Origin of the sequence: Paenibacillus sp. M2, from assembly GCF_046713495.1 — a bacterium.
Lineage (GTDB): Bacteria > Bacillota > Bacilli > Paenibacillales > Paenibacillaceae > Paenibacillus > Paenibacillus amylolyticus_B.
On record NZ_CP169648.1, the window covers coordinates 3,632,734 to 3,690,404 of the forward strand.

Genomic DNA, 57,671 nt, shown 5'->3' on the forward strand with positions numbered 1-57,671 from the left:
TGTTCAGTAATCTGGAACTCGAATATATAAAGGGGGTGTAGTGAATGTCTAGCGGCGCTAATTTTGCAAGTTACTTGGTAGGCGGTAGACTCGACCCTCCTTTTATGCCAACAAAAACAGACCCGTACATTGAAGGGATTATGGTAGAGTCCCAAATGGCGGGCAAGGTCGAACATAAGCTAACCATTGAAGAAGATTGCGAACTGCTCTCTATTGCAGTAGGCGTATCCAACTATGAAGCAAGGGACTACTGGAACTTGTATGTAGGGGAACGGCTAGTCTGTAAGAACATTTACACAAAGGATTTACCGGAGGGCATGTACTTGACGGCAATCATCCCGTGTAAGCAAGGGACGCAGATTCATTTTGAGTTCTTTAATGAGGGCGGCAAGCCCAAGGTCGTATGGGCAAACTACCAAACTCTCAAGTAGGAAGAAGGTGAATAAATGGCAGATACTTCATATCAACCGACGCCGTGGCTCGACACGACTATCAATGAAGAGTTCCTGCTGGAAGGGCTTGCTGGAATTATGACAGCCAATGGGTGGACAAAGGTTACTGAGTTTACCAAGGTCGTCTACTCTAACAAGCTAACAAAGCCTACAATCAAGCGGTTCTATCTTCCGCTGGCTAACCCTAAAATTGATTTGCCGAAGGTACTCAACGACGATTACTACATTTTCATTGATGGGGAGATTGCCCCAACATCCTATTATACGGCGGTCAAGAATCCAGACGAGACAACCACGTTCACGTTTGAAGCAGGTGTGTCCGGTCAGGTAGCTATTTACTACAGCACAGTCGGGTCCACGGATGCCTTCGACTTCTACGTGACCAAGCATATCATCGTCAAGAACATATCGGGAAACTTATTCGGTATGGCGATGATGGCAAAAGTCAATGAGCAGATTGGACGGACAGGGTGCAAAGTACCATTTGCAATCTACGATAAAAATGCAGATTACGGTACGCAGTTGACACCGCAGGACAGCGGCGTATTCTCATGGGCCATCCAGAAGGCAAACGAAGATGCACTCTTTGAGCGACACACGCTTTACTTTTACCAGCTTGAAAAGTGGATTGGAAATGGGAAGATGTTGGTGGGTTGGGAGAAAACCGATGAACTGAAACGGGTTTCTCTGGACGCAGAGGTGCAGACAAGCATGTGGGGGCTGGACGATAACACGAATGCTCTTCAGTCGAGAATAACGGACGCGTTCCCTCAGATGTATCAATCTCCAATCGTTACAGCAAGGACTCGTATTCCTCAGCTTGAACATACAGAGAAGATTGCTTTCGTGGACGTGAAGTATACGAACTGGTGGGATGATAGCAAAGTGTTCGTCAAAGGATTCATTGACGGAAAAAGTATTATGTTAATCATCTTAGCTGACACTGCTCCGATTTGGGACAGCAATGCCGTACCTGCGATTCCTCTTTACATGGGAGACTTCGACGTAAATGGCCTGACTGAGGAAGTTATTAATCGGGATATCACGTTTGACTTCTACCGGAAGACGACTAAGACTTCGACAATCATCTCAGGAAAACCAATGGTCAATGCAGGTTCTTATGTAAAGGTATGGCTCATGGGTGACACGGACGGCGACATGCCTGACGAAGCAGTCAGGCTAACCATTGCAGGACAGGAGATTGGTCGGTTCAACACTGTGGGGGCGAAAGAACCGTCAAACAACAAGAATGATGCTCAGTTGATGGGTCAGTTTGATATCACAGGTATCGAGGGTATGTCCTCCGTAACCATTGAAGCAGAAAGTGGGGATGGGGTAAGTGGTTACACTCCGGTATCCGGTCGAATGTTCCTTGAGGTGCATATCGAGACCAATAGGAACGCTGAGGGAGCACCGTCTGCTCTGTTCTCAGGAACAGCGTACAACAAAGAGGGGGCAGACGTAGAAGCCGCACTCAAACAGTCAGCTAAGTTCGATTACGATGATGCGTCAGTTAAGCAAGAGATTCTACTGCCTGTTATGAAGGAATACCCCCACTACCCAAGTAACGGCGTTGACTCAATCATGGTCAAACGTAACAAGTTCGGAGCAAGGTATCAGGCGCATTACCTGTCATGGAATGTACCGTCAAACACTATGCCGCCACCCAGGGAAGATTCTGACGGACACAAGCACCCAAGAGCATGGAAGGATTACATGAATGAACAATACAAGTACCGGTTTAGTCCTTCAAGGTATAGTGGCAAAGCCCATTCATCCCGTGCGCTCCTGGTTCATCCTGAAGATGGCACGTTCGGAACACTGCGAAACGTTATTTTAACGTCTCCCTTAACTATAATGAATGGTGACGAGTTAAAGGCTGTGAGGGATTACTGCGATGACGAGAATAGGTATGAAGTTTATTCCTACTACTTGGTCGAAGGCATCTCGCCACTGACAAAGAGACCTGCAACGCCGTTCAGACCTGCCGCACTAGGCATCCTGAAGGCGGGCTACACTCTCCCTGAGATTCCTCCTGCACCACCTGAGCCACCAGCCTTGATTCTAACCATCGACCCTGCTTACTCAAGTGTAGAAGAGGAAACACCAATCAGGTTTACTTCTATCTACAGTAAACACTCTCCCATTACAAACTTCAAGTGGGAAGTAGCAAGCGATGTGAACAAGGGAAGCTATACGGTCGATAATGCAACATTTACGTTCAACAATGTCGGCACGTATTCGGTCAAGCTTACGGTGTGGAATGAATTAGGTCAGAAGGCAACGGGTACGGCGACCGTATCGGTAACTGCCAAGTACGTTCCACCACCACCTGCTCCACCACCACCCGCAAACACATTGCAGTGCGGTAAGCTGAACGACTCTGGCGGCGGTGCTTACACCGAAAAACTCCATGAGATGGGTAACACGTCTGGACGAGTGGTAATCACCTACAACATGTACGGAGTAGCTGACCGAATGGATGTTTACTATCAGAATCAGTTGCTTGCAAGCACGAACACTGAGGTATCCAATGGCGGTTCGCTTCAGTTCCAGTACAGTCCTGTGGGCGGTGTGACGCAAATTAAAGTAGTGATGAGTTCTAGTTCAGGTTCAGGTTCATCGTGGGAATACTTGGTAAACTGCCCTGTGTAATAACAGGGCTTCATACAAGCAAATAAGTGAAGGGGTGTTATTTAAATGCCATTTATCGACACAACGCCTGCATCTTTTATCCCAAAGGTAACGGAGCAGGATATACAACCGCGTTTGGGCGACCTGCTTGCTACTCAAGGGTGGGAGACAGTCGCAAACTTTAAGAAAGTGACATTTGATTCAGGCATAATGCGAAGCACTTATACCGGACTTGATACTACTGACATTCCGATTTACGTAGCAGAGCATTTCATCTACAAGAACACGGAGGGTAAAATGTTCGGGGTGGCTGTCCTTGGTACTTGGAATCAAAATCTAGGTGTGCTGAGAAAGTTAAACAAGTCCCCTGATACTAAAGCACCGGCTCCTGCGACACTCCAAGTGTTTTCTGAATGGGCGACAAACGAGTTCCGTAAGTACCGTTCTCCACAAACCTTGTACTTTTACATGGTTGAGAACCTTGCTGGACTGACTACAAACAACCCTGACATTACATTGCCTTGGATAAATACCTCAGAACTCAAGAGGGCAGCGTTAGATATCGAAGTTGAAGTTTCAGGTTGGGTGGGCACAGGTGCATTAGCTACTTTTACAGTAACTAAAGCCGAAGGTAATCGGATGCAGTCTCCTATTATGCAAGCTGGTCTTCGGACAAACCTGCTGGAAAATTACTACGATGACACTATCAACTACGCCATTCAGAATACGAACTGGTGGGCTGACTCTGAAATCTCCATTAAAGGTCACTTGAACGGAGAAAGCCTGTTCTTCATCATCCAGTGTGATAATGTACCCGCACCGGAAGGGAATCTTGTTCCAGTCATTCCTCTTTACTTTGGTAAGCTAGATGCCATTGAAGAAGATGACGATGCTTATGCAATGTTCACGGGTAGTGTGCCTATCGTATCCAGTACAGGTACGGCGGGGCTGACAGCAATCTCCGAATACGACTTTGATGACACCGCGAAGAAGCAACCAAACATCATGCCGCTCATGAAGTCTTATCCTAAGTTCCCTGCGAACGGTTTGGATAACATCATGGTAAGCCGTGGTAAACTAGGTGCTCGTTATCAGGCTTACTACCTGTCGTGGAACGCACCTGCAAATGCCATCCCTCCAATGCGTACTTCAGTGGATGGTAAGAGAGATTACCCAAGGGCTTGGAATAACGCTGAGAACCCGCTGTACAAGTATTCCTTTAACCCATCCCGATACAGCGGTAAGGTTCACACCTCCAAGCTGTATGTAGTACATCCAGAAGAAGGGGTGAGGGGTGCACTGAAGGATACTATCGCATTGTCAGCTCTGTCCTTTAACGCTAACAAGTTGCGTGTAAAGAAGGAGCATTGCCCTGACGAGTTCGATGTATTCCGTTACTTCTTGGTCGAAGGCGTATCACCACTGACCAGCAAGCCAGGCACACAGTACCGCCCAGCGGGTATCGGATTGTACTTCAACACAGTCAATGACGAAGGAGTAGAGGTTACTTCTACTCCCCCAACACCGCCTGTAACTCCATAAAAATAAAGCCCTGCCGTGTAAAATCGGCGGGGCAATTCTAAACTAGAGGTGATCTATTGTGAGTTGGTTTGATGGAGATTCCACGATTCAGCTATTCCCTAAAGACCTTGAAGCGCTATTTAACTCCAAGGGATGGGATACATTCATTAAGTACCGCTCTGTATCGCAAGACGGTCTCAAGTTCGCAGAAGTCCGCTTGTTCAGGTCTCTTGGCTCGGATAATCAAATGCGTAACTTCGGCATGGTTTACGGCTACGGTAAGAAGAGTACCCCTGCATTGGGTGAGCAAGAGTTTATTTCTCAGAACTCCGTTCTTGGTGCGTTGATTAGAGATGAGACCTTGAATACCAAGTTCCAGTACCAAGTATTCCCTGTAATCGCAGACTCGGCAATTATCTACAAGAACGGTAACGCCGTGCCTTCCACGGATTACGTACTGGATGCAATGAAGGGCGTAGTTACGTTCACTTCTGCTCCTGAACCTACAGACGCAATCACATCCAACTATTCCCCATCCCCAATTGCACCACAACCAGTGAAACGTATGTACTTCTTCACATTTGATGACGTGCGGGGCGAACGTATTGTACAAGGCGTAAGCGGTACTGTAGTAATCGGAGACCCTGAATCCATTTTACCTGATGGTGACGGAACTAAGAAATTGTTCCCACTCCCTACTGTAGCAACGATTAAACCTGACACTGTTCGGGTTTATGTAAATCAGGTCGAACAAGCCGCAACTAATTACACAGTTGACTACACTAATAATACTGTAACGTTCATTGGAAAAGCGCCGGACGCAGGGGCAGAACTTCACGCATCATACGTGAAAATTCTGAACGCCACAGGAACACAAACCCTGAACTACGGTGATATTATGGTTAAGAACTTTGACCCTGATAAACCTACCGACCTGATGAACGCTGTGTACTCGTCCATTTACTACATTTATCCGTCCTTGCCAACGGCTCTGTCCTTCACTCCGTTGCAGAACTTTGATAGAGGATGGCAACGCGACAGCACAATGTACTTTTGGGGGAATGTGACCAAAGACCGCATTGTAATGTTCTTCCGTCCAGACCCAACTCCGGGCGCAGAGAACACGTACTTCGCTCCATTGTACATCGGGCGGCTGACGACCCTCGGTAAAGCCCCTCGCAAGAACAACGTCATTATCTCCGGTTGCCGTGAAGCCGATGAAGTTGTTTGGAAGAAGGACATGAAGTTGGGTGCAGTTTACGTGGACTACGGAAACAACACTTCTAACGGAAACCGTGGAGTACAGTTACAGCAGTCTATTGGTGGTACGTACTACCAACAGCATTACCTCGCATTCATTACGCACGATAAGAGCATTGATGCGGGCGAAACCCGATTTAACCCATCGGTATATAGTGGCAAGTACCACATTTCTCCGATGTACATTGTTCACCCGAATGATGGCTTTGTAGGCAAGCTGGATGAGTGTTATGCCGTCCACCCTAAGAACATTTCTCAGTTGGATGAACTCGAAGTAGTTGAGACTTCTGACCATGAGGAATTGGGCAAGGGCAACGGAGTAAACAAAGTCTTCCACATGGCTCACTCGCCATCCCTGAAGGATGACGGTACGCCGTTCAAGCTTGAGGTTCAGGTGGATTGTGTAGACCAAACGCTCGGCACGGACTACACGGTTGATATCGAGACGAAGACAATCAGTTTCCTTGAGGGTAAAGAACCTGCGGCTGAAGCGGAAGTTCTTGCTACTTACGAGTACAAGCAACTGTACCGCTACACTTTGGCAGACACACCTGTTAGCCCGTTCACTCTAGCTAACATGTCACCGTTTGCTCCAATTGGCCTAGGCATCCTAAAAGAAACGCTTAAAAAGAACTCGTAATCTATAATATGGGAGGTTGGCGGTGAATGATGAACGGTAAGAAATCTTACCTAATCAGCTTCACCGCCCTTTTTTCTAAAAGGGGCTATGAACTGAAAATTGGGTTTGAACAAATTATCAATGCTAACAATCAATATCACCTGACCGCTCCCGTTAACAGTACCTATAAGACATTGATTGAGGATACCATGAAGAACGCAAACAAAGCCCCTCACTCGGCTACCGGATTATTCGGGCGGCTAGGGAGTGCTGAGTACATCACTCAGTATGACGGCTTTGAAGTAGAGACTGTAGTAGCTTCTATCGTATCGTACCTGTCAGGCATCCATAAGTATTTTAACGGCGAAACAGTCACAGACGGAACAACAGATGAACAGCAGGATGCAAGTAGGCTTGAGCAGATACTTGAAGCTGAAGGTGCGGCGTTAAGTGAAGGCAGTCGGATAGACAAATTTGCACACCTTGAAGAACTGGCTTCCGGTGATCTTTATGACGTTAAGGTCTCCGTTGCAGAAGGTAATAGGGTTTCCATTTCCCTGTCCAACAAACAAAGTGTAATACATGCGCTCGAATCCACCGTATCCGGTATCTCACAAGACACTCAGATGGGCGGTATTGAATCCGCAGAGAACAGTGTCCGGTTGAATGCTGAAGAAGGACGGGCGGTACTTTCCAACATCGTCCGCAGTATCTTAGATGGGGAGATGGCATTAACCAGCGTAGGTACTCATGACCCTGACATTAGCGTGGTAGGGGAACTACACTATACGGAAATAGGTGAGGTTGGGTTTGACAGGGCTGTCAGTGATTCTTATCCATTGGAGTATGCAGTCCTTGTAAGTGAGGGTAGTGAGCAAGGGTATGAACTCGCAGAGATAGCCGTAAAGGGATCTTCTCTGGAAGTTTACGTACGTACGGATACTCGACAGGAGGGTACTCTTGAGGGCAGGGAGGAAGCAAGACAGCTGGAAGTCACGGAGGATGCTTTCGTTTCTCGGACAGAGACCGGACATTTGGATATAGTATTTGAGGCTCAGACAGGAACACCTGTTTACGCTGAAAAGAGGAATGAAGCAGAACTTACGCTTACCACGGTAACCGACACATACGGCGGCGGTGAAGCTGAGATGAATGAACACGTACTGGCAGAGACCCTTTACAACGAACCAACCATCTTGAGTGAGTATGTGATGGTGGACACGAATAAGGACGTAGACCTTCAGCCTTCTACTGAGGTTCATACGTATCAGAACGCCGATGCTCAGGAGTTCATTCAGACAGATACAGTTATACAAGCAAGCCAACAGGATGACGTAAGAGGTGAGTTGATTCAGCCTGTTTACGATGGTCAAGTAGAAAGGGTCTTGGTACAGGGAGAGAACGTACAGGATGCCGCAATGCAGGAGAGTTTGATGTACGACACTTTAGTCAATACACAGACGGACGAGCAGACCACCGTTGTTACCTACGAGAACGGGCACAGCCTCGAATTCTTATCCAAGGCAACCTCTCAGGTGAAGGACGCTAGAATCAAATCTACTCAGTCTGTGGACACAAGTGTCTCAGCAGATATGCAGGAGTTCCTGACCTACGATACAAGGCAGGACAGTGAACTTGAGACGTTCACTAGAGCGGAAAGTTGGGCTAACTCACTGCTCCTGATTGACCGGACGGTGATGGCTGACACAGAGCAAGAGGGCAGGCAGTCACTCGAACTGGAAAGCGGTAAGATTGAGATGGAGTACATGGCGGGCGTTGAAAGTTTAGACCAATCATACTACTTCGATAAGCACATCACCAATTTCTCATTTTCAAGCTCAGATAGTGTCAAGGATGCCACTGAGAGCCTTCTTTTAACTATAGAGTACACTTCGGACACGGCTAAAGCAGGAAGCCTTACAGACGCTTCTAGCGCTATCGGAGACAACGAAGGTTACCTCAAACTGGTATCCCAAGGAAGTTCCGTACAGGAATACAATGCTGACATTGACGATTTTACGGATGTTACGTATGTGAGCGGTGACGGGGCTATCCAGCTTATCAGTGACGCAGAAGTTTACGTGGGCGGGGACCCACTGGTTGATAGATTCATAGAAGCTACCGATAAGAGTGACAAAATGGATGCAGAAGTCGAAGAGTGGACGGAAGCTGGCATGTCGAAGCGCACACAGGTAGAGGTAGAATCCCTTTATATGTTCGAGCAGATTCAGGGAGCGATTGCAGAATCGCCTGAAATACTGAAGGCGGTACGACTCATGGAAATTATGTACGGCTCAAAAGCGGTCGATTTGATTGAAGCAGGGATGGAGAACATCATCCAAGATAGCATCACTCAAAGTTTCACACAAGCTGATTTCCCTGCCATTACGCAGACGGTAATTGAGAAGCTGAAACAGGCGGGGGCAGGGGTTACGGTTATTGCTTCCAATCAAGAAGAGGTGCACGCCGAACACAACAAGGGGGCAGACCTGAAAGCAGAGTCTCTGACGACCGGACGGTATGTAGTAGAACCGGAGGGCACGATGCCGCAGGGAATTTCAGGTGCTTCCTTATCGGACTTCAAGCAGACTGCAGACATTACTGAAATAAGCAGGGCAATTGCGGAAGCCAACAAGCACATCGGAGTCATTCAAGGACTGGACAAGGCAGAGCAGAAGACCTTCGGTGAAGGTGTTAAGCAGACAGGGCTCACTGCGGCAGAGACCGACATTACAAGGGACGGTGTAGTTCACTTACCTGAGACGGCGTTATCTGACCCTACTGCTGAAGGTGTAGGTACAAAGGTTGAGACAGGTTTTGCGGGCATGGGATATGAAGGTGAGGTAGAAAGACCGGACATAGCCAACCAAGTAACAAGTGTAGAGGCTATCAAGCAGGACATCGAGACCGCCATACAGTCTGACAGCAAGAATGTAAGCTATAAACACAAGACTGAGACAGCGTTATCTAACCCTACTGCTGAAGGTGCAGGTACAAAGCTTGAGACAGGTTTGGCGGGCATGAGGTATGAAGGTGAGCTAGAAAGACCGGACACGGCCAACCAAGTAACAAGTGTAGAGGCTATCAAGCAGGACATCGAGACCGCCATACAGTCTGACAGCAAGCATGTGAGCTATAAACACAAGACTGAGACAGCGTTATCTAACCCTACTGCTGAAGGTGTAGGTACAAAGCTTGAGATAGGTTTGGCGGGCATGGGGTATGAAGGTGAGCTAGAAAGACCGGACACAGCCAACCAAGTAACAAGTGTAGAGGGTATCAAGCAGGATTTGGAGTCCGCCGTACATTCTGACAGCAAGCATGTAAGCTATGAGCACAAGACTGAGACAGCGTTTAATGGTACAGGTGTGTACGGTGTGTGGTACGGCATTAGTTTGGGCGAACAACGGACAGACAGGGATGCAGTGACCTATAAAATCGAAGGCGCTCGAATCAGTGACGGAAACTCACCTACAGCTATTCAGGAGTTGGAGGATGCTTGCCAGAGCGATGTTGCGAAGGAGACTGTTCTTTACGAAGAACACACAGCAATGTTTACGGACAAAGGGTATGAAGCAGTGGAGTCCAAGCTAGAAGGGGCTACCAGCGGCAAGTCTAATGACGCATTTGTGGTGGGTATAGAAGGAGCAACTTCCTTTATTTCCGAAGAAGCTGTCGTTCATCAAGGAGATTCAGCCCAATACCATGACGACTCGACAATGGGCGTTATTCATGAGAGTGAATCGGCTAATATTGATGATAGCAGTAAAGTTGGAACTATCTCGGAAATGGTGACGGCAACAACGACAACCAATGCTGAAGCAGTCACCCATGAGTTGGAGGGAGCGGTAAGCGGTAAGGATACGGGTGCCTTTATTCAGGCAGGAGAACTCGCTGAGCACATCTCACATCAAGACCTTGCAGTCATTGAGGATTTGGAGTCAGGGGTACGGAAGAGGTTGCAACTTGAGACTGATATACAAGACGACTCCAAAGTGACGAATCACCGTGAGCCTATCGAGACGCATATCAGCGAACCGGAAGAAGCCGCTAGACATACTAAGGCGATTGAGGTGGGAATTGAAAAACCGGAGAAAGTCGACAGACCTAAGCTTGTTCTTGAGGTCGATATCGAGCAATCGGAAGGTGCAGAACGACCTAAACGTGTAATCGAGACGACAATTGAGAAATCTGAGGGCGGTATTCTCAAGACACCTGAAGAACCGAAGAAACCTCGCATCTGGCTCATTATCGGTAAGATAGCTTCTTGGAGCATCTGGAACTGGAAGAAAACAAGGTAGGTGATAATAATTGGGAATCTATAAGAAGTCGAGTGGCTTAATCTTCGATGACAGGTTCGATAGCGGGAGTATTCATTCCCGCTATACCCTTTCACCTAGTGATGCTGTTTCAATCGACAATGCTTTAGGTCAGGTCATCATGCCGCACACTGAAAGCGACACTTCTATTATGTTCGATGTTCCTGAAGAGCAGACTGTTTTAATGGAAGTGACCGCTGACTACGTGCCGACAGAACTGTTAGATGAAGGCGGTATTATCATCTGGCAGGACGGATACCATCGATTGGAGTTTCTTGAGAGTAAAGACACAACCATTAGGGAGTATAGCCGTTGGCGGGCACTAAAGAAAGCAAATAAGTGGACGTTCTATGCCCATCGCGGTAGTGGGTGGGAGATATTCGATACTGCTCCTATGGTCGCTGAGAAGATGGGTGTCATCCTAAAGAATAGGGAACAAACTAACTTCGACACTCTGAACCTCGATAGGATGGTTGTCTGCAAGAGCGACAAAATTACGATAGGCAACTTACCTACGGGGTACTCAGTTTACCTCTGTGACCCTGACGGCAATTCAGTGGCTTCAGCGGTGGTTGAGCCTAACTGGACAGGCTGTGAGATTGAACTGCCCTTGATGCCCTATAACGGGATTATCAGGGTTTACGATACGCAAGGTACGCTTCTATCAAGTCTCGGCGCATTCGATATCTACGGTGGCGACATTTACCTGTTTGGCACTGAACTAAAGGTTATCTGGAATGATAAGGAACTTAACAAGGAGACCGACACGTATCTTGGCACGATGTATGAAAATCAGATTCTCGTTCAGATGTTACTACAGAACCCTTCCAAGGAGAAACCTGCAAACACCATATCGCTTGGCATCCTAAAGTATATGGAGACGTTCGGGTACGAGTGGACAGACATTTGCCATGATGATGGGGCAGACACGCCGACAGAGGAGTTCTCAAAGCTTATAGATATGGGCAGTTTACCACCTCTTGGAGAACGAAAGTTCTGGATGAAAGTTGAGAGGATGGAAGACCGTTTCCAGATTAAACCCCTGCACTTTATTCTGGACATTAACCATACGTAAGGAGGTGAGCGTAAATGGCAGGAACGAAGATGACCCTTCGCCGCTACGGGGGCGGTGAGTTTCAGTATTGGGATGAACAGGAAATCATCGTAGACGAACAGTACCTAGCATTAGAGCGTGGGTTGTTCATCTACCTTGACCACGAATACCGGATGGGCACGAAGCAGTTAGACGTGTACTTTAACGGAGCACACTTGCTGGAAGGCGGCGGCTACGAAGAGATTGATCCGACAACTATCCAGTTGGACTTAGGGACGTATGAAGGAGATACACCCCTTGCTGGACTTCCTGTACAGCTTCAGGTGGGCGATGAAATCCTTATCCGTACATGGAAGCCTGAATACCGTCAGGGCAACGGGAACATTGATGAACTCAGGTTCTTGACTCTGGAAGAAGAGGTACGGAAAGCAAGGCAATACAAGGACGCTGACGCGCCTCATTCCAGCCTTGATGAACGTCTCGATTTTATTGAGCGGCGGGTAGAATCCAAGACAATGGTATTCTTCCTGAGTCGGGTGTTTGACGGAGTAGCCAAGCTGGTCATGCGCTTCCCGTATGAGGGAGATATAACTGAGGTTTACGCTTCCACATCACGTGAAGGAGACGCTGACACTATCTTCCAAATTGAGAAGTGTTCTCAGGAAAGTTACGACAGTTTGAACCCAACATGGGAGACAATCTTCCACAGCAATCTTGTGGTAGATGGGAACGAGCGTTCCAGTAGAACGTCAGACAGACCTTACGCTGTATCCGTTCCTAGAATCAACAAGGATGACCATTTCCGTATCAACGTGGTCGAACGTGGAGAAGGAATTGAGGGTGTAACAATAGAACTGGTAGTGCGGTTAGGATAGTTCCACAGTTTACCAAACCCACAGTAAAATATTGGACTACTTGCTTATAATGTATGTGCGGTAAAGAGCCGCAAGATCGTAAAGGAGAGGTGAATAAATATGGCAGGAACTAGGGGTATTGCTAGATTCCGTGGTGAACAGTTGAACAACAAGTTGATGCGTAATAACCACTTCGATGTTGCCAACAAAATCAATGAGCAGTATTTGGATATTGATTTCCACGCACACCGTGAATCCCTTGAAAATACCAAAATCGACGTGTTCGTTCAAAAGAATGATGTAGCTGTAGGTGTGGGGCTGAACTCCATCGCAATCACGCCCGACATTCTAAACACTAACGTAGCAGTTGACTCCAACACTGAGGGTACTGTTGTCGGCAACGTAATCGAATTACGTAAGAATGGCACACAAGACTTCCCGTTTATTGATGAAGACGGAGATAGAGTTTACGGTAAAGTACGTGAAGATGCAGGAGATTTCTACCTTGACTTCTTCAGTGAAGTTGCAGGAGTAGAAGCCCCTTACACATTCGTAGATGCGGTAACAATCGACTACAAGTACATTACCCGTACTAACCTGTCTGTAATTCCTGTTGATGCTATTGTTAGTGGCGGGGCAGGTCTCGTAGCAGATGCCGTTGATGCTAAAGCCTACATGAACCTTAACCAGTTGATGAAGGACATTTACGGTGGCGGCGGCACTCTGGACAATGACGGTAACGCTAACCTCGCTACTAGCATTGTACAGCAAATTGCCAACGAGATTCAAGCACGTACTGAAGCTGATACAGCTATCCGTAACGACTTGGTATCCTCTGCGGCGGCTAAAGGTGCGAGCCTTGTTGGGGTAGTCGTTGATCCTAACTACGATGGTGCAAACGTTCAGGCTGTACTGGCTGACCTTGCACAGCGTTTGGTAGAAGTTGAGACGCTGACTGTGGGCATCGCTAACCGTGATTCTGACTCTGCCAATGGCTACTTCAAGGCGGGAGACTTCGGCACGGCTGAGGGTCGTATCGTTGACCTTGAGACTGCCGCTGATGCTGGGTTTAAGGCTCAAGCTGACCGCTTGGTGAAACTTGAAACTGAAGATGAAGAAGAAGTGTTTGAAGCGGTGGGCGGTGAGACTGAGTACGTGTTCCTTAACGGCTTGGCTAAACCTAAGACTGTCCTTCTGTCCATCAACGGTCAAGTACAGACACCTACCATCAACTTCGAGTACCTTGTAGACAGTAATGGAGCAATCCGTGGTGTGAAATTCGCACCTGAGACGTTGAAGATCACTGACGGAATTCCTGATGTACTGTACGTCAAGTATAAGAAGATTCTCTAGTAACTAGACCCCTTTATCGGGGTCTTTTTATTTGCCCCGAACCTAACTATAAAACGACTAATATAGTAGTATACTTTACACGGCAATTGTTAAGGTCTCACCTGACCAACCTATATTGTCTATAGCTTGACAAGAACAAAGTCGAGAACTAAGCAATTAAGGGAGGAAATACAATGCCAGCACCAATAGTTTCTTGGTACACGTCCGATAACTCTTCGCAAGTAACTCAGTGGGATATCGGTACAGTTGACGCAGGTTCGTTGTCCACTACCTTTACGGTACTGATTTGGAATAACCGTGGCGGCTCGTCCGCAGTATCCGATATGCAGAACTGCACAATCACAACTAAGGATAGTTCGGGTGGTAACACGGGTGAACTTGTAACAAACACTTGGATTGAAGTTAAAGTGGATTCTCTATCCGAATCCACGTTTACTGCTATCGGCGGCACAGTCACGAAAGATATTCGTGCTACGAAGTCTGACACTCCTGCGAAAACAATCAAAGGGGCGGCAAATGACGGTAACATTAATACTGCTAACACAACGGCAAACTTATCGAAGGTAACTCTTCGTGCCAACGTACCACCAACAGCTACAGCAGGATTAGTAACATTCCTGACACGTGTGTCTTACCAGTACGTGTAAACATTGACTTCAATACAATGAAGGAGGAATTCATAACATGCTTTCGATTTTCAATGAACACAGCGGGATCTCTCCTGTAGGACAAGACTTCGTGTGGGTGGGTGAGTACATAGATGGTACTTACCTATCCGAATTCGACCTTACAACCAAGGAAGAGAACAGTTTCTACGATATTGATCGCGATCGGTTGGTTCGATTTGGCGTTATCGGTCACGGTAATAAATTTTTCTTCGAGAATGACGGTGTGTTCAACCTCGGTGGCTCGGGAATAGAAGTTATCTACAAGGACGGGGAAAGAGAGTACAACCTTACCGGTCACGCTGGAAAGTTTCACGATATCATCACCTACAAGGATGCGGAGTCTTCTGTGAACTTTGCTGTGGGTCAGGGCGGAACTGTCGCGGACACTACAATTACCCAATTTAACTTTGGATACAAGTCTTTGATTGAGATTGACGGAGTAACCTTCCAGTTTAAAGCTACTTGCAGAATTCCATTCGGTGAGCCGATGTATATCAACTTCTGGCTTGTAGCAGATCAACAGCTTAACGGTGTGCTTCTAATCAAGAAGAACAACCGAATTGCCACAGAACTCAAAGCACCACTAAGAAAAGGCGTGGGCGGCGAAGTTAATTTCGGACTGTCTTGATCCTAAGACAGTCTTTTTCTATATAAGGAGGAACGTCCATGCCATATAAAATAGGAAATCTAGTGTTCACAGGTCAGGCTTCAACAGCAAGTGTTTATGCTAGTGTATCTGATGTTATGGTTGGAAATAACAGCATCTACGTTGTTCAGCAGTATTTGCAGAGCATAGGTGTTTACAATAAAAACGATGATGGTTCAATTGGTGCTAAGATTACTAACATTAATTGGTACGCTAATGACAGTAGCACCTCCTACATCTGTGAAATTAACAGTTCCGTCCCATATGCCTACGCTGTCTTTGTCGAAGACGGTCGGGACTATCTTATTGGTTGGGGCAAGAACGGAATCCTTTACCAGTGGTCTATTAATCTTACCACTTACGCTATTTCAAACCGTGTCACATACAGCGCACCCCACGGCATGACTGCATACAGCCGTGGTGGATGGGACGGAGACCAGTACGTTTGGTTTTGGAGCAGAAGAGATTACCGTCTTTACAGGTGGGACATAAAAAATAAGACTGGCGGGCTTACTCAGTTCTCTACTATCGAAAATAGCGGTTACTCATTAGATTCTAGTTATACAGGGAGCGGTCTTTATGTAGAAAATGGAAAAGCTTATTGGGGTTCGGGTTCAAACGAAAGCGATGGTTTCCTTGGTTGTTTTGACGTAGCCACTGGTGCTTTGGTGGGAAGCGTAATGAAATCTCCTGCACTCGCACAGTTCGGCGTAACAGCTATCAGCGCGAACGCGGGATGTATCCAGATTAACCCAATGAACAGAGGAATCGCCTATTACTTCACCTTCGGGTCTGTTATCAAGACCTTATACTTATCCTCCTTGGACGTATCAAACGTATCCATTCCATCCACGGTACATGACGATTTTACAGTAAAGTTCGATTTTACCGCTGACCTGAACGGAAGTACCACTTCAGGAACGTATCGTGCCCTGATAAATGGAACGGAGATTAAAGGATTTGCAACTTTATTGCCACTTCCAGTGACTAGTAATACTGTAACAGTGCCGATCAGCTTAATGAGCATCGGTGCAAACTTATTGAGGTTGGAACTGAAGGACAACTACGGCGGGGTGAAGTTCAAAGATTATACTGTGACCGTAACCAATAACCAACCTGTTATCGTGACAAGTGTTTCAAAGGATACTACTCATACTGACAACATAACCTTTGAAGCCTTAGTAACGGACGAAGCCACCGACCTCATGACGTACAGGGTTTTACTGAACGGTGAAGTGGTCAACGACTGGACAGTATCAGGTTACAACTCCCCACTGACTGTTCGGCGCTCGTTCAGGGCTGACCAATTAAACATCGGTAGCAACACGATTACTATTGAAGTGAAGGATAACTACAAGACCAATACTGAAGTTGTATCAGGCACAATTACGGTGACAAAGGTGAACACAAAACCTGAGTTGACGGTGGCCATGAAAGGAAACACGCTTAACATGTTCATGCAGGATGCTGACGGAGATATGGTTAGATTTAGAGTTCTGCTAAATGGTGAGCAGGTTATCCCTGAGTCCGGTTACTCTGCCCCGTTCCCTTCACCTTTGGCTGTTACGTACACCTTACCCAAGAAGAAAATCATCACTAACCAAATTAATACAGTGAGGGTTGAGGTAATCGACTCGGCGGGAGACATGGCAGATTGGTCTTCGACAGGAGTATTAGGGTATAGCGGTCTGATGTTTAAGGATGCTTCTAGCAACTTCTACACTACAGACTTCGGGGTTATGCTCAAGTATCTGGATGTTGGAGTCCTTTATGCTAGGGAGCAGTCAGGAATCTTTGAGTTGTTCGTAGAGAATACGCTTGGATATCCTGTAAAGAATGTCAAGATTAAGCCGTTACAGGGAGACCTTCACCCAATCAACGAGAAGGTTGAGGTCAGCATTAGCAATGCGCCATTCGCTCCTGAGAGTGAACTGCTTTACCCTGAAACCTACGACACAGGAGACACGCTTAAGTTCTATGTCCGTCTGACAATGAACGACTTGGCGGTGGGTGGAGGTAACTTCAAGATTAGAGTAACAGGCAATGCCCTGTAAGAAAGGGAGGTCAATACAATGGCTAATCATAAAAACAACCGCCTAGTTGTAGATTCTACGGGCGTGAACCGCACAGCGGGCGCTCAAAACACTGTAGAGTTTTGGATGTTCTGGCGGGGAGATGATGGGCAGATGCCCTTCGGCTTTGACAACTACGACATTTACTTAGTGTCTGGAAGCTTAGGAATCAACACAAATAATAGTGATGTTATTGGGATAGCAAGCAGTGGTTTAGCGAATAAGTGGGTACATGTGACGGCTGTCTTCTATAACGGAGTACCTAATGCATCAAACCTGGAAATTTATATTAACGGGGTCAAGCAGACGCTAGCACAGCGCCTTGGTAGTTCACGCTCAATGACTGTAAGCAACTCAGCGGCGTTTGGTGGGTGGTCTCTGAGCACTTCTTACCAGTTTAACGGATATATTCGTAACGCCCGTATTTGGAATAGGAAGCTGTCCGCATCTGAGGTAACAACCGTAATGAACACGGCAGGGGCTGTACCCACAGGGAATGGACTCGTCGGACAGTGGTACACAACCTCCATCGAAAACGTAGCACCTCAGTACGATTACGCCTTTGCGAGTGGATACAGCAGGTTCGACCCCGTTGGTCTTCTTACACCTAACACGACATATCCCTTTGATGACAACGGAGACCCCTACGCAGGTTTTACGTATCAGTGGGACGTTCCGATTCGCTTTACTAAGCTCAGATTCAAATCGCACCCAAGTTACCCAATTAAAGGGGTGTCCATATATGTAGATAACGTGAGAGTCGTCACTAACTTAACCATCACAAACACTTGGTACGAAGCGAGTGGTAACTGGTATGGAAGTACCGTGACTCTTGTAAGGACAGGTACTGGAGACCAAACCATACAGCAGGTAGAGTTTTACGGGGATGTGCTGAATAAGGATTATTCTTTGAATGTAACCAAGGTCGGTGAAATACCTGCTTGGTACGTATACAACATGCAGATGGTACAGATTGATAACACGTTGGATGTTATCGGTGACACAGGACACGGAGGTAACGACATATGGCACATGGTCAGAACTGCTACTGTGGGCGGGTCAGTAAGCTACGTAAGAAATTACCAGCTAACTGGTATGCAATATACTACTACGCATCCTGACTGCTATGATTACAACCCTTGGAACGACCACCTGTACATTATCCATGACGAAGACCCTTACACCATGTACAAGTACCGTATTAATAAGCCAAGTATGAACTGGAATCTGACCTACACGGCGAAGTACACCTTTAGTTCAAGCTTATCCAACGGCGGGGTGCTGGTAACGTGGGCAGGAACTAAGTTCGCATTTAACAAACAAACGAATGAAGGATACGCTTACCTACTCGCTAACGGTCTTGGTCAAGGGACTACCGCTAAATTGTACAAGATCAAGCTGGACACTCCCAATGCTATACCAGAGTTTGTCGTAGATATTCCTTGGTATGCTCCAAACAACTTAGTTAGTTTCGCTGTCACGGACGAGTACGTATTTCTTCCGTTATCCGGCGGGGTACGTCTAGGGGCGTACAGTAAACGTTATGGTAATTTAGCTAACTCCTACCCCATGGTTGGAAATAAATTAAATAGTTACTTCAGCGCTTCCAGCTTCAACTACGGCGGGGCGACATACATTACCGCCAACGGATACCAGTTCGGGCTTATTCAACTAAGTGTAAGAAACAAGCGACCTTTAATTAATGACCTGAAGGCAACACCTGCCACGCTGACACGTGAAGACTTCCGTGTTACCGCAATGATAGGGCATACGAATGACTTGCCAGCTTCCTACAAGATATTTGTTAATGGGGTAGAGAAAGCCACCGTGTCATCCCTTCCAGTGCCTATTACAGTCAATCACCTATTATCTAATAGGGATCTTGTTCTAGGTTCCAACACGATAACGCTGGAAGCTATAGATACGCACTCTGCTAAGGTGACGGCTGTAGCGACCGTCCTCAAGACAAACACTGACCCTTTCCTTAACATAACGGCATCTACGCTGACCTGCCATAAGGAGCACATCTCCCTTGAGGTAGTCGTGTCTGACGCAGAAAAAGATAAGGCTAAGTTTCAGATTTTACTTAACGGGGTTGCTAAGTACCCTGACTCAGGAGGGTTCACTGAGAGCCTAAATACACCGTATACCTACGTATACTCGCTGCGTAACAGTGACCTTCTAATTGGTGACAATACGGTTATAGTGAATGCGGTAGACGAGTACGGGGCGACAGTGAGTAAAAATTTGATTGTCAGTAAGCTAAATAAACTACCTTTGGTGGAAGCTGAAGTTAAGGGGCAGACCCTATTTGCTCACATTACTGACGATGACGGGGATGCCGTTCGTTACAAAGTCTTGATAAATGGTTCACAGGTTTACCCTCCCTCCGCTGGTGTATGGACGCAGTATATACCAACTCCCATTGACGTTCAGTTCATGATACCTAAAGAAGTTATTGTTTTCGGCAACACTCACAAGGTAGAAATCGTGATGGAAGATGACATGGGGGAGACCAAGACTTGGCAAGAAACCACCCTGATTGACTACGCAGGTCTTATGTTCATATCTGAGGACGGTCAGTATTACTCTACTAATATCGGTGAGGTTCTGAAGTATCTTGAAGTAGGGACGATTGTGGCAGGCAACTTGTCAGGAATGTTCAAAGTTACTCTGAAGAACACCATTGGGTACGAAGTAAAGAATATCATACTGACAACGGCGCAGAAAGACCTTAATCCTACCGAAGAGGTCGTAGAGTTGAGCCTGACGGACAAACCTTTCACCGCAACTAATAGGATAGAGGTTGATTCCCTAGCCCATGCAGAGAGCGTACCTTTTTACGTAAGAATCAATGCTTCACCAAAAGCCATTGGCGGGGGGGAATTCGATGTAAGAGTCGTAGGAGACCCCGCTTGATAGGCGGCTAGGAGGGAATAAATGAGCACTCAATCAGCACTGCACTCGTCATATATTAAGACTAACGGAGACGTTTACTTTTTCGGTTATAATAGCCACGGTCAGTTAGGGTTTTCATCGACAGGTACTTACCCTACACAGACAAAGCAGTCACAGCTACCCAACGTCAAGATGGTGGCTGAGGGGTACTACCACTCTGCGGTACTCCTGATGAACGGAGACCTTTATACCTTCGGCTACGGCTACTACGGTCAGCTTGGTACATCGAGAGGGTGGAGAGGTGGTGGCGGTTACCCTACCCCTGTGAAAATTATGTCGGATGTTAAGGAAGTAGCCTGCGGATACCTGCACACAGTAGCCTTGATGAACAACGGGGATGTATACACCTTTGGGTACAATGGTTACGGGCAACTAGGTGAAGGGGGCTCTTCTGACAACTATACACCTAAAAAAGTGGCCACAGGGATGCGTAGGATAAGCGCAGGGTACACTACCTCATTTGCCATAGACCCAGAAGGGAAGCTTTACGCCGCAGGTTACAGTGGTTACGGAGGTCTTCTTGCTAACGGTACGAATAGGTATTCTTTCCAGCACATTATGAGTGACGTGCGTCAAGTGGATGCAGGTATATACCACACCTTGTTCCTGAAGAACGATGGCTCAGTTTGGGGCGCAGGGTATAACAACCATGGACAGACAGGAAGAAGCACTGGTAACGGCACAGGTAACTCGTACCCCACACCTCACAAGATTATGGATAATTGTCGCTCAGTCACTTGCGGCGGGTACTTCTCAGGAATTGTGACAAATGAAGGTAAGTTATATACCTTCGGTAATGACGATTACGGTCAGCTAGGCAGAGGGTACGTAGGGGGTAGTATAAATCCAACACCTACATTGGTGGCGGCAAACACCAAGCAGGTAGCTATGGGTTACTATCATACTATGGCGCTGGACTACGAAGGTAATGTCCGGTCTGTAGGTTACAACCATTATGGGATGTTAGGTACTACTGTAAATAACAACAGCGGTAATGGTGTAGTTGCGTGGCAGAACGTGGCAAGCGATGTTAGGCGGTTAATGGGTGGCGGTGAAATCGCCTTTGAGTTCTCTGCCACCAGCGTAACGAAGGAGTTCCATAAAGAAGATTGCCAGCTAGTAGCCACAATTGACCATGTACTCCATGACCTTATATCGTACAGGGTGCTCGTTAACGGTACACAGAGGTTTCCTTCCAGTGGGTGGACTTCTCCACAGTTGCCTGATTTCATGCTTACTAAAGACCTGTCCCATACTTACTTTAACTTGGGCGGCAACCATGTAATGCTGGAAGTCAGAGACTCAACAGGAATTACTGATGCTATTACGTGGATGACAACCAAGACTAACCTTGCTCCTACTGCTTCACCTGAACTGTCTGCCGCTCAGATTCACAAGGTTAACATCATGATTGGCGGTACAGTATCCGACCCCGAAGGTGATAAAGTACAGTACCGTGTGCTCCTGAACAATGTTCAGAAATACCCGATTACTAGCTTTACAGAACTTGAGCCGTCACCTGCAACAATCGGCTTGGTCATCAACAACGCAGACTTCAACGTGGGGGCTAACACCCTGAAGATTGAAGTAAAAGATGACTTAGGTACATTGACGACTTGGACGCAGGTAATCATTAAGACAAACACTGCCCCTACGATAACAGGGACGGTCAAGGGTAACTTCATCAGCGCCGCCGTGAATGACGCAGACACCGACAAGGTGCAGTACAGGCTAATCCTCAACGGTGACCAGCTTTACCCACAGGAAGGGTACACAGGGTACAACACAGTGCCCCTCAGTATCCAGTACACCATCCCGAAGACTAAAGTCAAGAAGGGTGTGAACAACACACTCAGAATTGATACATTAGATGAATTGGGCGGGGCTAAGTCGTTGGACATTACCTTTGTAGGTATTCTGTCGGGCTTGCTATTCTGTGATGCCGCCGAGTCCTTCTATTCGGATGACTTCGGGGAGGTAATCAAGTACCTAGACTTCGGCACAATGGTAGCAGGGCAGACTACAGCGGCAGAGAGGGTATTCGTAAAGAACACTCTAGGATACCCCGTAGAGAACGTCAAGCTGACGGTGGCTCAACGAGAACTTGATGGGGTGAATGCTAAGGCAGAGGTGAGCAAGCTAGACGCTCCATTCGAGCCAAACAGTCAGTTGCTTTACGTGGAGCAGTTAGCCCATGATGCCAAGATTAGCTTTTATGTTCGCATAGCAACGAACCGACAAGCCATGTGGGGCGGCATGTTTGATATCCTTGTCAAAGCTGACCCAAGGAAAAGCTAAAATGCGCCCTTGCTATCTTATAATGATGGTAAGGGCTTTTCATATGTAATTACAATTCCACTCAGAGGTGATTTTATAATGGCTAATGGAGTTTATAAGGGCGGCACAGGAACAGCGAACGACCCTTATCTGATTGAAGATGGGTACGACCTGTTTGAGTTCTTGAGCAAGGTAAGTACTATTAACACATCCAAGTGTGCACAGCTAGTTAATGACATTGACCTTAATATCGCCCCTTACAATACAGGTCTTGGATTTTATCTTGGGCATACAACAGCCTTTCTTGGTACGTTCGATGGGGATGGCTACGTAATCAGCAACTACTTCAACCGACAGGCTACCAATTACGGGGGCTTGTTTCCTCAGGTTGGGGCAACCGCAGTAGTTAAAAACTTCGGTATGGTAAACGTAGATATACAAACAACGGGCGTAGCTTATATGGCGGCTGTGGCAGGGTCAATGACTGTGGCAGGGGGGGTGATTGAGAACGTATATGTCAGCGGAGGTAAATTCTACGTGGGCGGCTATTCCGGTTTGATTTTAGGGAGTATGTCGAATGGTACAATTCGCAACGTTTACTCGCTCAATGTCGATATCAAGCAGTATTCCAACTACGTAGGCGGTATCGTAGGAAGTATATCTTCAGCCAACCCTCAATGCTATAGTTCGTGGGCTTCGAATACTACATCCTATAATTCCAATAACAGTTATTTGGGAGGGTTTGCAGGAGGTTGGACGAACAGTGTCCCGATGAATATTATTAACTGCTATTACAGCACACGAATGAACTATGCAGGGTATAACGGAAACCTTGCCTTAGCTGTTACGGAGACGCAACTCAAAGACCCTTCTTATATGTACAACCTGAATGCTAACCAGACAACAAGCGTAAATACGTTTTGGGTTCTTCGTCCGGTATCCTACCCTGCTTTGTGGTTTGAAGACTTCATGTCGTTCCTCCTACTTGACGCAGGTAAGCCGATTACAAACTTGGACTTTGGGGCAGTGCTTGAGGGCAGTAACTCCCCCACTAAGAAGGTCAGGCTAAAGAATGGGTATAAGTACCAAATAAAAAGTATTAATGTAGGTTGGGCAAGGGCGGCGGGGGTGTCCGATAAGACAGAACTTCAGTTTAGTTTGGATGGGACATTCACTGACAATGTCAACCCACTTTCCTTGAACGGGTTAAGTATCCTACGTGGTAGAGAGTTTGACTTGTACGCTAGAGTAAAGACCTATGATGGGGTAACTGGTGCAGGGCAGTTCGATATAACCGTAACAGTGACTTCGGCAGAGTAATGGGTTTTTCATCTCAATACAATGGGATAGGAAGTGGTTGAATTGTCAGCATCGGGAATCATTGGTGCGGAATCGAGTTTTTCGGCTTCGCACGTTAGTTTAACCAAGACTCTTTTCCTACCGCTGTCGGCTACGCATACCATTAATGAAAATACCCCTTATACCTTAACTGCCAACCATAACGTCTTGCTGAAGACAGCAACGTTCAATTTTACGGCAAGTCATAGAACAGAAGGGAAGTCGCCACTTTTATTAACTGGTAGCCATGCAGTTCTCCCTAAGAGTGTGCGGTTGAACTTAACCGCAAGACATAACACGGAGGAGTACAGTACGAATGAATTGCAATTAACAGCAGAACATACACTTTATTCCAATACGTTAAACCTTCAAGCATATAACAGGATAGACCCTAACACCACTTACTTCACCGCTGAACATACTTCCATACTTAATGCAGTGGCGGCTGATTCGGAGATAAGCAGTAGTCTAGCAGTAGCCCCTCCAATCACTGAAGCGTTGAAAGGTGCTATCTCCGTAACAGAGACGAACACGATGGACGGTATATCCTTCATTTGGGGTGTAAGAGATACCGACCTGAATACGAAGGTAAAAGTCAAGAGAACGGAAGGTATCTACCTTAAATCGCAGATTGCCGTTAGAGAGTCCAATACTATGGACGGTGCGGTTGATATCTTCGGTCGGGGCGAGACGGAAATCAAGAGTAGTATCTTTGCGATGGGTGTCAGTGAGTCTTACATCGACGGTCGAATTGGTGTCCGTTTAAGAAACTCCATGACAGGTAATACCGACATTTGGGGCACAGATAACAGTGACCTGAGCGCTAATGTAAACGTCAAGCAAGTCTCTGACCTGCCTATGACGCTAGGTGTAACCCCTGCAAACAAGATGACAGCAATCGTAGATATTCAGCAACCTACGAGAGTAACCGATACATTGACCGCTAAACGTGACGCATTCGTTCGTCAAGCATACCCTAAGCTGAATTACGGCGGGGAGCAAACGTTGGTTACAGGTTACAGCGCAACACGTGAAGAAGTGTTCCGAAGCATTGTCGGCTTCGATATTATTAATCTCATAGGGCTGACCAACGACTACAAGATTGAAAAAGTAGTCATGAAGCTGAAGCATTCAATCGGACGTACTCCAAATATCCCAATTGAACTAAGCGCCGTCAATGGTGCTTGGACAGAGTTCGGGATCACTTGGAACAACCAACCTGACTCCGGTGACATTGTTAGCCAAGGAAACTACGTTGTAAACGCTGAGAAAGGCTTCATCGAGTTCAATATTACCAACTTCATCCTGCAAGCAAAAGAACAGGGAAAGAACCTCGTAGACTTCTACTTGCGGGCGGTAAATGAGAGCGATGAATCTGTGCAGTTCTTCTCAATGGACGCAGGGGCTTCATTAGCACCTACCATCGAGTACACTTACTTCGATGAGGTAATCCGAAGCACTGGACGTTCTGGAATTGATACGAGTATCTTAATCACGTACCCTGCTAAAAAGGACTTGACTTCTAAGATTAATGTATTCAAGAATTCCGATAAGAAAGAACTACCTTCGACGATTACGGTTACGCCATCGGGTAAGAGGTTCGAGAACTATCCTTCCAGTGTGATGATTAGCCGACCTGACCTGTACGGTAAGGGTACGGTAAGGATAAATACTTGGAGTGAGATTGATTCTAAGGTGTCCGTGAGAGAAGTAGACCTGTACGACCTTGAGAACTGTAGTATTGTAATTTCCAGACCTAACTTTAACTCAGAGCTTTACGTAGCCAACAGAAAAGACACTCCTTCGCAATTGAGTGTCCGAGTATGGAGTGAAGATAATCTTTACGGTTGGGCAATTATTACCGTTAAAGAACGTCCTGCACAAGTCTATGTACGACCTTACGTTAACTTGGGAGGAAGCGTAACAGTTCGCCATTCGGTGGACGAAGACCTGTTCGGAACATTTACCGTAAGTGAGCGCAACAAACCAGGTACGATTTATGTACTGAACCGTGATGACCTTCCTTCGCAGGTAATCGCAAGGGGCGGCGAGAACAGTGATATTGTTTCTAGCATCACTGCCAACCAGTTCCAATTTCAAGGTACAATTGAGGTTAATCCTTATATCGACTACAAGGGTAGTGTTTCTGTAAGACGTTCCTCGCTGGTGGAAAAGGAATCTAGCATTACGGTGTCCAGACCTGACCTGAACTCTTCAGTTTACGTCAGATTCCGAAGTGACTTAGACGGGGTAATTAAGGCAAGACGTAAGGGTAAGAGCGACCTTGATGGGCGGGCGGCAGTATCCAGACCTGACCTGCAAGGTAGAATCTTCCCTATCATTCACAGCGACACGGTAGGCAGTATTACCGTAAGGCAGAATAAGGTCGCTAACCTGAACTCTAAAATTAATGTAGCTTACCGAAAGGACATTATTGCTGAGATTGATGTAGTAGGGGCAAGCATGATACCGTCCAGCATCCAAGTAAATTCGGGATACCTGTCCAGTAGATTGGAGATTCCTGCTTACGGCAACGAAGACCTTGACAGTGAGTTCATTGTCAGAGTGAGATTGGCAAGCGATATTGATTCCTCAATCGACGTGTACTCCTTTAGCACGATTGAAGGTAATGTTATTGTACGCCAAACCTACGACAAGTCAGTAGACTCTAGTATTACAGTGAGACGTACCGAAGGAAAAGACCTGGCGGGTAGTATTGATGTTTGGGTTGTTAAAGACCTGAAGGGTAAAATCTCCATCCGTAGAGCAGAACATTCTGAGATTGACTCTAGCATGTCCATCCTGTGGCATAACGACTTAGCGGGTAGTGTTATCATCCCTAGTCACGCAGACCTGAACAGTAGAATCAATGTCATGTACCCTGCACAGAGTGAGATTCTTTCCAAAGTCCTTGCTAAGATTCGTGTCCACAGTGACGTTGAGTCAAGCATTGACGTAGCAAAGGGTGGGGCAGGAGACCTCCTAAGCTTCTTGGGAGTCACACCTACCAATAAGATGACAGGTATTGTGGATATCACTTTACCAATCCGTGAGGAAGTTACTCTGGATGTTATCAAAGACACATATGTTAGGGAAGATGTTCCAACCCTTAACTATGGGGAAGAGACCACTTTCGCAGTCGGTAGCTATAAAGATAAGGTACTTCGCTCCCTACTTGGATTCGATATCTCTAGCTTGAAACGAAGCTACGATATCGACAAGGTTGAACTTCGCATGGTGTACGGTCAAGAGCCTGACAAGAACCTGAAGCTGTACGCAGTTGACGGAAGCTGGTCGGAGATGGGTGTAACATGGAACAACCGTCCAAGAATCGGTACAGAAATTACAAGCGCCTACACGGTAGACACTGAAGACGGGCACGTGGCATTCGATGTGACAGACTTTATCGAAGAGCAGTACCAAGAGGGGAACAACCTAGTTGACTTCTACTTGGTGGCGGCTGACGAGTCTGAGAACGATTATGAATACTTCTTTACCAAGGAAGCAAGCCTAGCCCCTCAGTTAGTGGTTACGTACTTTGACCCTGCTGTATGGAGTTTTGGACGTTCTAACATCGACTCTAGTATTCGAGTACCTAAGCACAACGATAAGGCATCAAGGCTGCGTGTTAGAAAACCTGCTTGGCTGGACGTAGAGATTCCTGCGACCATTGAGGTAACTCGTAACAACGAGTTCTCCGGTGCTATTACAGTAAGCCGACCTGACTTGGATTCCAGCGTTCATATCATGCACCGTAACAACCACGATGTTCCTTCTAGCTTGAGAGTATCGAACAAGGCTCTTACTAAGATTGATGGTAGCCTGACAGTAAGTAGACCTGAGATTCCAGTCAGCTTCTACGTTAAAGATAGAGTAGACCTTCCTTCTAAGATCGGCGTAAGAGTAGAGATTGAACAGGACTTCTTCTCATGGTTGGTTGTCAATGCGAAAGAGAGACCTGCTACCATCTTCGTAAAACCTCACAACGATATCGAGCTACGTTTTACGGTTCGTGGTTACGTTGACGAAGATATGGAAGCGAAGATTGCTGTATCTCAGCCTGAGTTTAGCGGGGGTGTCACGGTACAGCCTAGTGAGGATGCTGACCTTCTTGCTAATGTAACCATAAGGCACAGTGGAGATGAAGACATTGACGGAAGTATCAAAGTCAACGTTGGCATCAACAAAGACTTTTACTCTGAGGTAACGGTAATTGGCAAAGCAGACAGCGACCTGATTGTATCTTTACAGGTTGTTGGGTACTACTTGGGAGGTTCGTTGTTCGTACCACTGGCCAGCGATATTGCCGCTCAACTGCGAGTCGCACCTACTTGGTTCGATTACCTGCCATCTAGTGTGGCGGTAAGCAGACCGGATGCTCCTTCTAGCTTGGAAGTTACTCTTCCTGCCGACATTAACGCCACGATTACGGTCAAGGTAGTAGGCGAGAATGATGTAGCGGCAAGTACCGCGGTAAGTAGACCGGAAACTCCTGCTAGTGTGGTCGTTACCAAACCTGCTGACCTTGAGTCAAGCATCGGAGTAAGGGTAGAAAGCGAGTCCTCGTTTGAGGGCGGTCTGGTGGTAAGCAGACCTCATATTACAGGAAGCCTAGACGTAGTGGCTAACAAAGACCTGCCTTCTAGTGTGGCAGTAATGCACAGCGCAGATGGTGACCTTAACAGCAGAACCTACGTGAAGTACATGAGCGATATCTTAGGAAGCCTTGATGTTGTTGGGGCAAGCGTCATTCCTTCGACTATTCGAATTATCTCAGGCAACTTGGCTTCTGTCATCGCCGTACCTGCCTACGATAGCAAAGACCTGAAGGGTACTATCGGAGTAAGAACCCGATTCATCTCGGAGATTCCTTCAACCCTGCAAGTCCAAGAGTGGTCGCAGTTCGTAGGTAAAATCGGAGTACGGGTGTGGGCAAACCACGACACGGCGGGAACGCTCAAGGTAATCGTCAAGGCTGATAGTGACCTTGCTTCTACTATCTCACCAGTGTTCTTTAATGTCATTCCTTCCAAGTTAGGCGTTCGTTTCGATAACACGATGACAGGTAACGTTGACTTCATCCCTGTTGGGGATTCAGACCTAGACGGACATATTGACATTAGTCCTGCTTCCGATTTCGCAGGTAGTATCCAAGTTGTCCTGAACGCTGAGGATGACATTCCTTCTAGCATTACAGTACGTGCGAGAAGGGAGAGCGACCTACCTGCGAACATGGACGTTATATACAGAGCAAATGAAGACCTACCTACTACTTTAGGTGTTCCTCCTGTAAATAAAATGACGGGTAAGGTATTCATTATTCCGGTAGACGATAGCGACCTCAAGTCGATTATCGAAATCCATGAGCACGTAAACCTCCCATCTAATATTACTGTTAGTCAGTTCGGTCACGAAAACCTACCTTCGGCAATCGAAGTTCACCACTTCCTTGACGTGGCGGGTATAATCTCGGTAAGAAGAACTACCCCTTCTGACCTGCCTTCTAAGATTGTCGTAAGGGTTTGGGGCAAGAACGACAAGAGCAGTAAGATTGTCGTAAGGCAGAGAGGCTACAGCAACATTCGAGGCAGCATTAACACAATCCAATGGAAAGTACTGAACTCCAAAATCATTGTCCGCAGAAGTGCTTTCTCTGAAATCCCGATGCGCTTTGAAGTATTGGAGAAGAGTGACCTACTGGACTGTAGCATTACGGTACGGAGAACTGACAAGTCCGACCTGACTTCTACAATCACTATCCGAAGAAGTGCTGACAAAGACCTCGACGGTAAAATCGTAGCAAGGCAGACTGATAAATCAGACCTTCCGTCCTTCATCGAAACATGGCAATTCCGTACAGTACCGTCACAACTTGATATTCTGTATCGTAACGACATTGTATCCACAATTGATGTAGTCGCTGACTACGGTTACTGCTTCATCATGTAATGAAAATAACCCCTACCTTACTTGGTTGGGGTTATTTTCACGCCTAAATTACTTATATTATAGTTGTAAGAGAATGAAATTTTCTGAATGTTTGCTGTTTATTTTTCTATATCCTGTACACAGTTTTCCATGGTAGGATCGGTAAGTTTTTTCTGTTTGTAGGTAGAATAAGAACGTCTCAACATAATTCATACAGGTACGGAAAGGTCAAGTGATAGATATGGATGTAGGGGTAATCACAGCAGTCGTCGGTCTTGTTAGTACAGCTGTATCCGGTGTAATCGGCTATGCTAGTGGTAAAAGTAACAACAAAGTGACTGACAGGGAACTGCTCTCCAAAGACGAGCAAGCCTTCCGTGAGAGGTTGATTGAAAGGTTGACCTCATCCGAAGAAAAGATTGAACTACTGAGCAACGAAGTGATCACGCTCCGCCAGGAAAATATGGAACTTATTACAGAGAACAGACTACTAAACATCAAAGTAGAGCAGTTAGTAGCTCAACTCTCAACACGGAGGGGAGATGTAGCATAGGGTGAGAATTTTTTTAATTAATGCTTTCTGGAACGATGGAGACGGATTTTCTGCAAAGGATTTTTTAATGGTACTATTCGGAGGTTTGTTCGCGTTGTTTCTAACAATTGCATTCTTTGCACCATTCTTGGGAGCGGCGGTGAGTGCTGTATCCTTAGAGGTGATTAATAGCTTGAGTACGGTGTTCATGACTATTGTTGGCGGAGTATTTGCCGTACAGACTGTGAAAGAATTCAAAACTACCAATTCAGAAACTCCCCTTACAGTGCCTGAGCATTCTCTAGTAGAAAGTGTCCTTACTGTGGAGGGAACTAAAGTAGATAATACACCGAAAATTCAATAGAAAGGGTGAACCAGATGACTTTTAAAATGAAATACACTATCGAGCAACGGTATCTGCCCAACAATACCAAGAGACGTTCCGGTATAAAGAATCAGGGAATTAGTTTTATTGTGGCACACGATACAGGTAACGATGGAAGTACAGCGGCAGGCAATGTGAACTACTACATGAACTCAGCTAATGTCCAGAGTGCATCGGCGCATACCTTTATCGATGATAAATTAATCATTGAGTGTGTGCCCCTCACAGAGAAGGCTTGGCATGTCCTTTACAACGTAAAGACTGACAATGATCTTTATGGATTCGATTCTAATGATCGTGCTATCGGCGTAGAGCTTTGTTACTCCAATAGGAAGGGCAGCATCAATAACAAAGAGTCTTACAAACGTTACGTTTGGTACATGGCATACCTCTGTAACAAGTTCAAATTGGATCCTCTGAAATGTATCTCAGGACACAACGAACTTGACCCCAATCGTAAGAGCGATCCTTACAAGAATGCCTTGAAGATTATGGGCGTAAGCAAGACTCAATTCCTGAGTGACGTGGCGGCTGAACTGAAGGTTTGCACTGCTACCGAAGCCCCTGCACCACAAACTACAGTATCGGAGGATGACGAACCAATGAAACTTGATAAATGGGCGGTAGACATGCTCGTGAGTGCACTGACGAATTTTAAGGCTAAGGGCTACTTTACAGACGAAGCTTGGATCACCAAAGCTAAGAACGGGACTCTGACAGCCGCAGAACTAGCGTTTCTGAATACCATTCTGATTGCCAAGGCGGTGAAATAATATGGTTACCTTGAATGCAGTACTTACTACAGCCGTAGCCTCAGTTGGCTTGTGGTTGCTTTTGGCGGGCTTAACTGAAGCTCTTACTGAGGTCGTTAAGACAGTTCTCCCAATCAAGGATAGAGCTACATATGGTGTGTCAATCGTAGTCGGCGTTGGTTTAGCAATCTCATTCGGATTGAACCCATTCGGACTGACCGGAATTTCCGCATACACATCTATGGTAGCTGCTGGATTGCTGGCATCCCGTGGAGCGAACTACCTGAACGGTTGGTTGAAACGATTTGGTATTCATCACTAACTGTTTAAGATAAAAAAACGTTCATCCGATACTGGGTGAGCGTTTTTTTATCCTTCTATTCTAAACGAAGTGATGAAGCACTAAAGCGCTCTCTAAACATACCGACAGGTGTCGCTTGTACTACTATTATTCTTCAATCATCTGCATGGTTGGCTTCTCCGGCCTGCTGCGAATGACTGCGAAATTCACTTGGCGCGATACCTGTCCACCGCTTGAACTGGCGACTGAAATGCGCATTGGTCTTATACCCCAGCATCATCGCAATATGGTCTATGTTCAGGTCGGTTTGCTTTAACAAACGCTGCGCTTCGTTCAGAAGGGTTTCGGATAGAAACTTACGCGGAGCGATACCGTACACCTGCCGAAAAATACGATTAACCTGTGACGGGCTAATGCTCAGCGATTTGGCAATGTCCTGAATCCAGGTTCGCTCGCTCTCCTGAATCTCCCCATGAAGATGGATATATCTCACCGAATCCTCAATGTGCTCAGCAATCTGATGGGCAATGGTTTCTTTTCTAGACAACGTAACGGATGCTTGCTGAGATAACTGGCCGACCAGGGAACCAAGCAGTTCAAACACAGCGGCATGTACCTTCATTTGTTTGGAGGAAGATAGCGAGCTAGACAAATGCTCTGTAGCCAGACCATACAAGGTAGACAGGGAAGAAGAGAGCCCCAGAGCCAAATTCGAATTTGCCGGATAATAGATGTCTTTGCAACGGTTAAGTTCTCTGCAAAAGGATGTATCGTGTATGCTGAAATGGACGGAAAAATAAGTGAATCCCTCCGGTCCGGCTCCCGTGCAAGAGTGGGTCATACCAGGCCGGATGAACAGAAGGTCGCCAACCGACTGACGGTAAGACTGCCCGTTGACAACCATGTTCATCTGCCCGTCCATCATCCAGTGGACTTCATACATTGAATGTTCGTGAGACGGATAAGTCCAGCTGGAATCTACTTTTCTTGCATGCAGCCCCAATAATTGAAAAGACATGCGAACATCGGGCAGACGACCTAAATACACAGCATCCGAAAGCTTGGTCACAACAGACCAACCCCCTTGTACTATTCTATATTCCAAAATCCTGTCATCGGAGTATCCTCGTAAATCATCTTTAGTTCAACGGATCTAACCTCATCTTAACAGAAAAAAAATGCGTGAAAAGGGTAAATCGTCGGAGTGATTAGAACATCGTCATGAACCATAGCGGGTGCTATGGTAGTATTATCAACCCGATGGGGAAAAATGGAGGCAAGCTTGAATGAGAATTATTCGATTTCTGGACGGACAACAGAAGTGGCTGGCAGCCGTTACGGATGATGAACAAGCGTATCGTTTGCCGCAAGCAGATTTTATGACTTTGATCTATCAAGCAAGAAAGCAGGGGGTTTCCCCAGTTCAACTTGTTGAAAGCGCTTTTAAACCATTAAACAAGTTAACTGACGATTGGACTTCATTGCATCTAATCACTCCATTGGAAGCTCCGGAAGTATGGGCGGCGGGTGTGACTTATCAGCGCAGCCGGGAAGCGCGAAATTACGAAGCAACGGAAGGCAAGCTGGATGCAAAGACCTTTTATGATAAAGTTTACGATGCCGAAAGACCGGAGATCTTTTTTAAATCCACAGCAGCCCGCACCGTCGGACCCAATGAGGCTGTCACACTTCGTAGCGATTCCAATTGGCAGATCCCGGAGCCTGAGCTGGGGTTGGTGCTTGCCGCGGATGGCAGCATTGTGGGATACATCGTTGGCAATGACATGAGCTGCCGCGATATTGAAGGGGAAAACCCGCTGTATCTGCCACAAGCAAAAATGTGGCGCAATTCCTGCTCCATAGGGCCAGCCATTCGTCTGGCGGAAACGGTGCAGAATCCATATGCGTTCAACATCGTCTGCGAAATATATCGCGAAGGTGAAGTAGTTGTCAAAAGCGAGGCAAGCACAAGTGAGTTAAACCGAAAACTCGATGAGCTGGTCTCTTTTCTGGCCAGAGATAACGATCTGTTTGACGGCACGGTGTTATTAACAGGTACAAGCATTGTGCCCCCTAATGATTTTACACTTGCACCAGGGGACCGCATTGAAATATCCATTAGCGATATCGGGACACTTATTAATCCAGTCATTTCAAACTAATGTACAAGGAGGATGAATGCGATGACCACATTTCAGGTAGAGCAGACATACAGCAATTATATTAACGGAGAATGGGTGAAGGCTACATCCGGTGAAACCGAACCGAGCATCAACCCTGCGAATCGGAAGGAGGTAGTTGGCTATGTACCCACCTCAGGCATAGAGGATCTGAATCGGGCTGTTTCAGCCGCGAAGGAAGCAGCAAAAGATTGGCGGAGGTTATCAGGCGCGGAACGCGGAAACTATCTATTTCAAGCAGCCAATGTGCTGGAACGCCGGGCCGATGAAGTTGCAGAGGCGATGACCAGGGAAATGGGCAAAACACTCCCCGAAGCCAAAGGAGAGACACTGCGCGGTGTCGCGATATTAAGGTATTACGCTGGAGAAGGCATGCGAAAAACCGGTGATGTCATTCCATCAACGGATAGCGAAGCGCTGATGTTTACGACCCGCGTACCCCTTGGCGTTGTAGGGGTTATTGCTCCTTGGAATTTCCCGGTAGCCATTCCGATTTGGAAAACGGCTCCGGCCTTGATTTACGGCAATACGGTTGTGTTGAAGCCTGCTCAGGAAACTGCGGTCACAGCGGCTAAAGTCATGGAATGTTTTGAAGAGGCGGGCATCCCGGCAGGCGTTCTTAATCTGATTTGCGGCAGAGGCTCAGTGATCGGATCTGCACTTGCCGAGCATCCGGATGTGGGGGGAATAACGTTCACGGGTTCCAATGAAGTGGGGAAACGGGTCGGCGCTGCAGCGCTGGCACGTGGGGCCAAGTATCAACTTGAGATGGGTGGCAAAAACCCGATCATCATTGCGTCTGACGCTGACCTGGATTTGGCTGTGGAAGCCACCATCAGCGGTGGGTTGAAATCGACCGGGCAAAAATGTACGGCCACCAGCAAGGTCATTATTGAACGAAAAGTATACGATGCCTTTAAAGAAAAACTGCTCTCGCAAATCCAGGAAATCCGGTTGGGTGACGGCATGTCTTCTGGAAGCTGGATGGGTCCATGTGCAAGTGAAGGACAGCTCAATACCGTGTTGAGTTATATTCAAAAAGGCCAGGATGAAGGTGCCGTTCTGCTCGCTGGCGGAAAAAGAGGGGACGGTCCTGGACTGGAAGAGGGATTCTATGTGCAGCCGACCGTATTTGAAGGGGTCGAATCCCATATGTCCATCGCTCGGGAAGAAATCTTTGGCCCGGTTCTGGCCTTGATTGCGGTAGATTCCCTGGAGGAAGCCATCGAAGCGGCTAATGATAGCGATTATGGCTTGAGTGCTTCCATCTATACACAGAACGTCGGAGCCATGTTGTCTTTCATCCGGGATATGGATGCAGGACTGGTCAGAATTAATGCAGAAACGGCCGGCGTAGAGCTACAGGCTCCGTTCGGCGGAATGAAGATGTCAAGTTCACATTCAAGAGAACAGGGGCAAGCGGCTATCGAATTTTTCACGGCCATCAAAACGGTCTTCGTGAAGTCATAAACTGTGGGAGGCTACCATGTACGAACAGATTACGTCGATTATGGGAGAGACCGCATCCAACTGCTTTGATATCATAGCCCATGCTCCAGGGGCTGCCGGACGTCTTCCTTTAACGGATGATTTGCTGCGGAATGCTCCAAGCGGCGACTTGTTTGGCATGTCCCAGAATGTTGGAATGGGCTGGAAGCCTGGGGAATTGAACGGAAAACAATTTCTGATCTTGAGTACACAAGGTGGCATACGCAATGAAGACGGCAGCCCGGCAGCACTCGGTTACCATACGGGCCACTGGGAGGTCGGCCTGCTGATGAAGGCTGCCGCAGAAGAACTGTCAAGCCGTGGAGGAATCCCGTTTGCCGGATATGTCAGCGATCCGTGTGACGGCAGATCACAGGGGACAACCGGCATGTTTGACTCGCTTCCGTACCGGAATGATGCCGCTATGGTATTTCGCAGACTGATTCGCTCGCTGCCAACGCGTAAAGGCGTGCTTGGTGTCGCCACTTGTGACAAAGGTCTTCCAGCGATGATGCTCGCGCTTGCCGGCATGCCTCAATTGCCTGGTGTAATCGTTCCCGGTGGCGTCACACTTCCGCCTACCGATGGAGAGGACGCCGGTAAAATTCAGACCATCGGTGCACGGTATGTCAACGGGGAACTTTCTCTGGAAATGGCGTCCGATTTAGGATGCCGAGCTTGTGCTACACCGGGAGGAGGCTGTCAGTTTCTGGGTACCGCGGCTACAGCCCAGGTTGTAGCAGAGGCATTGGGTATGACAGTGCCACATGCCGCGCTTGCACCTTCCGGGCAGCCCATCTGGTTTGAAATGGCGCGCCAATCGTCACGTGCACTCATCCATATGGAGTCTCAGGGGATGAGGATGGCAGACATTGTCACGGATGCATCCATTCGCAATGCGATGACCGTGCATGCTGCGTTTGGCGGATCGACCAATCTGCTTCTTCACATACCGGCCATTGCCCATGCCGCCGGTCTAACCGTACCTACGGTACAGGACTGGATACAGGTCAACAAGAATGTTCCAAGACTGGTTAGTGCCCTGCCAAACGGACCGATCTTTTATCCGACTATTCGCGTCTTTCAGGCCGGAGGTGTACCAGAGGTCATGCTTCACCTCAGACAACTTGGTCTGTTGGATGAGTCTGTACCAACGGTTACAGGTACGTCATTGGGGCAGGTGCTGGATTGGTGGGAATCGTCGGAACGCCGTCATCTCATGCGGAAGCAGTTGAAAGAGCAGGACGGCATTGATCCGGACAGTGTCATCATGAGTGTAGATCACGCCCAGCGACTCGGCATCTCTTCGACCGTAACATTTCCAACCGGGAATATCGCTCCGGAAGGTTCTGTCATCAAATCCACCTCTATTGATCCTGCTGTGCTGGATGAGAATGGTGTGTACCGTCATCGTGGCAGAGCCAAGGTATTTACCACTGAACGTGAGGCGATCCATGCGATTAAAACTGGGGGGATTCTGGCTGGAGATGTTGTTGTGCTTCTTGGGCGAGGTCCATCGGGAACCGGAATGGAGGAGACGTACCAGCTTACATCTGCGCTTAAACATTTGCCTTTTGGCAAATACGTGTCACTGATTACGGATGCCCGGTTCTCCGGTGTTTCCACCGGTGCGTGTATTGGTCATGTTGGCCCCGAAGCACTGGCAGGCGGACCGATTGGCAAGCTGAGGAACGGAGACCTGATTGACATCGCGGTGGATCGTAACACGCTGGAGGGCAGCATTAACTTTATCGGAGAAGGAGAGATCGAGGTATCTCCAGAAGAAGGTGCTGTCATTCTGGCACAAAGGACCTTCCATCCGGATATGAGACCTGATGAAGCTTTGCCGGACGATACAAAGCTCTGGGCTGCATTGCAATCGGTCAGTGGTGGGACTTGGAGAGGTAATGTATATGATGTAGAGCGAATTATAACTGCTCTGGAAGCCGGCAAAAAAGCGCTGGGCTGGTACTGATTTCTACCTTTTGTGTATCTGCTGTTGTACAGATCATCACTTTCATACCGGAGGTTTCTTCCATGAACATGACCAAGAAAATGATCACCAATCCCATCCTCCCCGGATTTCATCCAGATCCGTCCATATGCCGGGCGGGAGAAGATTATTATATTGCCACATCCACCTTCGAATGGTTCCCCGGTGTACGCATACACCATTCGCGAGATCTGGTTCATTGGCGACCAATCACTTCACCGCTGACTCGTGCAACGCAGTTGAACATGGAGGGCAACATTAACTCCGGAGGTGTATGGGCACCATGTCTTAGTTACGAGAACGGTGTGTTTTACCTGATCTACACCGATGTCAAAAGCCGGGTAGGCGCTTTTAAAGATACCCACAATTACCTTGTGACAGCAACGGATATTGAGGGACCTTGGTCCGAGCCGGTGTATCTGAACAGCAGCGGTTTTGATCCTTCCCTGTTTCATGATGAAGACGGGCGTAAATGGCTGGTCAATATGATATGGGATCACCGTAAGGGCAAAAATCGGTTTGCAGGCATCGTTCTTCAGGAATATTCCGTCCAGGAACATAAGCTGATCGGACCGGCCATGAACATATTTAAGGGAACAGAATTAGGCCTGACCGAAGCACCCCACCTGTATAAACATAACGACTATTATTTTCTCATTACGGCTGAAGGTGGAACCGGTTATGAGCATGCGGTTACCGCAGCACGTTCCCGTACGTTACAAGGCCCTTACGAGGTCGATCCTGCCAATCCGATCCTCACTTCATACGGCAGACCGGATTTAGCTCTGCAAAAGGCAGGCCACGGTAGTCTAGTCGAAACGCATACTGGCGAATGGTACATGGCTCATTTGGTCGGACGACCCGTTCATCACAAATATTGCATTCTTGGACGTGAGACCGCACTTCAGCCCTGTACGTGGAGCGAGGACGGCTGGCTGAGACTTGCGAGCAGTGAACGATATCCGGAGGTTCAGGTGCCTGCACCGATGATCCCGTCCCATCCGTTTGAGCCGATTGCTGAAATGGATCATTTCGATCAATTCGAGCTTCGGAATGACTGGAATACTCTTCGCATTCCACCCGACCCGACTTGGCTCAGCTTGACGGAACGTCCCGGTTACTTACGCTTGCACGGTATGGAGTCGATGAGTTCAACGCATAGGCAAAGCATGATCGCGCGAAGATTGCAAACGTTTGAGTGTGAAGCCGAAACAGCCCTGGAATTTGCGCCGGACCACCCACAGCAAATGGCAGGATTGATTTTGTACTACGATACTCAGGACTATCTCTATTTACGTGTAACTTATCATGAAGAGAAGGGGATGTGCTTGGGAATTATTCAGTCCAAGTACGGGGTTTACGACGAACTGTTGGAGGATATTCCGCTAGAGTCTGTGAATACGCTCCGCTTAAAAGTAGTGGTTGATCATGATCGCGCCCGCTTTTACTATGCGTTAAATAATGATTCATCCTGGAATCATGCAGGCGAGTGGGTTGATATCACACATCTGTCCGATGAATCTCCGGAGTATATTCGGTTTACGGGAGCCTACATTGGACTTTGTGTGCAGGACCTCGGCGGAACCCGAAAACATGCCGATTTTGATTACTTTGTGTATAGAGAAACAAAGCATGAAGTGAATGCATTAGGCCATATAGATTCTGCGGATGATGTGTCTGGAGAGTTATCTATAAATTAGTATATTGTGTAATATTACCCAAATGTTATAAGGTGGACTCATGATAATATATTTCTATTCGGATAAAGAAGCGCTCCCTTGTGAAGGGGGCGCTTCTTTATAAAATAGGGATGAATAACTACATAATAATATGATATTATGTTTGTCGGTAACAGGTCGAATATAATAGTTGGAGGCGTATTATGAAATTATATAAAGTTGTTCAACCCCATAATTCAAACTATCCTGATCCCATCGTTTTAGCTAAAGGAGATACGATCCTATATGGGAGAGAAGATACTGAATTCCCCAACTGGATTTTCTGTGAATCCATCAACTCTAAAAAATGTGGCTGGGTACCGAAGCAAATATTAAGCACTCCCAATGAAGAACAGATCGCGACTGCATTATCAAATTATTCTGCACACGAATTAACCGTAAAACCCGGTATCATCGTTACAAAAGAGTTTGAACTAAATGATTGGAGTTTTGTTCATACCGCAGAGGGTGAAAAGGGCTGGGTACCAAATAAGGTATTGACTCCATCGGATTAAAATAAAGAAAGAGGTCATGACGATGGATACTCTCAACTGGATTCAAAGCTGGTATTATGAAAACTGTGACGGTGATTGGGAACATTCATACGGTATGCGAATTGATACGGTGGATAATCCTGGTGGTCTGTCGAAATCGACTTGACGGATACATATTTAGAAGATGTACCATTTGATTCGATTGAAGAAGAGAGAAATGAAGAAGATTGGTTCTACTGTATCGTAAGAGATGGCGTGTTTCACAGTGCAGGGGGAGCAAAAAATTTGGAAGAGATGCTTAATTGCTTTAAAAATTGGGCTTCAAGTTTGGATAGAAGTTAATAATGCACTAACTATCGGGAGTAATCTAAGGAGAGAACCATATGTATCTAAAAGAATTCGATATAGACTTACCGTATATTGTAGATGATGAAAATATTGAATCTATAATGACAAAACAAAAATGTGAGTACAACGAAGCAACAAAATTAGATTATGCATTGAATTGGAAATGGAAAAGACGCTCTTTTAGTTTGGAAACCCGCTGTATTACAGCGATGTATGAACGGCTGTTGGGGAAATACAAAACGAAAGATTGTTGGAAAGTCCTAATAGAATGTGTAGAAAACATTACGGATGAACGTATTGTTAACAATTCTGGTGTGTGTTCGGTTCCAATCCAATTTAGTTTGAATGACTTTAGTGAAAAAAATGAGTTGGAGAAAAAAAAGACTACGCTTCGACTGCTAATGGAAGGCATAGAGAAACTGGTTCTTTGTAATAATTGGGATATTGATCCGTTTAGGGAGATAGCTTTGCAAATCGAGGAGTTAGAGTATGTAAATGAATGGACTTGGAAAAAAGACGTAAAGAGCCCTAATAAGAAGTACATTGCTAAAGTCATATGTCATCATAACGTAGAAAGTATGAATATATTCCTATCTATTTTACAACCTGAGGGCACGCAAGTACTCTTAGAGAAGGTCATATCAGAACAACCAGATGAATTTGCCTATGCTGAACATCTAGGGGAGCTTACATGGGTATCTGATTTCGAAGTTGCTTTAATTAATAAAACAGGCACTGAAAAATTTTCTGTAACCCTAGAACATTAATTATTTGGCTGCTAGAAAACATTGTCCAGCTGGTGTCATGGTCTCTTTTATTATTAGGCATGCATTTATCTTGAGGATTACATTTCTCTCGTATAAATGACATGCCCGTTTTTATTTATGCTGTAAATCCCCTTGGCGTCCCATTGGTGTCTGGGCGAAGCCCTGAGTAATCAGGAGCATCTACTCCATCTGCAACTGGCCTGTTATCTTCGGCAGACATATCTTTCGATGCCCAGATGACTAGCTTATTCACGAGATCATGAATCAAACGTCTTACCCACATAATGAAACGAGTGAATATGCGTTTTGGTGAGTTCAATCACGTTTTTGATAAATGCCTCACGTGATTCACGATATCCGCTTAATATCCAATTGTTCAACAGTCCAAAAAAACCGTAGGCGGTATAGTACTTGAAATAGTCCATGTTCACTGGGGAGTTGTTGATCGTCTCAAAGACAAATTGCTCCTGATAGATTTTGAGTATGGTTTGTGGAAAGCCTGTATGTAAACCAGGTAACGTATCATCGTATTGAATCAGTTCGAAGAAGTCACGGTGTTCGTAGATATAATCCACGATTTGAAAAGATTCGGCATCCAGCTTGTTTGTTGAAACCTTTTGGCCGTGCCAATAGGGTTTACCTACTGCACCCCTCAATCCTTCGAGTGTCATAGTCAACAACTCTTCGGCGAGTATATATTTATCCTGGTAGTGTAAATAAAACGTGCTGCGATTATAACCCGCCTGATCAACGATGTCTTTGACAGAAACACCATGGAATCCTTTTTTCTTAATAAGCTGAATCAGAGCGGTTTTTAGGTGCTCCTTGGTTCGATTACGATGTTGAGCTGTCACAGTAAGTTCATTATTCATTCAAAAAAACTCCTATAAATATAGACATATTTTTATGAAGTGTCTACGAGGTAGACACTTGGTCATATCTTAATGATTGGAATGTTACAATTTTAAGCATAGAATTAGTTTTGTAAACATCATATAGCACTATTTATATAGGCGCTATTCAAAATATTATACTGGGGGATTTATTCATGGGCAAACTTCAAGATAAAGTTGCAGTCATCACAGGAGGAGCATCCGGAATTGGTGCAGCGACAGCTCGCTTATTCGTTTCCGAAGGAGCTAAAGTGGTCTTGGTGGATCTGAATGAAGAAAAAGGCAAGGCGTTTGAGCAGGAACTGAAAGCGCTTAAAGCAGAAGCTCTCTTTATTAAAGCAAACATAACAAGTGAAGAAGAGGTTTCTGAGATTTTCAAACAAACCGTAGAAGCATTTGGTCAAGTGGATATCGTATTCAACAATGCGGGAATCGGACGTGTTCATCCGACGCATGAGCTTGATTATGCCGAATGGCGCAATACAGTCAATGTTGATCTGGACGGCGTATTCTTGGTCGCTCGTGAATCGATCCGCGAAATGCTGAAAATCGGCGGAGGCACAATCGTCAACACGGCATCCATGTACGGATGGGTTGGTTCGCCTGGTTCAGCAGCTTACAATGCAGCTAAAGGTGGCGTTGTGAATCTGACTCGTTCCCTCGCGCTGGAGTATGCTGAGCAGAATATTCGAGTGAACTCCCTTTGCCCAGGTTTCATCGATACACCGATTATTCCGGAAGAGAGCAAGCAAGCACTTTCTGCGGCAACGCCAATGAAACGTCTGGGTCAAGCAGAAGAGATGGCGAAAGCCGTTCTGTTCCTAGCTAGTGACGATTCTTCATATATGACAGGAAATAGCCTGATCATAGACGGAGGATACACCGCTCAATAAGTTCAGCAATTTCGAAGCACACAAAGAACATAGTTCCATTAAAAGTCGCTATTCTAGCGGCTTTTTTTATTGTATTGGTATAAGAGCAGTTCCCAATCCAAGGACAACTAGCAAACAGCTATTCATAATAGATAGCCTCGTAAGGAAACTCCAACTTATTCATGCGATATTCTTTGGGTGACATGGACATATATTGCCGAAAAACTTTGCCGAAATAGCTGGGGCTCTCAAAGCCGCATTGTTGACCGATTTGGGAAATCGGGAGTTCCGTTGTGCGGAGAAGTCGAACTGCCACCTCAATGCGTCTGTCTTTGAGATAGGCTAGCGGTGATGTTTTCTCGGATTTCTGAAATAACCTGCACAAGTAGTGTTTATTGATATCGCAATGGCTGGCTAGAAGATCCAACGTCAATGGAGATGCATAATTCTCTCGGATGAACTTTTTACATTTCTCAATCGTTGTTATGGAAAGGGCACCGATATCCCTCTCTGCATCCCGACTCGTCTGCACCAAGATGAGTAACCAACGATAGATTTGCATAGACAAACGATATTTGTCCGTAACTTTCTCTTGATGAATCAAATGGATAATTTGCCATAACTCTTGAATCAAGGGAGAGTCCGCGTTTCGTCGAATGACATGTCCCTCATTATCATGAATCATATCCCAAATTCGGTTGGCTTCATCCCCGCGAATGTTGATCCATATAAATTCCCATGGTTCATGGTTCTCTTGTTTATAGTAATAGCAATGTTCTCCGGAGATTTTAACAAGTAGGGCATGTCCCTTTGGTAAAGGAATCGTTTGATTTTCAATATCCAGATAACCCTGACCATTAAGGGTGTATTGAAAAACGACGTGCCCCGGGTCCGGTCTATCATCACTTGGACAACGATACTCTTCGCTAGAAACGATCTGCCATCCAATAGAGTCCAGTGTCATGATTGATGTATCGTCATTACGAAAAGCATAAGAAACCGTATGAACCATCGTTTCGTCTCCTTCCTAAAAAAGTCAATTATCTTATATAATACGTCACATTTTTTAGATTGTCTGTCTTTTTTTAGACCTGTAAGATAAATGTAAGCGGTAACATAAAAAGGAGGTGGCTGTAAATTGTGTTCATATGACAACAAGCTGGGCAGGATCGAACTGATGATTCTAAAAATGAATTTTTAGATAAGGAGGAGTTAATCGAATGATCCGAAGAACTGTTTCCATCCAGAAATCGATGTTTGTATCTTTTTTAGCACTCCTTATGGTTATTTCACTGGCTGTCCCTCCGGCGCCGATACGTGCAGAGTCATCAAGCAGCCTGCCGGGTCGCCAAGCAGAGTATCTTAACCGGGGATTGGTTGCGGTTCTTGTAGACAACGGCGTTTTTCTGAGCTGGAGGTATTTAAACAACGATCCAGATGATATCGCTTTTAATATATATAAAAATGGAACCAAAGTGAACGCATCGCCCATAAGCGACGTGACGAACTATGTGGACACCACTGGTTTCGATAGCTCGCAATATCAGATCTCGACCGTTATTGCAGGCAAAGAGCAAATGCAACCGGAGGTTGTATCGGTCTGGCATAACGATTATCTGCCTATTCCGCTCGATAAACCGGCCGATGGCCGGACCAAGGATGGTGGAACCTACTTCTATTATGCAGGAGATGCTTCCGTAGCTGACTTGGACGGGGATGGCGAATATGAAATTGTTTTCCTGTGGAGTCCGAGCAATTCCAAGGACAATTCGCAGGCCGGTTATACGGGCAATGTCTATATCGATGCCATCAAACTGGACGGCACCAAGCTGTGGAGGATTGACCTGGGAGTCAACATCCGCGCCGGAGCGCATTATACGCAGTTAATGGTGTATGACCTCGATGGCAACGGAAAGGCCGAGGTTGTTGTCAAGACGGCGGACGGCACAAAGGATGGCCAAGGCACGGTCATCGGTGACGGCACGAAGGATTATCGCAACGATGGCGGATACATACTGTCAGGACCGGAATATCTGACGCTGTTTAACGGTGAGACTGGCGCGGCTGTATCCACTGTGAATTATGATCCGCCAAGAGGCAACGTCAACGATTGGGGTGACGGCTATGGCAACCGTGTAGATCGGTTCCTTGGCGCGATTGCTTATCTGGACGGTACGAAGCCAAGTGTCGTGATGAGCCGGGGTTATTATACCCGTACAGTGCTTGTTGCTTATGATTATGTTGGCGGGAAACTCGTCAAACGCTGGACCTTTGATACAAACGAAGCAGGATCACAATATCAATCACAGGGCAACCATAATCTAAGTGTGCTGGATGTTGATAAGGACGGCAAGGACGAAATTATGTTTGGCGCCTTGGCCATTGATGATAACGGCAGCTTGCTGTACAGCACCGGACTCGGTCACGGTGACGCCATGCACGCTGGCCAGCTCAATCCGAACCGGGAGGGCTATCAGGTCGTAAGCGTGCACGAGCATTCGGATGCAGCATACGGACTGGAGATGCGCAATGCGGCAACAGGTGAAATCCTCTGGGGTGAGAAAACAGGTTTTGACACCGGTCGCGGGATGTCGGCAGACATTGATCCGAACTATCCGGGTTACGAATCATGGGCCACAACCGTTACCAATGGGCAAAGTGTACCTGTAACCAATACCTATTCAGCAGCCGGAGAGGCTATCTACACTGTGGACGAAGGGCCCAAAACCGCCAACTTTGCCATCTGGTGGGATGGAGATCTTCAGCGGGAGCTGTTGGACCATGAGTGGGATAATGGCACAGCCAAAGGAATTCCGCTCATCTATAAGTGGGATTACCAAAACAAAAAGCTGAATGAAATCTTCCGGGCAACCGGTACGTTAACGAACAACCATACCAAAGGCAATCCGGCACTTCAGGCGGACATTCTGGGCGACTGGCGTGAGGAGCTTCTGCTGCGGAGCGAAGATAGTTCGGAGTATCGTCTCTACACAACGACCATTCCTTCAGACTATCGCATCCCTACGCTGATGCAGGACCCTGTGTATCGACTTGGCATAGCCTGGCAAAATGTAGCCTACAACCAGCCGCCTCATACCGGCTTTTATCTTGGAGCGGAAGCTACAGCATTCCCGAAAGCCGATCTGGCGCTGACTCGCGAAGCTGAAATGCCGGAGCAGGTTTACCGTTTTGATTTTGGCACAGAGACAGCGTCAGGAAATACGGCTATACAAGACACGTTATACTCACAAGAAACGGGATATGGATTCAAGGATACAAGTGGGGTTACCGTAGGTAAAAATGAGGTTTCGGTCGCGACAGGCACAACATTTGCTGTTGACCTGCCAAATGCCAACTACAAAGTGACACTACGATTGGGCAATGATACCAATGATTCGAACGTGGGGGTCAAATCCGAATTCGTTCAGAAGCTCGCCATAACAAATGTGACCGCTGGAACACCACTGGAGTATTCCTATGATGTTGCATTGGTGGATGGACAGCTTGATCTGCTCTTCACCGGTACAGCTATAGACATCCAGGATGTCATCATCGAAAAATATCCAGAGAAAGCGGCTGGTGCGGCAACAACGATCTATATGGCTGGTGATTCAACCATGCAATCTTACAGTGAAGCGCAGGCTCCTCAAGAAGGATGGGGCCAGCAGTTCGGACGTTATTTCTCCAATGGGGCAGTCGTCGTGAACGATGCGATCGGTGGCCGAAGCAGTAAATCCTTTATGGTAGACGGTCGTCTCGATACGATCCTGCAGCGAATTAAGACGGGGGACTTCTTCTTCATTTCCTTTGGTCATAACGACGCCAGTGCAGGAATACCGGACCGGTACGCATCACCGGAGGACTATAAAATTTATTTGGCTCGTTATGTAAACGGTGCCAAACAGCGGGGCGCTACACCGGTATTGCTGACTCCGGTTGGACGCAGAGATTTTAATACAGTGACTCAAGAATTCAACGTTAGCTTCCCGGCATATGTTCAGGCTGCCAAAGAAGTAGCTGAAGAGCAGGACGTGCCACTGATTGATCTGAGCAAGTTGAGTATTGCTTACTACGACAAAATTGGTAACACAGCTACGGAAAAAGTGTTCTTATATGCTAATCCGGGTGAATATCCAAAATACCCAAATGGTATCAACGATAATACGCATTTCAGCAGCTATGGTGCACAGAAAATTGCCGGACTCGTTGCTGGTGCAGTCAAAGACATGGAGCTGAGCATTTCATCACTGGTCATTGACCCGGATATTTCCGAGCCAGAGCCAGAGCCGGAAGCCCAACTATATGAGGAGAATTTTGAAGGCGATGCTGCGGGCTACCAATATGCGATGGTCAATGCCACGGGTATTGCAGGGACCATGACGGGAACCGTTGTTGAACAGTCTGGAAATAAAGTACTGTCCGTCGCGGGTTCCGGATCGGGCAATCGGGCCAAAGTATTCCGTCTGTTCGATGCCGTAAACGGCAATCAGGTGAACGTGAACTTTGACTGGCAATCCGGTAATGTGAGTGCCTATCCTTCAGAAGGTCACCTCACAATACAGGATTCTAACGAAAATGCCCTGTTCACGCTGTATACCAAAACCGGAAGCACCAAAATTCATTATTTTGTCGGTGCATATAACCCAGACTACGGCACAGGGGATACAGCCATACCCGAAGGGGGAACGGCTACAGATATTTCCAAGAACCAGTGGGTCAATGTGGATGCAACCGTTAATTTTGCCGAGAAAACATTGGATCTGACATTAACGAACCTAGCCGATCCGACAGTTACCCAAACGATTGCAGATATCTCGCTGAGTTCCGCCGCATATGCGGACAACGTCAGATCCATGCGGTTCCTGGGAACGAGAAAAGGCGGTGGAGGCACGTTGAACTGGACTACCCAGATCGACAACGTACGAATTGAAGGCACTCAGCTCTCTTCAGAGAGTGGTGATCAGACGGCCTTGATAGCTCTGTACGATGAGATCAAAGCACTGAATCTGTCGGATTATACGGATGCATCGAAGGCCGTGGTGAACCGGGCTTTGGCAGCTGCGGAAGCCATATTCAATACGGAAGCCACGCAGTCTCAAGTTGACCATACGTTTAACATGTTAACTGTTGCGAAGGATTCATTGACAAGTGAACCAAGCGAAGAGATAAGTGAATACAAATTTGACTTTGGTTCTGGCGACGCAGCCGACGGATACATCAAGGTAGATGCCAAAAGAGCGTACATTGAAGGCAATGGGTACGGCTTTGCTGATACTGCGCTGACCAAAGATGAGAACCGGGAAACCGGAGATTTACTCAAGGAAGATTTCACACGAGTAAACGGTACCTCTTTCCTGGCAGAAATGGAGCCGGCGAATTACCGGGTAACGATGACCATCGGGGATGCTGAGGAATCAACTAGTGCAAATGTTGTTGTGGAGCAAATGACCAAGTTGCCGCTCACAACCGTTGCCAAGGGCGAATTCAAAGAAATTACGTACGACATTGCTCTGATTGATGGGGTATTTAACTTCAACTTCACCGGAAATGCACCAAAGATCAATGCGCTGAAGCTGGAGCGTCTGCCAGATCACAGCGCAAGCGATAAACCTGTTATTTATTTGGCCAGCGATTCCACTGTGGCCAATTACGCGGAGAACTACCGTCCGCAAGCAGGTTGGGGCGAAACGTTGGGTGGATTTTTTGATCCAAATGAAGTCAGTATTGATAACCGGGCAGTTGGCGGTTTGAGCAGCAAGACCTTCCTGGCCGGTGGATATCTCAACGATATTTTACTCGACATTCAAGAAGGCGATTATCTGTTCATGCAGTGGTCTCATAACGATTCCACACCGTCCCGTCCGGAGCGTTATCTTACGCCTGAGCAGTTTAAGGTATATCTAAAAGAATACATTAACGGTGCTCTGCAGAGAGGTGCGATTCCAGTTCTGGTCACGCCAGTGAATCGTCGTGATTTTACCGGCGAAGTGCTGAACAAGAGCTTCCCGGAATACGTACAGGCGATGAAAGAAACAGCGCAGGAGACGGAAACACTCATCATTGATCTGAACCAAGCCAGTTGGGAGCATTTCCAGGAGCTTGGCACAGAAGGAACCAAATCGATATTCATGTGGGTAGGTACAACCGAGGACAATACACATTTGCAAATGAACGGTGCAATCAAGGTTTCTGAACTCGTGGCACGTCTTGTGAAGGAATTGAATATACCTTTATCTGATTTTGTTACGTTGGAAGGAGAATCTCCGGAGCAGAAGGCCCCGCATACTACGGCAATTGTGGAAGGAGAATCGCAGAACGACTGGTATACTTCTCCGGCACAAGTAACCTTCACAGCAAGCGATGAAGATTCCGATCTCGAAGGGACCTATTATCAAATCAATGGGGGCGAAACGGTTAGTGGTACACAGTTGACTCTAACTGAAGAAGGTACACATACCATTATCTACTGGAGTGTCGATGTTGACGGTAATAAAGAGAGCGAACAGTCTTTATCCATATCCATTGATCTCGTACCTCCAACCATTGAAATTCATGGTCAAGCTGAATACACCATTGATCAGCATGTGGAAATTGGTTATACAGCTTCCGATTCGGTATCCGGTGTGAAAGAACCGGAGGGTGTGCTTCTCGACACTCCTGCGTATACACTGGAACCCGGCCTGAACCAGGTTACGGCAACGGTCTCCGATTTGGCTGGCTGGGAACAGACGGTAGAATATCGTTTTGGCGTTATTGCTACATTCGACAGCCTGATTAATCTGACCAACGCCTTTGCTGATGAATCGATCGATCCTAATGCTGGTGTTCTTGCTGATCAGCTCACAAACACGTTACAGCAGGCCAAACAGGCAGCAAACGATCGTGAAGGAGCAAAAGCGCGTCAATTGCTTGCATCCTACGGTAATGACGTTCAATCAGCTAGAGGAACCGTATTTACGGATGAGCAGGCAAGTGTGCTGATTAAGTGGGAGGAATGGCTCCATCAGACAACGCCACTAGCAAACGGTGCCCCTGGCACTCCGGTGTTATCTGATAATAATGGTTACGACACGGGGCTCAAAGACGGAGACTATACAATCACGATGAATCTGTGGTGGGGGAATAACGGCAATCAGTTCAAGCTGTATGAGAATGGTGAATTGATTAAAGAAATTTCTCTGGTCGATCAATCTCCATCCGCCCAATCTGTTCAAGTTGATATTACTGGAAAGAAAAATGGCACCTATATCTATACTGGAGAATTGATCAATGCACTGGGTTCAACCATGAGTGTTCCACTGACAGTCATCGTCACGGATGCTTCTCCGGGGCAAGCCGTTCTGTCGAACGACAACTGGGACGGTGACGGCAACTATAATGTCACCATGAATCTGTGGTGGGGAACAAACGCAACCGAATACGAACTTTACGAAAATGGTGTATTGATTGACACACAACCGCTGCAATCTCATTCGCCTGGTGCACAGTCTGCGGTTACCTCTATCTCTGGAAGAGCACTTGGAATCTACGAGTATGAAGCTGTACTTCGTAATTCTTCAGGGGAAACCAGATCACACAAATTAAATGTGACGGTACGAGAGTAGACTGAAATGTTTGAGGCATTCCATTATCCACAATTAATTAAAGTAGATTAGGTTCATAAAAAAGTGCTATTCCTCTTTCATTGAGGAGTAGCACTTTTTACTTATTTTGCGATAAAATTGTAAAGAGCGTCCATTTTGAGGGAAGAAGGTGTACTTTGGGCAGCAAAATCCATGAATTTATGATTTGGGCTGAGTCAAACGGTTGGATAATAACTCAGAAATCGAATTGTCATTTAGATTTAGATGTCAGTTTCATAACTAGATACAAAGTTATTCCGGAAGAATATTTAGATTTTTTACGTGTGATGGAACAATGCATTACCCCTGATGAAAAGACATGGTTCCTTTGTGAGAGTGAATACAAAAATAGCTCAGATGCTGATTTTCAATGGAATGAATTTGAACTGCTCAGCTTGGAAGCAGCAAACGAAGACGATCAATGGAGATCAGAAATAACGACATGGTGGAATCATTATCTACCAATCATGATTTCTGTTAACAGTGTCTATTCCTTCTATGCTATTGACTTATCCAATGAAATAGGAGCGATTGTATATGGAGAAGAACCAGAATTTGAAGAAATTAAAAAAGTGGCTAATCATCTGAATGAGTTTATGGAACTCATTATGTCGAATTCAATAACACTTTATTGAGCAAATTTCGATCCTTTTAGAGAACTTCATCTATTAATCTCTTAGATGTTACCCTCCTCTATGAAAGCGTTTGACTTATTTGAATATCAATCTATAATGATGAAAGGAAATTGGACTTGGACGAGGGCTATGGAAAAATCGATAATCGGCATAGCTCTATGTATATCCACAGCAAGCTTCCATATCAGGAGGCTTGCTGTTTCATTTTCAGAAGGAGAATAAGTCAGAATGACACTTAAAAAAAGAATCTTTTTATTGTTCTTTCTCAGTGCGTTTATCCCTTTTATCAGCATATTTGTAATCTCTTATTATACTATTGACTCCATCTTCGCCAACAAAATTGATGATGGCATCCGTAGCAATTTACAGCAGGTCACGTCCTCATTGGAGAATTCAATCACCAATATGAATCACGTTACCCAGCAATTGTCCTACAGAGGAACTTTAGGCAAAAGCATGGATGAATTCTTGAATCCGTCCTCTGATATCTTCGAATTAATTGAGGCCAGGGACGAATTAAAGAGCGAGTTAAGTGTGGTCACATTTACCAATCCCAACATCGGACTGACGTTATATTACTTTGAAAAAGAAGGTACTACTCAGTTCGGAAACTTTCCAATTAAGGATCGTTTCTCTCCTGAGTCTCTGCCTGTGCTCTTCCAAACCTATGGCATTAAGTACTATGGCCCCCATATGAGTATGAACCGATTTGATGATCAACTCGTTCTGTCTGCTATGCGTAAAGTACAACTTTCCGAGAGGAACGACGTGTTCATTTACGTAGAATCAGGCTTTTGCCTCACACAGGATATCTTGGGCTACAATCAATACAATGGCGCATTATCTCATCTCATCCTGGATGGTGAAGGCAACATTGTGTACAGCGAAATACCGGAAGCCATGAAGGTAGGGGAGAATTTCTCCAGCTTAACAGTAGATCCTGCCAAGGACGGGATATCCCGGGGGTATCACTGGTTCAAGGAGGATTCCTCACAGAAATGGAGTGTCGTATCGGTAATTTCGCAGTCTCAATATCAACAGGAGAAAAACCAGTGGTTGCTTCAAATTTTGCTGGTCGCTTTATTTTTCCTCGGCTTTACCGTGTTTCTCGCTTGGCTTCTGTGGAAGATGGTCTACAAACCACTCGGTCTGTTCCATTCGGAGATCAATGGGATGTCCAAAAATCCACAAACGAAAGGGAACCGAGCTCGTACTCAGATTCCTGAATTTGATTTTCTGCTCAGTGAATTTTCGAATATGCAGCATCAAATCGGTGACCTCTTCAAAGAAGTTCAGCAGAAAGAGAAGATACGTGCAGACCTGGAAGTGGAAAAACTGCTCTATCAGATCAATCCGCACTTTCTGATGAATACGCTCGATACGGTGCACTGGTTGGCCGTCATGAACGGACAAGGAGAGATCGACAAGCTGGTGCAGTCATTAAACAAGTTACTGTATTACAATTTGGGCAAATTAGGGCAAGTCTCCACGATGGAAGAGGAGATTGATGCGTTAAGACAGTATCTGATTTTGCAGCAAATTCGCTATGATTTTGAATTTGACGTCCGTATTACTGCAGATGAACAAGTGCTTCAAATTCCTGTGCCCCGCTTCATTCTGCAACCGCTGGTTGAAAATTCGTTATATCATGGATTGAGTGACGAAGGTTTTATTCAGATTGAAGTGACATGCATTACAACGTTGAACATTATGATACAAGATAATGGTGCAGGTATGACTGAGGAAACCATTCGTAATCTGCTGAACAATCGTGAAGCTGAACAACAAAAAGTAGGGATGGGCATCGGGCTCAACTACGTTCACCGCATGTTGAAGGCACAGTACGGGGACCAAGCACAACTGGTGATCGAGAGTGAATTGGGGACAGGGACAAGCATCCTGCTCGTATTGCCTATTAAAGGAGAAGATATCTCGGCATGATTAAGGTATTAATTGTAGATGATGATAAGCTGGTACGCAAAGGCATTAGCTCTGCGATGCCATGGAACGAGTTCAGTATGGAGGTTGTAGGAGAGGCGAGTAACGGGGCGAAAGCACTGGATTTCCTGAAAACCCAACCGGTCGATCTGATGCTGACGGATCTTGCGATGCCCGTTATGTCAGGGATTGAACTGATGCGAGCTGCGAGGCAGCTCTATCCGGAACTTCATATCGTTGTGTTAACTCTGCATCAGGATTTCGATTATATCCAGGAAGCACTTAGACTCGGAGCCATTGACTATATAGCCAAAGTCCAGCTGGAGAAAGAGCAATTCGAGCATGTTTTGCAACGGATACATACCCGAATCAACGGGTTGACGAACACGATCAGAAAGATGCCTTCGCAGAATGAAATCAATGTCCATTATCAACATGTGTATGCACTGGTTTCACAGGATCGAAAATCAGAGCCTAAGTGGCCAATGGAGATAACTGCACATGAAGATGAAGTAAGGTGGGAGGTTGAGCGTAATAGCTGCATGTGGGCTGTTCGTCCATCGGAAGAGGATCAACTCTTTCATCAATTGAAAGAATTGTTGCATCAAGATGCCCATAGTACGTTGTTGGTTTTGTCTGATGCACAAGAGCGCACATGGTCACAGATCAAAAACTGGATTATGAATTATACAGATACGTCATTTTTCTATGCGTACAACCCCAATAACCAAGTCATTACCGTTTCGATGAATGAGGACAACACAAGTTTAAAAGAACCGCAGGATGAAGATATCGATCGAATTAAGCAAAGTTGGTTCCAGACACCATGGACCCACAACGACAGTTACTACAATCAACTCATTGACCAGTTTATATCATTACGATTACATAAAGGTCAGTTGATGGGATTGCTGTACTCGATCGTTATGGAATGGAACCACCTTTTTGCCCAAACTACGCTTGGAAGAATCGCCATGATTCATTCTTTTGAGTCCTGGTACGAGGTTGAAGCATGGATCAAGCAGACAGCTGCAAGCATTCAAAAAGCAGATGCACAGACTTCCTATTCGCAGGAAATCATCGATGCCGTTAAGAAAGCGGTGAGGATCGTGCAAAATGATATGGAGCAGGCCTATACAGCTTCAGGTCTGTCGCAACAACTTAACATCAGCCGAAGTTATTTCAGTCAATGTTTCAAAGATCTGATGGGCAAAACCTTTAATGAGTACTCCCGATTTATCCGGGTAGAGAAGTCCAAAGAATATTTGCTCAATACGAATAATACGATTTTCTGGATTGCGGAGCGAGTGGGGTATACGGATGAAAAGTATTTCAGCCGCATTTTCCGCGAACTGACCGGTCTTCTGCCAAGCGAATATCGGCAGCTGGGTAGGGGAAATAAATAGCCGACAGCTCCTGTTTTAGGAGCTGCCGGCTTTTGTTTTTGATTAAGAGTAAGGGTGGTTAGACGAATGTAGATCCGTAGGTAGGGTAAATGCTCACAAGTTAACCATACTTCATAATGCGGACTGAAAAACTGTAATCATTTCTCTATCCAAACGGACGTGTAATCCCTATCACGATGGGGCTTCACTCCATTTTATAATGAAAGCGCAAACAAATATTAAATATCAGAAAAAGGGGAATCGAACTAGATGAGAACAAAATGGTCCATGAAAAGCAAACGGTTGACGAAACGTCTGGCCGTGCTGTCCATGTCTGCCTTAATGGTTGCTGCCCTAGCGGCATGTGGAGATTCTTCCACTCCTCCTACTGCAGAAGAAGCAGGCAAATATGAGGTAACGCCGGGAGATCCGTTCAGTGCCTATAAAGACGAAATTACCGTTACCATGGGACGGGTAACCACAGCCAACCCGAAACTGCCGAGTGGTGATACCTATGAGAACAACGCGTATACAAGGCTGGTCAAAGACACGTTTAACGCACAGATTTCAGATCAATTTGAAGCCAATGGCGAAGATTATAGCCGTCAGGTTTCGCTCGCCATCGCGTCCGGGGAATTGCCAGACATGATGCGTGTTGATTCCAAAGATGAATTGAAAGAGCTGGTGGATAACGATCTGATTGAGGATCTGACAACCATATATGATCAATATGCTACGGATAATATCAAGCAGATATACGATTCCTATGATGGCCGTGCATTAGAAAATGCAACGATTGATGGACGTCTGATGGGACTTCCGGCGACTTCTCTGGATTCCGCACCCACGATGGTTTGGGTTCGTCAGGACTGGTTGGATCTGTTGGGGATACAACTTGATGCAGACGGAGACGGTGCCATCTCGCTCGATGAAGTAGAGAAAACGGCACAGGAATTCCTGGAAAGAGACCCTGGCCAATCGGGGAACCCGGTAGGTATTCCATTTGTGAATACGATGAATACAACAGATTATAATGGTTCTGCATATACGATGCTGGGTGTGGCCTCAACCGAGAGAGCCTTCCCGCAATATTGGATGAATGGTGAAGACGGCAAAATCGTGTATGGTTCCACGACAGAAGCAACGAAGAAGATGCTGGGTATCATGGCGGATTGGTTCAAGAATGGTATCATCGACCCGCAATTTGGAACCCGCACGTTTGACGATATTACGGCACTCTACGCCAATGGCCAAAGCGGTATTGCTTTTGGACCGTGGCATATCCCTGACTGGGGACTGATCAGTGCAAAACAGATGGATAAAAATGCGAAATTCTCGGCTTATACGCTGGAGGATGCAAACGGCAAAGTAAACGTAGCGCATGCCAATCCATCCAATCAGTTTATCGTGGTGAGAAAGGGATACGAACACCCTGAACTGGCCGTTAAGATTCTTAACCTGTTCTACGATAAATTGGCCAATGATAAAGATGCCGCAACAACCATGCCAGAAGCTGCCAAATATCAGGAGACCGGGGTAGACGGATCTACGAGACCTTTTAATATCGAAGTCAATTCGGCTACATCGCTGCTGGATGATTACTCTGACGTTGTTCGTGGGATCAAAGGTGAGATTGGCCTGGATGAGGTTCGAACAACCGAATCGAAAAACAATATCGGCAGCATCAAAACTTATTTGAGCGACATGGATACGGATGATGTGACTGCTTGGTCCAAATATCATTCACGGATCAACGGAGTGGGGCTGATCGACAAACTGACACAGGAAAACAAATTCGTATGGATGACACCTGCTTTCTCCGGCACTACACCAAGCATGAAACAGACGTGGGCCAATCTGACGAAGTTGGAGCAGGAATCGTTTATCAAAATTATAACGGGTTCAGAACCTTTGGATTACTTCGATACATTCGTGAATAACTGGAAAAAACAAGGCGGTGATCAAGTCATTCAGGAAATTGAAGATGAGATCGCATCCAAACAATAATATCCATGCACAGTAGCAGGGCTGCGATAAGCAGCCTTTCTTCAAGGAAAGGGGTTCATCCATGAAACAGGGGAAATTGAAAGCGAGAGGCCGGCTTGGCCCAGGTGCCATGTACCATATGATGATGCTACCAGGCATTTTGTTTTTGCTGGTATTCAGCTATGTTCCAATGGTCGGTATCATTACGGCTTTTCAGGACTATATACCGGCCAAAGGCATGTTTGGCTCTGAATTTGTAGGGCTGAAACATTTCACTTATATGTTCAAGCTGCCGGATATCGCGCAGGTCGTCAGCAATACGTTGGTGATAGCGATTGGCAAGATTTTGCTTGGAACGATGATGGCCATCATTTTTTCCGTTTTGTTAAATGAAATTCGTGTCAAATACGTTAAAAAATCCGTGCAGACGATCGTTTATCTGCCGCACTTTCTATCCTGGGTTGTACTGGCATCGGTCGTTGTCAACATGTTCAGTCTGGATGGCATTGTGAATCAAATGTTGGCGTTTTTTGGCCTCGAAAATATTAATTTCCTTGGCAGTAACACTTGGTTCCAGCCACTGATTATAGGAACTGATGTATGGAAAGAATTTGGTTACAGTTCCATCGTCTATCTGGCTGCCATTACGTCCATTGATCCCGGTCTGTATGAAGCGGCAGGAATGGATGGAGCCAGTTGGTGGAGAAAAGTATGGCATATTACATTGCCAGGCATGCTGCCTATTATTCTGCTCATGGGCGTAATGAGTCTGACCAACATTTTGAGCGCCGGTTTCGACCAAGTCTATAATCTGTATAACCCGGTTGTCTATGAGTCAGGCGACATTCTGGATACCTATGTCTATCGGATCGGTCTCGTTGGACGACAGTATAGCTTCGGTACAGCTGTTGGTTTGTTCAAGTCCGTAATCGGCATTGTTTTGCTCTTGTCTGCCAACCAGTTGGCCAAAAAATATACGGATCGAAAAATATTCTAAGGAGGCCAAACCTGTGTCCTATTCTGCAAACTTCAAAGATCGAATTGGCCGGTTTGTCATCTATGCCATCGTCATCATGCTGGCATTGGTCTGCCTTCTTCCGTTATGGAATATCGTTGCCATTTCATTCAGCAGCAGCGAGGCGGTATCCGCAAATGCAGTAGGTCTCGTTCCAGTCAATTTTACAACAGCAGCGTACACCAAAATTATTGATGATGCACAGTTCTGGCGTTCCTTTGGCATATCTGTTCTACGTGTCGCGCTTACCCTTGTGCTTAACATGGTTTTGATTATTTTAATGGCTTATCCGCTATCCAAATCGAAGAGGGATTTCAAAGGCAGAAACATTTATATGAATATCATGATTTTTGCCATGTTGTTTAGCGGAGGCATGATTCCGAGTTACCTGCTGATCAAAAACCTGGACATGCT

37 protein-coding genes and 1 pseudogene (2 of these 38 only partly in view) are annotated in these 57,671 nt (G+C 46.3%); 35 read left to right on the forward strand and 3 right to left on the reverse strand.

Going from position 1 to position 57,671, the window contains the following annotated elements:
• From ACETMN_RS16425 to ACETMN_RS16520, 20 genes are all read left to right on the forward strand, one after another.
• Positions 1–41, forward strand: the final stretch of a protein-coding gene (locus ACETMN_RS16425) for a hypothetical protein (RefSeq protein WP_047843121.1). It extends 379 nt beyond the left edge of the window; 41 of the gene's 420 nt are visible here — the last part of the coding sequence; its start codon lies off the left edge, out of view; its stop codon occupies positions 39–41.
• A 3-nt stretch (positions 42–44) separates the two neighbouring features.
• Positions 45–431, forward strand: coding sequence for a hypothetical protein (locus ACETMN_RS16430; protein ID WP_047843122.1), 387 nt, complete (start codon positions 45–47; stop codon positions 429–431).
• 15 nt (positions 432–446) lie between these two features.
• Positions 447–3,107: a PKD domain-containing protein gene (locus ACETMN_RS16435; RefSeq protein WP_411736377.1), complete on the forward strand. Its 2,661-nt coding sequence runs from the start codon at positions 447–449 to the stop codon at positions 3,105–3,107.
• 45 nt (positions 3,108–3,152) lie between these two features.
• Positions 3,153–4,628 (forward strand): hypothetical protein, encoded by a 1,476-nt coding sequence (locus tag ACETMN_RS16440; protein WP_091020950.1) that lies wholly within the window; start codon positions 3,153–3,155, stop codon positions 4,626–4,628.
• Positions 4,629–4,686: 58 nt separating this feature from the next.
• Positions 4,687–6,507 (forward strand): hypothetical protein, encoded by a 1,821-nt coding sequence (locus ACETMN_RS16445; protein ID WP_091020951.1) that lies wholly within the window; start codon positions 4,687–4,689, stop codon positions 6,505–6,507.
• Positions 6,508–6,533: 26 nt separating this feature from the next.
• Positions 6,534–10,787, forward strand: a complete 4,254-nt coding sequence (locus ACETMN_RS16450; protein WP_411736378.1) for a hypothetical protein — start codon at positions 6,534–6,536, stop codon at positions 10,785–10,787.
• A gap of 10 nt (positions 10,788–10,797) precedes the next feature.
• Complete coding sequence (locus ACETMN_RS16455; RefSeq protein WP_411736379.1) at positions 10,798–11,880, forward strand: cell adhesion protein; 1,083 nt, start codon at positions 10,798–10,800, stop codon at positions 11,878–11,880.
• Between the two features lie 14 nt (positions 11,881–11,894).
• Positions 11,895–12,734, forward strand: a complete 840-nt coding sequence (locus tag ACETMN_RS16460; protein ID WP_091020954.1) for a hypothetical protein — start codon at positions 11,895–11,897, stop codon at positions 12,732–12,734.
• A 99-nt stretch (positions 12,735–12,833) separates the two neighbouring features.
• Positions 12,834–14,066: a hypothetical protein gene (locus ACETMN_RS16465; RefSeq protein WP_411736380.1), complete on the forward strand. Its 1,233-nt coding sequence runs from the start codon at positions 12,834–12,836 to the stop codon at positions 14,064–14,066.
• A gap of 173 nt (positions 14,067–14,239) precedes the next feature.
• A complete protein-coding gene (locus tag ACETMN_RS16470) occupies positions 14,240–14,713 on the forward strand; it encodes a hypothetical protein (protein WP_047843130.1) in 474 nt (157 codons plus the stop codon).
• 37 nt (positions 14,714–14,750) lie between these two features.
• Positions 14,751–15,362 (forward strand): hypothetical protein, encoded by a 612-nt coding sequence (locus ACETMN_RS16475; RefSeq protein WP_235431570.1) that lies wholly within the window; start codon positions 14,751–14,753, stop codon positions 15,360–15,362.
• A 38-nt stretch (positions 15,363–15,400) separates the two neighbouring features.
• Positions 15,401–17,434, forward strand: coding sequence for a hypothetical protein (locus tag ACETMN_RS16480; RefSeq protein ID WP_411736381.1), 2,034 nt, complete (start codon positions 15,401–15,403; stop codon positions 17,432–17,434).
• An 18-nt stretch (positions 17,435–17,452) separates the two neighbouring features.
• Positions 17,453–20,371: a LamG domain-containing protein gene (locus ACETMN_RS16485; RefSeq protein WP_411736382.1), complete on the forward strand. Its 2,919-nt coding sequence runs from the start codon at positions 17,453–17,455 to the stop codon at positions 20,369–20,371.
• A 21-nt stretch (positions 20,372–20,392) separates the two neighbouring features.
• Complete coding sequence (locus ACETMN_RS16490) at positions 20,393–22,708, forward strand: RCC1 domain-containing protein (RefSeq protein WP_411736383.1); 2,316 nt, start codon at positions 20,393–20,395, stop codon at positions 22,706–22,708.
• A 78-nt stretch (positions 22,709–22,786) separates the two neighbouring features.
• The gene (locus ACETMN_RS16495; protein ID WP_091020959.1) at positions 22,787–24,007 is read left to right on the forward strand and encodes a hypothetical protein; all 1,221 of its coding nucleotides are present in this window, start codon (positions 22,787–22,789) and stop codon (positions 24,005–24,007) included.
• Positions 24,008–24,049: 42 nt separating this feature from the next.
• Positions 24,050–29,974, forward strand: a complete 5,925-nt coding sequence (locus tag ACETMN_RS16500; protein ID WP_091020960.1) for a DNRLRE domain-containing protein — start codon at positions 24,050–24,052, stop codon at positions 29,972–29,974.
• 220 nt (positions 29,975–30,194) lie between these two features.
• Positions 30,195–30,506, forward strand: a complete 312-nt coding sequence (locus ACETMN_RS16505) for a bZIP transcription factor (protein ID WP_047844338.1) — start codon at positions 30,195–30,197, stop codon at positions 30,504–30,506.
• Between the two features lies 1 nt (position 30,507).
• A complete protein-coding gene (locus ACETMN_RS16510; RefSeq protein ID WP_411736384.1) occupies positions 30,508–30,849 on the forward strand; it encodes a hypothetical protein in 342 nt (113 codons plus the stop codon).
• Between the two features lie 26 nt (positions 30,850–30,875).
• A complete protein-coding gene (locus ACETMN_RS16515) occupies positions 30,876–31,643 on the forward strand; it encodes an N-acetylmuramoyl-L-alanine amidase family protein (RefSeq protein WP_411736385.1) in 768 nt (255 codons plus the stop codon).
• Between the two features lies 1 nt (position 31,644).
• Entirely contained in the window at positions 31,645–31,944 is a 300-nt protein-coding gene (locus tag ACETMN_RS16520; RefSeq protein ID WP_091020963.1) for a hypothetical protein, read from the forward strand.
• A 133-nt stretch (positions 31,945–32,077) separates the two neighbouring features.
• Here the strand turns inward: ACETMN_RS16520 and ACETMN_RS16525 are convergent, their stop codons facing one another.
• Positions 32,078–32,992, reverse strand: coding sequence for a helix-turn-helix domain-containing protein (locus ACETMN_RS16525; protein WP_091020964.1), 915 nt, complete (start codon positions 32,990–32,992; stop codon positions 32,078–32,080).
• A 217-nt stretch (positions 32,993–33,209) separates the two neighbouring features.
• On the opposite strand from ACETMN_RS16525, the gene ACETMN_RS16530 reads away from it, so the two are divergent.
• From ACETMN_RS16530 to ACETMN_RS16560, 7 genes and pseudogenes are all read left to right on the forward strand, one after another.
• Entirely contained in the window at positions 33,210–34,085 is an 876-nt protein-coding gene (locus ACETMN_RS16530) for a fumarylacetoacetate hydrolase family protein (protein ID WP_091020965.1), read from the forward strand.
• Between the two features lie 21 nt (positions 34,086–34,106).
• A complete protein-coding gene (gene gucD / locus ACETMN_RS16535) occupies positions 34,107–35,573 on the forward strand; it encodes an alpha-ketoglutaric semialdehyde dehydrogenase GucD (RefSeq protein ID WP_091020966.1) in 1,467 nt (488 codons plus the stop codon).
• Positions 35,574–35,589: 16 nt separating this feature from the next.
• Positions 35,590–37,566 carry a YjhG/YagF family D-xylonate dehydratase gene (locus tag ACETMN_RS16540; RefSeq protein WP_091020967.1) on the forward strand — a complete coding sequence of 659 codons (1,977 nt, stop codon included), beginning with the start codon at positions 35,590–35,592 and terminating at the stop codon, positions 37,564–37,566.
• A gap of 62 nt (positions 37,567–37,628) precedes the next feature.
• Complete coding sequence (locus ACETMN_RS16545) at positions 37,629–39,284, forward strand: glycoside hydrolase family 43 protein (RefSeq protein ID WP_256975430.1); 1,656 nt, start codon at positions 37,629–37,631, stop codon at positions 39,282–39,284.
• A 182-nt stretch (positions 39,285–39,466) separates the two neighbouring features.
• Positions 39,467–39,817 carry an SH3 domain-containing protein gene (locus tag ACETMN_RS16550; RefSeq protein ID WP_091020968.1) on the forward strand — a complete coding sequence of 117 codons (351 nt, stop codon included), beginning with the start codon at positions 39,467–39,469 and terminating at the stop codon, positions 39,815–39,817.
• A gap of 22 nt (positions 39,818–39,839) precedes the next feature.
• Positions 39,840–40,138: pseudogene (locus tag ACETMN_RS16555) on the forward strand (immunity 53 family protein).
• A gap of 41 nt (positions 40,139–40,179) precedes the next feature.
• A complete protein-coding gene (locus tag ACETMN_RS16560; protein ID WP_091020969.1) occupies positions 40,180–40,911 on the forward strand; it encodes a hypothetical protein in 732 nt (243 codons plus the stop codon).
• A 257-nt stretch (positions 40,912–41,168) separates the two neighbouring features.
• On the opposite strand, the gene ACETMN_RS16565 is transcribed toward ACETMN_RS16560, so the two are convergent.
• Complete coding sequence (locus ACETMN_RS16565) at positions 41,169–41,783, reverse strand: TetR/AcrR family transcriptional regulator (RefSeq protein WP_091020970.1); 615 nt, start codon at positions 41,781–41,783, stop codon at positions 41,169–41,171.
• Between the two features lie 176 nt (positions 41,784–41,959).
• Here ACETMN_RS16565 and ACETMN_RS16570 point away from each other — a divergent pair, with 176 nt between their 5' ends.
• The gene (locus ACETMN_RS16570; protein ID WP_076210575.1) at positions 41,960–42,697 is read left to right on the forward strand and encodes an SDR family NAD(P)-dependent oxidoreductase; all 738 of its coding nucleotides are present in this window, start codon (positions 41,960–41,962) and stop codon (positions 42,695–42,697) included.
• Between the two features lie 118 nt (positions 42,698–42,815).
• Here ACETMN_RS16570 and ACETMN_RS16575 read toward each other — a convergent pair whose 3' ends face one another.
• Positions 42,816–43,688, reverse strand: a complete 873-nt coding sequence (locus ACETMN_RS16575) for a helix-turn-helix transcriptional regulator (protein ID WP_091020971.1) — start codon at positions 43,686–43,688, stop codon at positions 42,816–42,818.
• A 208-nt stretch (positions 43,689–43,896) separates the two neighbouring features.
• Here ACETMN_RS16575 and ACETMN_RS16580 point away from each other — a divergent pair, with 208 nt between their 5' ends.
• The 7 genes from ACETMN_RS16580 to ACETMN_RS16610 all read left to right on the forward strand — a co-directional run.
• The gene (locus tag ACETMN_RS16580) at positions 43,897–50,280 is read left to right on the forward strand and encodes a GDSL-type esterase/lipase family protein (RefSeq protein ID WP_091020972.1); all 6,384 of its coding nucleotides are present in this window, start codon (positions 43,897–43,899) and stop codon (positions 50,278–50,280) included.
• A gap of 179 nt (positions 50,281–50,459) precedes the next feature.
• A complete protein-coding gene (locus tag ACETMN_RS16585) occupies positions 50,460–50,933 on the forward strand; it encodes an SMI1/KNR4 family protein (RefSeq protein WP_411734789.1) in 474 nt (157 codons plus the stop codon).
• Between the two features lie 228 nt (positions 50,934–51,161).
• A complete protein-coding gene (locus ACETMN_RS16590; RefSeq protein WP_091020974.1) occupies positions 51,162–52,874 on the forward strand; it encodes a sensor histidine kinase in 1,713 nt (570 codons plus the stop codon).
• Positions 52,871–54,277 carry a response regulator gene (locus ACETMN_RS16595; RefSeq protein ID WP_091020975.1) on the forward strand — a complete coding sequence of 469 codons (1,407 nt, stop codon included), beginning with the start codon at positions 52,871–52,873 and terminating at the stop codon, positions 54,275–54,277. Before ACETMN_RS16590 ends, ACETMN_RS16595 begins: the two co-directional genes overlap by 4 nt.
• A gap of 249 nt (positions 54,278–54,526) precedes the next feature.
• On the forward strand, positions 54,527–56,263 hold the full coding sequence (locus ACETMN_RS16600) for an extracellular solute-binding protein (protein ID WP_091020976.1): 1,737 nt from the start codon (positions 54,527–54,529) through the stop codon (positions 56,261–56,263).
• A 61-nt stretch (positions 56,264–56,324) separates the two neighbouring features.
• Entirely contained in the window at positions 56,325–57,239 is a 915-nt protein-coding gene (locus tag ACETMN_RS16605; protein ID WP_091020977.1) for an ABC transporter permease, read from the forward strand.
• A 13-nt stretch (positions 57,240–57,252) separates the two neighbouring features.
• Positions 57,253–57,671, forward strand: the 5' portion of a protein-coding gene (locus ACETMN_RS16610; protein WP_091020978.1) for a carbohydrate ABC transporter permease. 475 nt of this gene lie beyond the right edge of the window; the window shows 419 of its 894 coding nt (coding positions 1–419); its start codon is at positions 57,253–57,255; its stop codon lies off the right edge, out of view.

Bases quoted from the DNA above. Each gene is read 5' to 3' on its own strand.
- ACETMN_RS16430 (WP_047843122.1), top strand. From the start codon at position 45: ATGTCTAGCGGCGCTAATTTTGCAAGTTACTTGGTAGGCGGTAGACTC.
- ACETMN_RS16435 (WP_411736377.1), top strand. From the start codon at position 447: ATGGCAGATACTTCATATCAACCGACGCCGTGGCTCGACACGACTATC.
- ACETMN_RS16440 (WP_091020950.1), top strand. From the start codon at position 3,153: ATGCCATTTATCGACACAACGCCTGCATCTTTTATCCCAAAGGTAACG.
- ACETMN_RS16450 (WP_411736378.1), top strand. From the start codon at position 6,534: ATGATGAACGGTAAGAAATCTTACCTAATCAGCTTCACCGCCCTTTTT.
- ACETMN_RS16460 (WP_091020954.1), top strand. From the start codon at position 11,895: ATGGCAGGAACGAAGATGACCCTTCGCCGCTACGGGGGCGGTGAGTTT.
- ACETMN_RS16465 (WP_411736380.1), top strand. From the start codon at position 12,834: ATGGCAGGAACTAGGGGTATTGCTAGATTCCGTGGTGAACAGTTGAAC.
- ACETMN_RS16470 (WP_047843130.1), top strand. From the start codon at position 14,240: ATGCCAGCACCAATAGTTTCTTGGTACACGTCCGATAACTCTTCGCAA.
- ACETMN_RS16475 (WP_235431570.1), top strand. From the start codon at position 14,751: ATGCTTTCGATTTTCAATGAACACAGCGGGATCTCTCCTGTAGGACAA.
- ACETMN_RS16480 (WP_411736381.1), top strand. From the start codon at position 15,401: ATGCCATATAAAATAGGAAATCTAGTGTTCACAGGTCAGGCTTCAACA.
- ACETMN_RS16485 (WP_411736382.1), top strand. From the start codon at position 17,453: ATGGCTAATCATAAAAACAACCGCCTAGTTGTAGATTCTACGGGCGTG.
- ACETMN_RS16490 (WP_411736383.1), top strand. From the start codon at position 20,393: ATGAGCACTCAATCAGCACTGCACTCGTCATATATTAAGACTAACGGA.
- ACETMN_RS16495 (WP_091020959.1), top strand. From the start codon at position 22,787: ATGGCTAATGGAGTTTATAAGGGCGGCACAGGAACAGCGAACGACCCT.
- ACETMN_RS16505 (WP_047844338.1), top strand. From the start codon at position 30,195: ATGGATGTAGGGGTAATCACAGCAGTCGTCGGTCTTGTTAGTACAGCT.
- ACETMN_RS16515 (WP_411736385.1), top strand. From the start codon at position 30,876: ATGAAATACACTATCGAGCAACGGTATCTGCCCAACAATACCAAGAGA.
- ACETMN_RS16520 (WP_091020963.1), top strand. From the start codon at position 31,645: ATGGTTACCTTGAATGCAGTACTTACTACAGCCGTAGCCTCAGTTGGC.
- ACETMN_RS16530 (WP_091020965.1), top strand. From the start codon at position 33,210: ATGAGAATTATTCGATTTCTGGACGGACAACAGAAGTGGCTGGCAGCC.
- gucD (WP_091020966.1), top strand. From the start codon at position 34,107: ATGACCACATTTCAGGTAGAGCAGACATACAGCAATTATATTAACGGA.
- ACETMN_RS16540 (WP_091020967.1), top strand. From the start codon at position 35,590: ATGTACGAACAGATTACGTCGATTATGGGAGAGACCGCATCCAACTGC.
- ACETMN_RS16545 (WP_256975430.1), top strand. From the start codon at position 37,629: ATGAACATGACCAAGAAAATGATCACCAATCCCATCCTCCCCGGATTT.
- ACETMN_RS16550 (WP_091020968.1), top strand. From the start codon at position 39,467: ATGAAATTATATAAAGTTGTTCAACCCCATAATTCAAACTATCCTGAT.
- ACETMN_RS16560 (WP_091020969.1), top strand. From the start codon at position 40,180: ATGTATCTAAAAGAATTCGATATAGACTTACCGTATATTGTAGATGAT.
- ACETMN_RS16565 (WP_091020970.1), bottom strand. From the start codon at position 41,783: ATGAATAATGAACTTACTGTGACAGCTCAACATCGTAATCGAACCAAG.
- ACETMN_RS16570 (WP_076210575.1), top strand. From the start codon at position 41,960: ATGGGCAAACTTCAAGATAAAGTTGCAGTCATCACAGGAGGAGCATCC.
- ACETMN_RS16575 (WP_091020971.1), bottom strand. From the start codon at position 43,688: ATGGTTCATACGGTTTCTTATGCTTTTCGTAATGACGATACATCAATC.
- ACETMN_RS16580 (WP_091020972.1), top strand. From the start codon at position 43,897: ATGATCCGAAGAACTGTTTCCATCCAGAAATCGATGTTTGTATCTTTT.
- ACETMN_RS16585 (WP_411734789.1), top strand. From the start codon at position 50,460: ATGATTTGGGCTGAGTCAAACGGTTGGATAATAACTCAGAAATCGAAT.
- ACETMN_RS16590 (WP_091020974.1), top strand. From the start codon at position 51,162: ATGACACTTAAAAAAAGAATCTTTTTATTGTTCTTTCTCAGTGCGTTT.
- ACETMN_RS16595 (WP_091020975.1), top strand. From the start codon at position 52,871: ATGATTAAGGTATTAATTGTAGATGATGATAAGCTGGTACGCAAAGGC.
- ACETMN_RS16600 (WP_091020976.1), top strand. From the start codon at position 54,527: ATGAGAACAAAATGGTCCATGAAAAGCAAACGGTTGACGAAACGTCTG.
- ACETMN_RS16605 (WP_091020977.1), top strand. From the start codon at position 56,325: ATGAAACAGGGGAAATTGAAAGCGAGAGGCCGGCTTGGCCCAGGTGCC.